The sequence below is a fragment of the Paenibacillus piscarius genome (assembly GCF_022234545.1).
Taxonomy (GTDB): Bacteria; Bacillota; Bacilli; order Paenibacillales; family Paenibacillaceae; genus Paenibacillus_AQ; species Paenibacillus_AQ piscarius.
The window spans coordinates 230,686-288,356 of the sequence record NZ_JAIEUI010000006.1; the positions used below are offsets into that span (position 1 = coordinate 230,686).

Genomic DNA, 57,671 nt, shown 5'->3' on the forward strand with positions numbered 1-57,671 from the left:
CCGATGAATACACCGACCTTCCGCCCGCTGATCTCCGTCTGCGAATAGCCCGCGTCCAGCAAGGTTTCCGCCGTCACCTCCAGACACTGCCGCATGAGCGGACTGATCTGCTCGGTATTCTCCTTCAGTCCGAAATATCCGCCGTCGAAGGACTCAATATCGTCCAGGAACCCGCCCCATTTGCTGATGCTTTTGCCATCGGTATGAACTGGAGCGTAGTACTCATCCTGATCCCAGCGGCTGGCCGGAATCTCTGTAATGCTATCCACGCCCTGCACCAGATTATTCCAAAAGGTATCCTTGTCCCCAGCCCCGGGGAAATGGCAGCCCATGCCGATCACAGCAATCCGGCCGTCGTGATTATTCCGTGAGTTCTGTGCTTCAGCAAATGTGGCATGTGCTGATTGCTCTCCCGCCATGCGGCTGCGGCTGTCAGACCATTCCGGCATCCGGCTGTAAGGCTCGGCGAACTGAAGGATGTTGCTTACCGGTGCCTGAAGCTTCTCTTGTAGCCGGGACTCCGGCTGGACTGCAGATGCACCCCGCTTCAGGCTGAGGTGCGCCGCCAGCGCGCTCACGTCTCTCAGCTCGAAGAACAGTGCCGGATCAACAGAGGCCTGCATTGCGGCTTCCAGCTTCTTGATGACTCCGATCAGCAGAATGGAATCCACCCCCAGCTCTACAAAAGGCATATCCTCCCGCACCCGCTCACGGGGCAGCTTCAGCTCTGTACAGAATATATCTAGAATTAAAGCAGACATTTCTGCTTGTACGCCGGAATTGCTCTTGGGACCAGGAAGCCCAGGGGCTGCCCTAGCCGTCTCCAAGCGGGTCTGAGTCCATAAGTCCGGCCGGTACAGTTCCATGTTTAACATCGCCGGGATTACACTGGGCGGAGTATTGCCGCAGATCAGATCCTCCAGCATGAACAGGCCGTCAGCCAGACTGTGCGCGGTAAGTCCTGCCTGTGTATACAGCGGGCTGAGCTGAAATCCGGAATCCGCAAGCATCCCGGCCTCTGACCAGCTCGGCCACAGGACCGACTGATAATAGGTGTTGCCGAGGGTATGCTGATGCTGCGCATAGAGGTCCATATAATAGTTGGCTGCGCTGTAATCGCTCAGTCCGGCAGACAGCAGCGGCACAAGGGCAGAGACCGAAGAGAACAGAATACAGAAGTCAGGCGTATCTCCGGCGATGATATGCCCGAGCGCTGCGGCTCCATCGACCTTGGGCTCGAACACTTGCCTGATATCGGCAATGGTTTTGTGAATAAAGGCCGGATGCTCATTCCGGTTGGAGCCTGCACAATGAATCACACCGCCGATTTCGCCCCACTGTCCCCTGATCTTCTCCATAAAAGCCTTCAGCCGTGCAGTATCGGCCAACGAACCGGAATACACCTCAACCTGGGCGCCTGAGGCTTCCAGCTCCGCGATCCGCTTAATCCTGGCGAAGCTACCCGGGTCATGGCTTGTGCCGGACAGGAGATCCGGCCATTCTGCTCTTGCCGGCATCGCCTGAACCCCCATCAGCACCAGCTTCCGTGCACCCCGCCGGACCAGCAATCTTGCTGTCTCGGCCCCGATGCCCCGCGTCCCTCCAGTGATCACATAGACCTTGCCGGGGTCCGGCTTCAGCCGGTTCTGCGGTTCACGGTCCTGCCACCTGCTCTGCTGCTTCAACAACCTTACTACCGGCTCAAACCTGAAGCCGTCAGCATAAGCAGCTTCGGCGGTATGGCTATCTAACTGTAATTCATTACGGATCATCTGTAGCAGCTTGTCCATGTCTGTTCCTGCAAGTCCGATATCTATCGTTCGGGCCCTAATCCGGCTGTATTCCGCGCTGAGTGTACGGATGATTCCGGCGATATCCGCACCGGCCAACGTTAACGTGCCGCCCTCCGGACCTTGCAGCCCGCCGGTCAGATGAATAATCCGGAAATCTTCTCCTGCCTGCTTCACCAGCGCCTGCAGAAGCATTATCTTCCCGAAGCTCTGCTTGGAGGTATGCATCGGCAGGGCATGAAGATCCGAGAGATCAATGACCCCCTGAAGCCGAATCTTAACGGCAAGCAGCTCTTCAATGACCTGGGAGCTATTCCCGGTATCGGTGAAATTAACGTTCAGCATAGTGCTGAGTTTATGTTCCTTTCCGTCACATAGGATTAACGGTGAATCGAACCCTGTACGGATTGCCCCAAGTGCGGCTTCATCCATCTCCTGATTCACAATAATTAGATAATGCCCTTCTATCCGCTCCGGTGGAATCGGCTGTGCGGACTGCACCCATTCTTTGGCGAGCAGACCGTATTGTTCTCTGGTAATCAGGCCGCCGGTGCTGACAGGAACCATCTGAATGTCTTTATAGTAGAGGATCTCTTCACCGGACTCATCCAGCACATGTACCTCATAATGAAGTCCACTACTCCCGGAATCCGGCTGTCCCGATTGGAAATACAGGTAGCCCGGGGCTGCTTTAGGCCGGATGAACCGGATTTCGCCGATCTCGTAAGCGGTACCTATTGTACTGCCGATGCCGATAACATCTGCATTGAGACATTGCAGCACGGCTTCCGATAACCGGTAAGACAGAACATCGTCTTCCAGATGGAACAGCTCTGGCGCTAATACTGCCAGATGCCCGGTTAGACTGCTGTACAATTCTGTTATGCCGCGAGCCTGTTCTTCATAAGCCAAGCCCTGGTTCTCCAGTATGCGATAGACCTCCTGCCCGGACCGCACCTGTACGGCTTCCCGCCTAATCCGGCTGATATCCGCTGACAGCGGTGCACCGGATGCATGAACCGGACCCGTTCTGGCTGTACCGGCCGCCAGAATCTCCTGCGGCATCCCGTCGCGCTGCACTGCGAACCGCAGTGTTCCTCCCTCCTCCTGAAGCCGGATGCGCAGCTTCTTGAGCTTCAGAGCCGCAGCAGGATGGTGGAACTGCACCCGCTCCAGGGCGGTGATCCCGGAAAAGCCGCTGCCGAGCAGAGACGCCTGGGCGCCCATGGCCAGCAGGACGGCTTCGCTGTATACGTCAGTTCCGTAAATCCGTTTGCCGGATATCCCTGTTCCGGCTGGCTCTATTACAGTCTCGAAGCAAATCCCCTGTAAGGTAGACACATTGCGGTGAACTAACGGATGGAGCAGTCCTGCTGTTGCGCCGCCGCCGCTGTCTGCTGAACCGGAAGCTGCTGCACTGCCAGCCGCAGGGACATTTCCTTCTCCTCCCTCAATCCAGCAGCGCATATAATCGAAGGGGTAGCCCGGCAAAGGCACTCTGCGGAAGCCCGTACCAGCAGATAGGCTCCTGAAGTCAACGTCATAGCCTCTAATGTAGTAGTTGGCGATCAACCGCGTTGCCTGGTCCCGTTCCTGCGGCGGGAGGCTGTCCTGCTGAAATTGGGTGATCAACAGCTCCATCCTGCCCTTCAGCTCAGGATTGACCCGTTCGCCGCTGCCGGTGCCGCCACCGCTGAACCAGCCTGGGCCGGGGCGGTTATCCATATAAGCCTCAAGCTCCCGGATCAGCTCCTCCCGGCTTGCGGCCGCGAACATGCAGCGGTAAGGATAATGGTCTCTCCCGGCCAGCAGCGTATAGGATACATCGGCCAGTCCGGTTAATCCCGGATGCTTCTGCAGATGCTCCAGCAGGTTCCGGGCTTTGGCGGCAAGTGCCGCAGTGCTTTTGGCAGACAAGGCGAACAGCAGCATTTTCTCTTCATAATTCCCGGCACCAGCGCTTGCAGCAGTCGCTTCCAGATGCTCTGCAACAACCAAGTGGCAATTGGTGCCGCTCATGCCAAAAGAGCTGACCGCCGCCATCCGCGGCCGTCCTCCCTCTCCAGCCCATGTCTCAGTCTGTTTGCCAACATAGAAGGGACTGTCTGCGAATTCAATCAGCGAGTTCTCCCGGCCGGTATGCAGTGTAGCGGGAATCTTGCCATGCTTCATACTAAGCAGAACCTTAATCAGACCCGCAATTCCGGAAGCGGACAACGTGTGGCCGATGTTGCCTTTGACCGAACCAAGATGACAGTATTGCTTCCTTGCCGTGAATGTGCGGAAGGCCTCCGTGAGGGCAGCCACCTCAATGGGATCTCCCAGCCGCGTGCCCGTTCCATGCGCCTCTACATAAGTTATATGCTCAGGGTTAATCCGGCTGCTCTCATAGATCCCGCGTTCCAGCGCCGCCTGCGAGAGGCCGTTCGGAGCGGTGATACCATTGGTCTTGCCGTCCTGGTTGACTCCGATTCCCTTGATGACACCATAGATATGATCCCCGTCGCGTCTGGCGGAAGCAGCCTTCTTCAGCACTACAGCGCCTACCCCTTCACCCAGACCGATGCCGTCCGCCTCGTCCGCGAACGGCTTGCAGCGGCCATCGGTATTCAGCATTCCCAGCTTACCGAGCGACACGTAGATCCAGGGCGTGAGCATGAGCTGGACGCCACCGGCCACCGCCACCTCACTGCTGCCGCTGTGCAGGCTGTCACAAGCAAGCGACACGGCAACCAGAGAAGAGGAACAGGCGGTATCCACGGCAATACTGGGGCCCTTCAGGTTGAGCAGATAAGAGATTCTTGCCGCTATAACCGATAAGCTGTTCCCTGCGGGAACATGCTCGTTCGGCTCCCCTTGGAACCGTTCCAGATATTCCCCTTGCTGCAGCCCCACGAATATGCCGCATCTGCTTCCAGACATCTCTTGCAACGAATAGCCTGCATCCTCAATGGCCTTGCAGGATTCCTCCAGGAACAATCGCTGTCTGGGGTCCGTATATTCTGCTTCCTTAGGCGACATGCGGAAGAACAACGGGTCGAACTGATCCGCACCGGGAAGGAAGCCTGCGTAACGGATATGCTTATTCTGTGCCGGGTCCAGCCGGGTCAGCTCTGTACGCCCGGCAGGCGCTTCCTGGAGACTGCAAGCTTCCCCCACCAGATTACTCCAGTATTCCTCAACGTTCCGGGCACCGGAGAATCTTCCGGAGATGCCGATAATGGCTATGTCCTCCCTAGGGACGTGTCCCGCGCCTGGCGAACGGTCCGGTGCATATGTTCTGCTCTGCATAGGCGTTTATCTTCCCTCCAGTAAGAGTTCAAGTTCGTTCAGATCAATATGGCGGTCGGAGACTTGCACGGGGGTCCCTGGCACTGCCTCAACCTCCCCTGTAGTCTTGCGGATATGGTCAGCCAGCAGGCGAATCGTATTGTAGTTGAACAGATCGTTGGAATGCAGGCTCAGACCGAGCCGTTTATTCAGCTTATCCACCAGCTCCAGCATCAGCACCGAATTCACACCAAGCTCTGAGAATGGCAGATCGGCATGAACCCCGCCGGCCTCCATATAGATCACTTCCTCGAGCGTGCGGTTCAGGCAGTCCTCCAACATGTCTGCGTCGTGCGTATGGGAGGTTGTATCAGGCTGAACATAGACTTGTTCTGGCGCAGACTGGGCATGATTGGCCGCCGCTGCGGCTGAGAAGCTATTGCCGACCCAGTATCGTTTCTTGTCAAAAATATAATGCGGCAGCCGGATCATCCTTACCCCGCTTGCTTCATCATGCAGCTGTCTCCAGTCAATCTTCGCCTTCAGCAGCCAGAGCTGGGCCAATTGCGGGAGCTGGCGGTTATGCAGTGCACTGGAGATGAACTGTTGCCCCGCTCCGTCCTGGAAGAGAATTGAAGCGATATTATGCTGAGGATTCAGGCTGCCGGTATACACATCCGGCAGATTCGTTTCTCCGGCGGCAAAGCGGTTCAATACTAGACTCAGCTCCCGAAGATCCTGGCTTACAATGGCTACCCGTTCATCAAAAGCCTCCCGCCCCGCTTGCAGCGTATAGGCGACATCCTCCAGCCGCAGTGTGTAAGAGTCCGTATCTGCAGCCGTCCCGGGAGTTGAGGTTGTTCCGGCAATATTCCGGCTTCGCTCTAAGGTCTCCGCGCGATTCATCAGCTTCCTTAAGGACCAGCCCGACCATAATGCAGATCCGGCTGCCTCCTCCCCGTACCATTCCCGGATCACACCGGCCAGCCGTATCTGATGCACCGTATCGGTGCACAGCGCTGTCAAATCTTCGTCGGGGCCGATCTGTCCGGGAAGCACGCCAAGCGCTTCAGCAACTGCATTCAGACAGCGGTCCTGTACCGCCTTCAGCCCGGAGGCGGATCTGTGAAGCTCCGAAGGCCGCTCACGGTGCCGTTCAATATAGGTTGCCAGCTGCAGAGCCTGAGCCTGCAGCTTGTCCCGGCTCTTGGCCGACAGCAGGATCAACTGCCTTAGATGTTGTGCCGGCGGAGCAATGCACGGCTCGTACTGCTCAATAATAATGTGTGCATTGGTTCCGCCTGCCCCGAAGGAGCTGATGCCTGCCCGGAGCGGCTGAGCCTTCAGGCCATCCGGTGTCTGCTCCAGGAACGGCTCCCATGACTGAAGCGAACGCTGTACATAGAACGGGGTCCTGGTGAAATCAATGTTCCCGTTAAGCTCCTCTGCGTGAATTGAGGGCACTAGCTGCTTGTGCCTCATTTGCAGCAGTACCTTGGTTAAGGAAGCCATACCGGCAGCAGATTCCAGATGGCCGATATTGCTCTTGACCGAACCCAGAGCACAGAATTGCGTATCCGTGGTGTATGGCCGGAAGGCCTTCGTCAGCCCGGCCACCTCGATCGGGTCTCCCAGAGCCGTCCCGGTGCCATGCGCTTCGATATAGCTGATCTGACGGGGATGAAGGCCCGAGCGCTGCAAGGCCTCCCCGATCAGCTCGGATTGGGCATTTGGATTAGGCACCGTATATGAGCTGACCTTACCGCCGTGGTTGATGGCCGTACCTTTGATCACGCCATATATAGAATCCCCGTCCCGGAGCGCTGCGGTGAGTGGCTTCAGCAAGACAGCCCCAACGCCCTCACCTGGAACATAGCCGTCGCCGCCTTGGCCGAAGGCCCGGCATTTCCCTTCCGTAGAGCCGAACCGCTGATCGGCCAGAAAGATATATTTGGCCGGATGCACAATGGTGTTGACGCTTCCGGCCAGGGCCAGAGCGCTCTCTCCGCGCCGGATGCTCTCGCAGGCCATATGCAGCGCTACCAGTGCCGATGAGCACATTGTGTCAACCGCCAGACTCGGACCCTTGAAATTGAAGTGATAAGAGATCCGGTTGGCAATGGAGGCGAACGAAGACCGTACATCCATCAGGCGGCCGTGCTGAGCCTGTTCGGCACCAAGCAGCTGATAATGGGAATTCATGACCCCGATGAACACGCCCACCTTCCGGCCGGAGAGTGTATCTCCCGCCGCCCCCGCATCTTCCAGGGTGTGATAGGCCGTCTGGAGCATCAGCCGCTCCTGCGGATCCATCAGCTCCGCTTCGCGCGGGGAGACGTGGAAGAATCCCGCATCGAACAGTTCGACATCCTTCATGAATGCGCCCCACTTGGTATAGACCTTGTCCGGCTTCCCCGGCGCGGGATCATAATCCTTGCGGTAATCCCAGCGTTCCGGCGGTATCTCCGTGACACAATCCCGGCCCCGGCAGAGCACCTCCCAGAACTCCTCCAGCGTCTCTGCCATCGGATACTGACCGCTTAACCCGATAATGGCAATATCTGCAGCCATAGTCTCACTAGCCGAAGAGCTTGAGAGAGTCAGTGGCACTTCCTTGTTCACGGCTGGCGCCTGCCCTGTTCTGACCGGCCGTTCCGCTGCTTGCATGTGCTGCACCCCGGCCGATTGAGATTCATCCGCTCCTGCGGACGGGCGGAAGAATTCCGCATGATGATCCAGGAAGAAGCTCGTCAAGCCGGCAATGGAGCTGTACTCAAAGAATAAGGTGCTGGGGATATCGGAGAAGTCCTGTTCCAGAATGGTGTTCAGCTCCATAATCATAATTGAATCGATACCATAGCTGGCGAAATCAGCCGAAGCTTCCACCTGCGCCGCCGGAACCCGGGTTGCCCGGGAGACGACACCCTTCAGATACTGCTGAACGGCCTCTTCCACCTGCTCAGTGGCAATCCGGCCGGCTGGAGGCTGCTGTGCCTTCCTCTCTGTAACTGCCCCAAGGACCCGGAATGTCTGCTGCTCTTCCCCGCAGGCCACGATAATGCGCGGTTCGCCCGAGCGGACCAGCTGCTCCAGCAGCTCAAGACCTGTCTGCGTATCCAGTTGCATGAGCCCCGCATGTTGGCCGTATTGCACTGCTTCCTCTTCTGACAGCTGCATCGCACCGTCAGTCCATACCGGCCAGTTGACGGACAGGGAAGCCCCGGACCGGAGTCCCGCCTTAACCTGCTCTGTACGCTGGACAGCGTAACGGTCCATGAAGCTGTTCGCCGCCGCATAAGTGCCTCTGGCAAAATCTCCAATGACCGCCGACAGGGAGGAGAACAGTACGAAGAAATCCAGTTTCTCCTGCTGTGTAGCTTCATCCAGGTTGAGAGTTCCTTTAATTTTGGGCAGCAGCACTTCGGCTATTTGGTCTGGTTCTGCCTCCATCAGCGGCTGCCTGCCAAGTACCCCGGCACAGTGAATGACACCGTTAATAGACTCAAAAACTTCTTTGGCCCGGGACACAATCCGCTCCGCTGCCTGCTGTTGTGCGATATCCCCGGGTATATATACGACCCGGCCCGGATACCGCTGGAGCCGCTCCAGCTCCAGGCGTCTGACATTATCAAGTGCCGATCTGCCGGTCAGCACTACATTGGCTTCATAGTGCTGCAAGGCAAATTCGGCCACAGCAAGGCCCAGCTTGCCCATACCGCCGGTAATCAGGTAGGTTCCGTGCCTGCGGAAGCCGCTGAATTCTGCTTCCGGCAATGAAGCCAGCGGAACAATGATCCGGCTGCTTCTTGTCCCGTCTGCATAAGAGACTTCAGAGAAGGAGGTTCGTGCAGCGGTTAACAGCTCTTGTGCTGCGCGCAGCGTCATCTCCCCGCGGCGGCAGTATATAACGGATGGAATATAGCTGCGGTTAATCACCTGCATAGCCTTAGCCAGTCCTTGCAGCATACCCGCTCCAGGCTCATTGCCTGCTGACGTGGCTAAGAAGAAGCGGACCGGGTGCTGTGGATAGAGCCGGGTAACCGCCTTGAACAGATACAGAACCGGGTACCAGGCGTTCAGGATATCGGTGTGCTCCCCATCCCATTCATACAGAATGTTGTCTATCTTGATCCCCTTGTCCAGCAGCTCGCTGAGCAGCCTTACATAGTCAGCTTCCCATGCATAGCGGATGCTGAATTCCAGTCTGCCTGCGGCTGCACTGTAAGCTGCTTGGGGCTTGACCATGATGATATGTTCCGGCACCGTATGTTCCCGGGCAAAAGCCTCAGCCAGCCGGTTCACGTTGGTGTGTTCTGTGGTTAGATAGAGAATATTCCGTATTTCCGCCCTGCGCTTCGCTTCTCCTGAGCCGCCGGGGAGGTCCGCCGGCCCCGGAAGCCGAGCTTCCTGCCAGCGCTCGGTATACAAGCGGATGGGGCTTGGCAGAATTCCTGCCTTCAGCCCGCTGGCTTCGTTATACATTACAGACATTACAGGCTTATCCTGAATGGCCCGGATTGTGAAATCTCTGGCTTCCACCAGCACCTCTCCCTGCTCATTCAGCAGATAGACATTGAACCGCTTCATGCCTGCAGCCTTATCTGCTGTCTCCGGCACCAGTTCCGCATAAGAATAACAGCTTGGCGTAAGTCTGCCGAAGATGGCGACCTCACCCAGGGCGAACGGAATATGTAATCTTAGCTGCTTGTATGCTTCCGCTCCGCCAATCCAGGTAACTGCCCGCAGTGCAGCATCCATCAGCGCAGGATGCAGCATGTATTCATTGAAGGAAGGAAGCAGACTCTGCGGCAATTCAAGCTTCTCCAGTGAGTCTATGCTTCCGCATAATGCTTCTGCCGTAGCCTGGAAGCTTGGCCCGTACCGGAAGCCGATCGAACGGTCGAACACTTCGTTATAACAGAATTCCTTGGTGATTCCGGCTCTGTCACCCGACTGTATTTCAGCAAGATTGAATCGCTCTCTCTTCACCCGCTGGCCGCTTCCCGTGTATAGCTTGCCTGTACAATGAATCTTCTGGGCGGCCTTATCCCCGGTATATACCTGAAACCGCATATACCCGTCGTCCTGGCTGAGCTGAATATAAGCATCCTGAGGTTCAGTCACCTCCAGCCGGTTCACCCATAGGACATCCTTAATGGAATGCACCTGCGTCCCGGCTGCGAATTCGCCGGCTGCCCTGACCATCTCCAGATACGCTACACCCGGCAGAATCACCTGTTCATTGACAATATGCTCGCCCACATAGAAATCACTCACCTTCAGCGTCTTCACGAACAGCAGGCGCTCCGGAGCGGACTTCGCGAGATCAAGCATCGGATGGCTTGGAGCAGCAGCCGCTTGAGGAGCCGGCATCCAATGACTGGAACGGTTAAAGGCATACCCAGGCAACGGGCGCTTCCTGAAGCTGCCGCCGGGATACAGCCTGTCCCAGTTCAGATCTGCACCGGCCAGCCACAGCTGAAGCAACAGCTCGCGGAAGCCCTGCATTCCCTCGTTCTGAAGCGATAATGCGGCTACCTCCTGCCCCTCCGCCAATAACCGGACCGCTTGGGACTGCAGAATGCTCTGCCCTGCACATTCCTCCTGAAGCTGGTCTCGCCAGGCGGATTCGTCGCTAATTACAGCCATTGGCTGATTCGCTTCATACAAGCAGGAATAGGGAGCATCAGGACTCAATTGGCCTTGACGTTCATTGAGCTGATCTCTGGCAGCTTCAAGCACCGCTTCCAACTCATTGGCAGAAGATATCAGCAACTGTACTGCCATCTCCTTGGAGATCACTTCATCCAGTACAAGCTGGACCCACTCCCTCAGCCGTTCATCGTTTAGTGTGATCCGTTCGGACAGATCCCATTTCTGATTCAGCTTGAGCAGGGAGCCGTAAGCAATAAGCAGCAGCAATACACGCTCCCGCTGCAATGCTGGGTTGTCTTGACTGCCGGCCAGCAGCTCGTCATGTTGCAGCAGCGAGACCGCGGACAGATCCGGAGCATGCTGAGCCAACGCCTGATCCCAATCCCGTAAATATTTCTTGAACGTGAACTGTGTCCGGCTGAGGATGCGGGCTTTCTCAACATAATGCTTGAACGCCGCTTCGTCAGCCTCGCTAATCCGTAGGTCTCGGAGACCAGCTATATAGGGGATACTGATGTGCACAGGCTTGAGCTTCAGTAGCCGAAACGGCTCAATGAATGTCAGCACAGGCCGCTGCAGCTCTGACTCTGCCCAGGTGGTCCGGCCGGTCAGAAGGTCATACGCCTGGACTGGAGTAACCATACCGCTGACCGCCATTGCTAGAAGTGTGCCTTGCTGCGCACCGCTCACGGAATCCATTTCCACCCCTAGGCGGATCAGAGCCTTGGCCAGGGTATAATTGGCCAGGAAGGAATAGGCGGCCAGCCGCTCTTTATTCCATTTGGCCATTGAAATGCCAGTCTGGACAGAGGGTTCCCCTTCTGCCGGCACAATACCGGCAATTACTTCTTCGAATATCTTCCGGACATACGGTTCATCCATAACGCTCTTGATCTCCGCATACCCCTTATAGATGATGTTAGTGAATTGAACTGTCCATACCTTCCGGCCCGGTTCTAATCTGTCCGCACCAGCTACGGCAGATTCCAGGAAGGAAGCCAGCTCCTGGCTGCTCCGGACGATCGCACCAATTCTGTATTCCCGGCACTGCCGCCTTGCAGTAAGCAGTGTCCGGCTAATCTCCGCTATAGGCGCTTCCGTGATAGCCGGTGAATCAAGCTGCGACTTCCAGGCCGCAATTCCTTCGTGCAGACTCTCTATGCTCTGCGCAGAGAGAGTGATAATCTGCGGCTCCGCAGCCCGCGGTTTAGCAGGCCTAACGGGTACCGGCGGCTCGTAAGACTCAATAATGACATGGGCGTTAACCCCTCCGAAGCCAAAGCCGCTTACTCCGGCACGCAGCGGGGTCTGTCCGTTCACAGCAGCCCAGACGGTATTCTCTGTGACAGCCCTGAACGGAGTATGCTCCCAGTCCAGCAGCGGATTCAGGCTGTCCAGGTTCAGCTGGCCCGGAATCATCTGATGCTTCATCATCAGCAGCACCCGGATGATGCCGGCCATACCGGCGGCGCTTGCCAGATGGCCGATATTCGCCTTCACCGAGCCGATGGTACAGAACTGCTTCTCGCCGGTGTACTGCCGGAACACTCTGGTCAGCGCTTCGACTTCAATCGGGTCACCGAGCGCGGTTCCCGTACCGTGCGCCTCAATATAATTGACTGTTGAAGCGTCTACCCGGGCTTGGCGCAGAGCAGCCTCGACAACCTCCTTCTGCGCGTTCATGCTGGGTGCGGCAATGGTCTGTGAGGCCCCGCAGTGATTCACAGCGCTTCCCCGGATAACGCCATAGATGTGGTTGTTGTCCCGCACGGCATCCTCCAGCTTCTGGAGCAGCAGCACACCAACGCCTTCTCCCTGAACGAATCCGTCAGCACCCGCATCAAATGCCTTGCATTGTCCGTCCGGGCTCATCATATTCGCCTTGGAAAAGGTCACATACCGCCAAGGATGATAGGCAAGGCAGACGCCCGCCGCAATTGAATATTTCGCTTCTCCCGCCTGCAGATTCTGTCTTGCCTTGTGAACAGCAACCAGCGAGGAGGAGCAGGCAGTATCCAGGGACAGGCTCTCGCCGGTCAGACCGAGATAATGAGAGATCCGGTTCGCCGCTATACACTCGAAGTTACCGAGACCGGCGTAGTGATCCACCTTTTTGCCGCCGGTCAGGGCAACCAGAGCGTAATCGTTGCCCGTAACGCCGACATATACAGAGGTTCCGGCCTTCTGCAGCTCCTCCAGCGGAATCCCCGAATCCTCCAGACAGTGCCAGGTCTCTTCCAGCAGAATACGCTGCTGGGGGTCCATGCTTGCGACCTCACGGGGGGACAGATTGAAGAAGGCATGATCGAACTTGTCAATATCAGATAGCGAAGCACAATACTTCACGAATTGCTCCTGGTCCCAGCCGAGATCCGCTTCATTCTTCAATCCGTATCGTCCGTTCTGCCAGCGTTCGTAGCTAATTGGCTTCACGGAGTTCACATGGTTCATCATATTGTCCCAGTAGGCGCTGTAATGCCCGGCTCCCGGAAATCTGCTGCCGATGCCTACAATCGCGATATCTGCTCCCGTTGCAGCCCCGCTGGGCTTATTTCTGCTTGCCGCAGCCTTAGCGCTCATAGACGTTCTCCTTCTCTTCCAACGCCGCCTGCTCACTCATCCCTCTAAGCAACGAGCGGATGCTGTCCTCCTGATACTGCCGCTTGACCACCTTCTCCAGCGTGCTCTGCCAGGCGGCGAATTCAAATCCGAGCGATTGGAGCAAGGCACCCAGCATAACGAAATTCTCATTGCGCACATTGCCTGTTTCCTTCGCGATTGCCTGGGCTTCGACAAAAGTGACGCGCCTGTACCGGCTGAAGCTGTCCTCGTATTTGCCTTTGTATATATCCTCATTCAGCTCTGCAAGATTGACGAGCATCTGCCCGTCCTGCTTCAGGAAAGTCCCCCAGCGCAGGGCTTCAATCTGATCGAATCCGACAATGTAGTCCGCAGTACCCATTTCGATCAGGGGGGAGTAAATTTTGTCACCAAAACGCACCTGGGAGTGTACGCTTCCGCCTCTTTGTGACATTCCGTATACCTCGGAGACCTTCACGTCATACCCGAGGGCCACCAATCCGTGCGACAGAACATTGGTTACAGTAATGACACCTTTTCCGCCCACACCGGCCAAAATAATACTTGTAGCAGCTGTCATAGTCCGCTTAAGCCTCCTTAATGCTGTCATAGGGACAGACCTGCTGGCAGATGCTGCAGCCCTTGCATTCTTCGGGATCAATAATAATGTTCCGCTCCACGATTTTGATGGCTGAGCATCCCAGCATGGTGCATTTCTTGCAATTCACACAGCTGACGCTGTCAATGGTGTATGTAGGTCTCGGTTCCGTTTTATGTTTGAGGAGTTCGCAAGGATGTCTGGAGATAATAACGAATGGTTCAGTGCTGAGCTTGGCTGTCTCCACACACTGCTGCGTTTCTTGGAGGTTAGTGGGGTCTACGATTCTGAGGTTATCCGGTCTGACGCCCAGTGCGAGCACGATGTCTTCAATCCGCACAGGATCTGAAGCGCTGCCCTGCAGGGTGCGTCCGGTGCCGGGGTTCTCCTGATTGCCGGTCATAGAGGTGGAACGGTTGTCCAGGATGCAAATGACAATGGGAGTTTTATTATATACGGCGTTCACCAGACCGGTCATGCCAGAGTGAAAAAAAGTCGAGTCGCCGATGAAAGCAAATACCTTCTTGCCCATCGGCTTGAAATCCTGGGTCCGCTGCATGCCCGTTGCCATTGAGATTGAAGCACCCATACAGAGCACGGTATCGAGTGCCTTGATCGGCTCGGTGCCGCCCAGCGTGTAGCAGCCGATATCTCCTGCTGCAATGATATCCTTATGCTTCCTGACTGCGCTGTACAATCCCAGATATCCGCAGCCTGCGCACAGCCGGGGCGGTCTGGGCGGCACATGGACAGCCTCGTAGCAGCTGAACGCTTCCTGTGTGATGGACTGCCTGACAATCTCCGGGTTCAACTCCCCGCAGACAGGGATAAGCTCCTTGCCGGTACAGGCAATACCGAGTGTCTTGAGCGAGGTTTCGATGAACGGTTCCCCTTCCTCCACCACATAGATTCTGTGAACCTTAGCGGCGAAAGCCCGGGCCTTCTCATCCGGGAATGGATAGCTCATGCCCAGCTTCAGCACGGATACTGAATCTCCGAATACTTCCTTGACATATTGATAGGATACTCCGCTTGTTACAATACCGATCTCCGGGGAGCTGTACTCGATTACATTTAGAGGGGAGGAATTGGAGTAGGCCTGAATACTCAGGAGATTCTCTTCAATCTCAAGATGGCGTCTTCTGGAAATGGCCGGAAGCAGCAGCCGGTCCAGCTTGTTCTTCTTGTAGGGCCTATACCTCTCTTCCACAGAGGGATCTTCCTGAAATTCAACAATTCCCTTGGAGTGGGATACACGGGTGGTTGTCCTGAACAGAACCGGTGTGTTGAAGCGCTCGCTGATCTCATAGGCTTCAAGCATCATGTCTTTGCATTCCTGGGAGCTCGACGGCTCCAGCAGCGGAATCTTGGCATGGCTGGCATAGATACGGTTGTCCTGTTCATTCTGGGAAGAATGGATGCCCGGATCATCAGCTGATACGATAACCAGACCGGCATTTACGCCTTCATAGGTCATATTGAACAGCGGGTCTGCCGCCACGTTCAGTCCTACATGCTTCATAGTGGTCAAGCTGCGGACTCCGGCGATACAGGCACCCGCCGCTACCTCCAGAGCTACCTTTTCGTTAGGGGCCCACTCGGCATATACGCCTTCATAGATGCTGATGCTCTCGACAATCTCAGTGCTCGGTGTCCCGGGGTACGATGAAATGATTTTACAATTTGCTTCATAAGCGCCTCTCGCAATTGCCTCATTACCCATCATTAGAGCTTTCATCGGATCGTCCTCTTTTCCTTTACATTCAACAGCACAAATGAGCCTTCAGACTTACAAAATACTAGTTAATAGAATTAACATTTATAGGACTATATACTTTTTAATAGGATATATCCAATAATATAGCGTTACTATTAATTTTGTTACTTTTTTTTAATAAATTACTGATGTTTTATTCTTTAATCTGCTAATTTTCACAGAATTGAAATATTTAAAAAGCCTGCAACCTTACATCGCAGACTTTTCAAAGCAGAACTTATATTTTTCACGGAACAAAAAAATGTCGAATCTCCACAGGTTATACCACTATATTCAGTAAGGGGATGCTCCTATTCCAAACCATCCCGGACAATGGACCAGTTATGATCGACCTCCGGTGTGATCGTCTGGCGCTCCCGGATGTAACGGACCAGAATATCGCGGACACTGCAATCTGACTCCCAATGCTTGACGGCGCTAACCAGTCCTGAGGCCTTCAGCAGGCTGCTGTAGCGGTAATTGTTGACGGCAAGCTGCAGCTCGTCCGTCTCGGCAAGCGGTCTGCCCCGGTAGGCCAGATGGATGATCCGCCGTCCCACCGGCTGTGAGATGTCGATCTGGTAACTGACCCCGGCGAACATATCGTAGAGGTAGCTCGGCACCTCGGGATCGGCGGCGATCAAGGTGTCTCCCGGCTGCCATTGCCGGAAGTGGGCTGCGGAAGCTTCCATATAAGCCTTGAGCTCCTTGCCGGTGACGGTAACCACATACAGCACATTGTCAAAAGGATAAATGCGGTAGACATCGGCATACGTCAGCGGTCCCTGCTTCAGATCCGCCTTGTCGTTGAACAGGCTTGTGGCGGCAACATCCGCTCCGCTGGCCTCCAGCATGGCCCGCTGGATCAAGGTAATGACCGCCGTATCCTGCACCCTTCCGGCCGGCAGGCCGGCCGTCTCTTCAGGCTGGAAATCAGCGGCCGCAAAGCCCAGAATACCGCTCTCTCCTTCCACCAGAGAGCCTCCACCGCCTTCGGCGATGAACCGGAGGGTCTCTTCATGGGCCCCGGCAACCAGACTGCGGAATTCCGGGTCCGGCTCCCGGCCGCTCATATCGACCACTGTAACCTCGCGGTCCACGACCCTGGTCCGGCTGCCGTCCAGCTCCAGCGTAAGGTCGAAGCGGACCACTTCCCGCCCCCGGTCCCGCGGCCCGCCAATGACAGTATTTCCGATACGCTGATTCACCGTAATATGCATATGGCCGACCAGCAGCACATCGGCTTCAGGAACAAGCTCCGCAATCCGTCCGGCGGCATCTGAGCCGCCCTCTTCATCGAATTCTGCGACCATACCCGCATGGGCGCTGATCACTATCAGGTCCGCCTTCCCTTCCGCACGGAGAGAGGCGGCAATGGCCTGCGCAGTTTCGGCCATATGGCCGAATATTAAGCCCTCAACCTTGCCTCCATCCCAGCGCGGAACGTTGGGATTCGTTAGTCCGATGACGGCAACCCGGACTCCGTGCTGCTCAAGAATTACATACGGCTCAGCAAACGGTCTGCCTTCCGCATCCCAGACATTCGCCGCAAGCACCGGGAAGCTCAGCTCCTGCCGGATTCGCCCAATCAGGCCAAGGCCGAAGTTAAACTCATGGTTGCCCAGCGTCAGTGCCGCATAGCCCATGGCATTAAGCGCTGCCGCGACCGGATGCCTCTCCTCCGGGCGCTTATTGTAGACATCATCAGTCAGCATATTCCCCTGGAAAATATCTCCGTTATCGATCAGCAGGATCTCCGTCCCGCTCTCTCTAAGCTCCCGGACATAAGCGGCTATTCTGGCGAGCCCGTCATTTACGGTATCAAGTCCGTCTTCGTAACGGTAGCCCCACAGATTGCCGTGCACATCCGAGGTAGCGACAATCACGATTTTGCGCAGGTTATGGCTTGCTCCTGATTCCATCATCTCGTTCACCCTTCTTCCCTATCTTCATTTCAGAATTGCGCCTGCAGTGAAGCTCTTCTCCATCTGGTCGCTGAACAGCACATAAGCGAGCAGAATCGGCAGTGTAGAGATCACCATCGCGGCGGCCAGCGGTCCCCAGCTAATGCTGTACTGGCCGCTGAAATTCATCAGCCCGAGCGGCAGCGTCCGCAGCGTCTCCTTCTGGATGAAGGTTGCCGCCATTAGCAGCTCATTCCACACGGCGAGGAACACGAAGATCGCAACCGAGGCAAGCGGCGGCTTCAACAGCGGCAGCACAACCTTGAAGAAGGACTTCACCACCCCGCAGCCGTCGATGAACGCAGCCTCCTCCAGCTCCTTCGGCATACTCCGCAGAAACGCGGACAGCATATAGACACCGATCGGCAGATTCACAGCGATGTACGGCAGAATGATCGACAGACGCGAGCTGAGCAGGCCGAGATTCTTCAGGATCATGAACAGCGGGATCAGCGTAGCGTGAATCGGCACCATGACCCCCATGAGCAGAATGAACAGGATCAATCCGTTATATTTGAATCGCATCCGTGTCAGCGCGTAAGCCATCATTGAAGCGAGCAGCAGCACGCAGAAGAGGGTAATCAGCGTAACGGATACACTGTTGAAAAAGTATTGATTGACCTTGGCGCTTACCCAGGCCTCCGAGAAATTGCTAAACCGCCATTCACTGGGCAGCGCCCAGACCACTCCGCCGATAATCTCCGAATTATCCTTAAATGCACTTACCACAAGCCAGTAGAGCGGGAACAACTGGAGGACGGCAATGAGGCTCATCAGCAGATAGATGCCTGTGTTTTTGGTACTCTTCAGCATGTCCGGTCCTCCTTAATATTCGATTTTTTCACGGGTCAGCACCTTATTCAGCGCCCAGGCGATGACCAGACACTCCAGCACCATGAACACGGCCAGCGCGCTGCCGTAGCCGAAGTTCTGCTTCAGGAACGCTTCCTGGAACATCTTCAGGGCAATCATTGTTGTGGAATGCAGCGGCCCGCCGTTCGTCATCACATACACACTTTCAAAGGTCTTGAGCGCATAAATCACGTTCAGTACGATACAGATCCGCAGCACATCAGACAATAACGGAAGTGTGATATAACGGACAGCCTTCCAGCCGACAGCTCCGTCCAGCTTCGCGGCCTCATAATACTGCTCCGAGATGCCCTGAATACCGGCGAACAGGATCAGCATATTATAGCCCACGTAATGCCAGGTTGTTACGATCAGAACTGACAAGAGTGCCGTCTTCGTATCTCCAAGCCAGGCCTGGGCCCAGCTGCCCAGATGAGCAGCCTCCAGCAGCGTGTTCAGCATCCCGATGTTCGGATCGTAGATTTTGACCCACAGCAGACTGACCATCGTCGTTGACATGACCACCGGAAAAAAGTAAATATTACGGAACCATTTGCGTCCCTTCATCTTACGGGAGACCAGCAGCGCCAGGCCGAACGAGAGCGGAAGCTGGACGAATACGCCTGTCAGCAGGAAGGCTACACTGTTCCATACCGCCTTCCAGAAGCTTTTATCTGCAGTGAACATCTTGGTGTAATTGTCCAGACCCACGAAGGCCATCGGGTTGATTCCGTCCCACTCCTGGAAGCTGTAATACGCCGTCATGAGGATCGGCACGAAATAGAAGACGAGGAAGACAGTTAAGCCGGGTACTAGAAACAAAGCGATTAATTTCTTATCTGAGAGCGCTCTTTCCATCACTAACCACCTATCAGAGTGCAGAAAAGCGATGCGGCCCAAGAGACTGCATCGCCTTTCCCCTATTATATTAGTAAAGCGTGTCTTACTCTGCCGAACGGAGCAAGGATTCAAGCTGGGCCGTATATTCCTCTGGTGTCAGATTGCCGCCATAGAGCTGCTGTGTCACATCGCGGTATTCCTGACCCGTATCTGCCGACAGCAGCCCGAACCACATCGCCTGGGTTTTGGCTGTTTTGCTGATATCGGAAGCATAAGCGGAGAGCTGCTCATTCTGCGACTCCGACTTCACTTCGCTGGCCGCATAGCCCGGCAGACCTTTGCGCACGAATTCATCATTGAGCTTAAGCGACAGCTTAATGGCGAATTCCTTGGCTTTGTCCAGATGCTTAGAGCTGTTGTTCACGAACAAGGAGTAAGGCGCCGCCGAATTCTGGAAGCCGATCGTTGCACTGTAGACATCCTCTGCACCTGTCTTCGGGAAGGCGATATATCCCAGATTGTCACCCATAGCCTTCGACAGCGCGCCGAAGTTGAAGCTGCCGTCAATCCAGATCAGAGCCTTGTCGTTCTTGAACAGCTCCTGGGCATCCAGATACGCTGACCCGAGGAAGCCCTTCTGGAAGGCATTGCTGCTGACCAGGGTGGCTACCTGCTTTGCTGCATCGACAAATGGGGCATCGGTGAACTTGGCATCGCCCTTAAGCGCATTGTCGAAGGCGTTAACGTCCTGACGCGCTACGAGCATGTTGTACAGCAGATCGCCCTGCCATCTTTCCTTACCGCCGAGTGCGATCGGGATGATTCCTTTAGCTTCGGCCTTGGCCACTAGCGCCTGAAGATCGTCCCAGGTGGCCGGAGGCGTAGCGCCGAGATCGCCCATCAGCTTTTTGTTATAGTAGAAGACAAGGGTTGTACTGATATTGGAAGGAACGGAATAGATATTGCCGTCCTCCTCCTTCACCAGCTGGTTGTCCAGAAATTTCGCGCCAAGTCCCGTAGAATCGAGAGTATCATTCAGCGGGGCTACTGTTTTCGATTGCAGTACAGGGGTCCGGTAGGACTTCCCGGCATGCTGCTGGAATACATCCGGAAGCTCGTTGGCAGCCAGCGCAACACTGATTTTGGTCTTGTAGGTCTCGTCCTGTATGTACTCATAATTCAAATCTACGCCGACTTCCGCTGCGGTAGCCTCGGCAGCAGCCTGATACATCGGATCTGCATCGAACATCCATAAGGAGACAGATTCCTTACCTTCCGCCGGTTTCGCATCCTGGTTCTGAGCTGCCTCTTCATTACCGTTGGCTCCTCCGCAAGCACTAAGCACTACACTGCTGAGTGCGATGGATGCTGCAACTGCCCCAAGCTTTTTTCCGAACATTTTTGTTGGACCACCTTTCAATATTTCGGGTTTAGACTTACAGGTATCATCTTAACAAGTGAAACGCCGTGCACGAATGGAGATATATTGGTTCTAACAGTAAAATTTTTAGGTATGTTAGCTTACTTTACACTCAATTTACAAGGTGTTCCTGTGTTTACGGCGGCTTAACATGGGGTTAACTTAATTCAGCGAAAACTGAATCAAACGAAAACGAAAAAGCCCGGCGGCAAAACACCGGACTCTGCTTATCGCTGCTTTATGTATCCGAATAGGAACCGCTGTACACGGTATTCGGGGTCATGCCGTAACGTTTCTTGAAGCATTTGCTGAAATAGAACGGATCTTTATAGCCCACCTGGCGGGCAATCGTCGCAATCTTGGGAGCTGGGGCTTCATCCCCGGAGTTCCCCTGGCTCAGCAGCTTCATGGCCTCGCCAAGACGGACATTCGTCACATATTCCACAAAAGACTCGCCGGTCTCCTTCTTGAACGCATGGCTCAAATAGCTCGGGTTCACGAACAGGGCGCCGGCCGTACTCTGAAGCGACAGCGTATCCTCAGCGTAATGTGCTTTCACATAGGCGATGGTCTTACCGATTAAGGCCGTACTGCTGCTCTGCCGCTTCTGCGCACCAGCCTCACCTGCCTGCGGCTCCTGCACATCTCCGGCTTTGATTCTCAGCTGCTTGATATAGCGCTCTGCCTCCCACTTCTCTGTCAGCTGCGCCCGGATCGTGCGGAGGGCTTGCTCCACCGCATCCTCATCCACGGGCTTCAGAAGATAATGGTCCGCGCCAAGCGATATAGCCTGCTGTGCGTATGAGAAATTATCGTAGCTGGTGATGTAGATCAGCTTGACCGCCGAATTCAGCTTACGGACCTCCTGAATGAACTCAAGCCCGTTCATATTCGGCATCTCAATATCTGTAATAATGAGATCGATCGGCTGCTCCCCGATGATCTGCAATGCAGCCGAGCCGTCATCGGCTTCTGCGGCCACCTCGAACCCGGCGGCTTCCCAGTCCACCAGACGGATCAGGAGCTGCCTGAAATAATATTCGTCATCCACAATCAGGACGCGGGCTGCCGGTGCTGTGTTCATAGTCTGACTGTCCCCTCCTCCTGTTCGTTCGTCTGCTTAAGCAGCGGCAAGCGCAGCTTCACCTTTGTACCCTGTCCAGGCTCAGATGTCAGTAGGATTCCATAGGCCTCCCCAAACCGCAGGCGGATGCGGTCCTGAATATTAAGGAGTCCGAAGCTGTATCTCTCTGCGGTGTCTGGCCCGGACCAGATCAGCCGCTGCTGCTCTTCGCTCATCCCTTTACCGTTGTCGCGGACCGTGAAGAGAAGCAGGTGCTGTCCGTTCATGCTTTCTGCTTCGCAGGTAATCTCACACCAGCCGCCGTCCGCCATCCCTCTAATGCCATGGTGGATCGCATTCTCGACCAGCGGCTGAAGCAGCATGGTCGGCACCAGGCAGGACTCCAGCCCCGGCTCGAACGATATCCGGTAATTCAGCTTAGGGAAGCGGATCTGCTGGATATAGAGGTAGCTCTCCAGATGCTTCTGCTCCCGGGCCACCGTGATCAGCTCCTGGCCGTTGCTAAGCGAGATCCGGTAGAACTCCCCCAGGGCCTTCAGCATCTTGCTGATGTCCTTCGCCCCTGACATCACAGCCATCGACCGGATCGTATCCAGGGTATTGTACAAGAAATGCGGCTTGATCTGCGAGTAGAGCAGCCTCAGCTCCAGCATCCGTTTGGTCTTCTCTTCTGTCTCCACCTGAACCATCAGGCCCTGGATGCGCTCCACCATTTCATTGAAGGTAGCTCCCAGCTTGCCGACCTCATCCTCAGAATCGGCGGCGGCGCGCCGCTCCAGATTCCCGCTGCCCACTTCAACAATCACCTCACTAAGCTGGCTCAGCGGCCGGGTCAGCCGGCGGGCGAACAAAACGGACAGCAGCACGGCCGACACGATGCTGATCAGACCGAACGCGGCCAGCAGCAGTGCGATTTTCCAATAACCGTAGGTTAGCTCTGATATCGGCACCAGCTGGACTACCTTCCAGTCATAGGGCGCGAGACTCTGCATAGATACTAAATAGCGGTCTTCGGCCACCTCCTGAGTCCGGGTCCCTTGTGATAAGGACTTGACCCAGCCCGCGAGGGATGCCTCCGGGACCGGCCGGTTCACCCTTGAAGCTTCGTTCGCCGAGATGATCCTTCCGTCCCGGTTGATGACCAGTGTAGCACTCTCCGGGCTCTGTTCATTATGGTAGAGGCGGGCAAGCGTCCGCTCATCGATGTTGACATAGATATAACCAAGCGGGGTCCCGCTCTCCAGGCTCTTAATGACCCTGCCCACACTGATCATATTCTTATGCTTCATTCCGGACAGAAAGGCAGGCGTAAGCGAATCCGCCCACACCGCCCCGCCTCTGGCTGCATCAATCTCCGCTCTGGGGTAGATGCCAAGACGCTCCCGGGTCACCCCCGTCAGGTTGGAGGTGTAATAGAGGTCGCCGTTCAAGGATTCGATAATTACGGAGTCAATATTCGGCTCGGTGACCAGCATCGCAGCCAGTGTATTGTAGATCGACTTCAGTGCAGCAGCGTCATTGCCGGCACTGGTATCTCTGCTGAGCAGCTTCTGGGTGTCCTGATTAATCAGCACGAACTTGGTGAAATTCTGCACCGACTGGAACACTGTCTCCATGGACTGCTTGACCAGCCGCACCTCCTGCTGTGAGCTTGCTGTGGTCCGTTCCAGGGTCTGATTGAAGACAATCCGCTGAATGCTGGCCATGAAGATCACCAGTGCCAGCAGGACAATCAGAAGATTGCTTAGCAGAATCTTCCGCCGCAGCGGCATACTTCCGCTGAACAGAAAGGGCAGCTGCGCCCGGAGCCTCTTCAAGAGGGATGGATATGGCATGAATAGCTTCATCGTTCCCTCCGTAACATGTATGGTTGTACATGTATTATACACAAATTATAACAACAGCAAAGTGGGGGGGCTCCATAACTTAGAGTAAGCGCGATGATGATTCTGAGGTCTCCTCGTCTGCCGCCTGTATGAAGCAGCATTGTTGCACATTTTGCAGGATTTTTGTGAAAATGCTACTAGCTGCAGTACAATGTTGCATTATTTGCATGAATTCCGGTGTTTAGAGCAAGTTAGCTCTGGCTTTTTTGCATTTCGTGCATGATTTCAGCATCGGCTGCTTCTATTGAGCAACTTTGTTGCACTTCATGCATGATTTTTGTAAAAATATTTTCCTAAACAAAAACAAAGCCTGCAATCTACTTTGCAGACTTGGCCAAGCTGTCAAACTACAAGGTACGAAGGATCCCCAGCAGATCCTCGGACATCCGGCTCACATCTTCAATCGAGGCATTGACCTCTTCGGTCAGGGCGGCTTGCGCTTCGGTAAGGCTGGACATACTGTTAATTCGTGTAATAATGTCGTCAATCTTTTCATTCATCTGCTGTATAGTGGTTTCAATGTTGCCCGATGCCGTCTTGCTGTGCTCCGCGAGCTTCCTCACTTCACCAGCCACAATGGAGAATCCCCGGCCGTATTCGCCCGCATGGGCAGCTTCAATCGCAGCATTCAGTCCAAGCAGGCCTGTCTGGTTCGAGATCTCGCTGATGAATTGGGTAATCTCCTTGGTCTCCCCCGTCTTGACCTTGACCTCCATGGCCGCCTTGTGGGATTGCTCCTGAACCTCAGCCATATCCTGAGCCTGCTCGGTAACCGACACGATGCCGCGGACGATCTCATCAATAGCTGCCAGCAAGCCCTCCATCTGTACATTAACCTGCCGTACAATTTCCTCTTTGGTGACTTCATGAGTCACATCACGGATTGTACCGGCAACTCTCAGAGGGACGCCATGCTCATCGCGAACGGTTTCACCGCCGGCATGATACCAGCGGTATTCACCATTTTTGGAGCGCAGCCGGTAGTTCACCTTATAGTCCGTCTGCCCGGTGTAATCATTCAGATGATTGGCAAAGGCATCGAGCGTGGGCTGAAGATCCTCCGGGTGGAGCTGGTTGCTCCAGCTGCTTAACAGGTTCGGGAAATCATGCTCGCCTTCAAAACCAATCGTTCTGCGGAACTGCTCCGACCACCAGAACTCATTATCCGGGTTGACCGGATCGCCTGCGATGACCACCATATCCCACGGCGCTTCCACCAGGGCGCGGTTCACCAGGTCATAGCGGACCACTAGTGCGCTAAGCTCGTCCTGCTTGATTTTTTGGTCATGAATGTCGAACAAGGCTCCTGCCACCATGATGGGGGACCCGTCCGCAGAACGGGTGGTCGTGCCTGTTGCCTGGAACCATTTGTACTCGCCGGCTTTCGTCTTCAGTCTGTATTCAATGTCATATTTAATCGTGTCCGTCCGGTCCAGCATATGGTCTGCGAACAGCTGCAGCACCCCCTCTTTGTCTTCAGGATGAAGACAATTGGACCAGCTCTCCAGCACATTGGGGAAATCATGCTCATCCGTATACCCGATCATCCGGCGCAGCTCATCGGTCCACCTGAACTCATTGAGCGGATTAACCGGATCTCCCTCATAGACATCCATCTCCCAGAGGCCAATCTCAATCGCTTTGGTGATCATATTCAATCGAACCTTATAATAATCCTCTCGTTTATGTATTACGGATGTCAGACGGTCTAACAGACCGCGCAGTTCATCTTGGTTAGATGATAAATATGAGCCTGCTTGATCCTCCTGTTTACGCTCGGCCAGCTCAACATACTGCTGCAGTGCATTAATCAGCTGACGCTCGGCTTGCGGGACAGCCCCTTGGGATGGTTGGGCGGCGGCGTTTCCTTTGAATCGGTTCAGTAATGGCATGTGGTCTCAGTTCTCCTCATCTCGTGGTGTGCTCTGTTTGGGAAAGCTAGATTGAGTATATAACACGCCTGAACTTTAATATATAAATTTATATTTAAAATTCAACATAAAACAGCGGCAGAATAAGACTTGACAAAAAGTCTCAGACTGCCGCTGTTTTTAGCTGGCTTTTGCCGTTATCTTATAAATTTCCGTAGAAATCTAATCCACTTGGGTTCGTATGCTTGGCTAATTTGCAACCCTTTATAATAACTATTATAAGGGTCCATTGCCCATTGCTTTAAAAGTCCTTCAGGAACTGTATACTTATTTATAGGCGAGCTGGGGTCTGCTCTGTAAAAATACTCATTACATGCAACACAGTACAAAATCAGCGACCCACCAGAGCCATATGAATAAACATTAAGCTCCGTTTTACAGGTTTCACATTTACATATTCGATTGCGGTTTAGCCAATCAATTAGTAATTGCATGTTATCCCTCTTCCCTCATTACAAACAGTATGTTTGAGTAAAGAATTCAAGAACAACACCGCAACATCCTATCCGTTAGATCGATAAATGTAACTTTAGTCTAGACCTATTTTTCATTCTTGAACATTATTTACCTTGGCCAAAAGACAGCAGTTGGATTTACTACACTTGCTGATGGACGATTAGGTCATATTACGATAGGAGTTGGAGAAATGGCACTTAATTTTGCATATTTCCTACTAAGGAGCGAGACTGAAGCAATTTAGTTGTACAATTCCCACTTGCTTCCTCCGTTTTTGCTAAAACCGATAAACCAAGATACGTTTATCCACCTACTTGCTGCCAGGTAACATCGACCACTAGGCAGGTCATATCAAAAAGGCACCCCATTGACGAGGCACCTTATCTTGGTTATAGATTATAGCCAGTTGAGCTAAGGTGGATTGCTGGAGCATGTGCGTTTAAGTCTCTAACTCCTCCTTGGTCCAGTGCAGCTGGACACCAAGCGCAATCAACTGCTGCTGATAGGCCTCAAGATGCTCTGCCGTTTCCCTGACCTCAACCGGCTCTACCTGCTGCCTGATAGCATAGGCTGCGAGCGTTCCCGCTGCTTCGCCGATATTCCATTCGGTCGGGTGCAGACGGTAGCAGCCGTTCGCAATCTGAGTCATGGATATGTTCTTACATGCCGGCAGCAGGTTCTTGACCCGCACGGGAATCAAAGCGCCCAGCGGAATCTCATAAGGATGATTCGGAATGTAGAAGGTCCGCTGGCTTACGGTTGTGGGATGCAGATCGAGGTGATAGCTGCCAACGCCCACACTGTCCTCATAACGCTTCGGTCCCTCCGGCCCGCGCAGCTCCTTGCTCACATCCTGCTCGGCAATCGTGTACAGCCCGCGAATGCGCCTGGATTCCCGGATATAGGGAGCCTTGGCCAATCCATCCTCTGTGCCGAGCACATCCCCGCGCAGACGCACACCCGGATAGCCCTGTCCGCCGTCCAGACGGGGCGCTTCGGTCTGCAGCCAATATACGAGTGATAGGGTGAGCTGCCGTGCTCCCTCCAGGTGCTGTTCCCGTTCCTCCGGTGATACACCGATGATTGGCCCGGCATAATAATCGTTCAAAGCCCAGTTCAGCAATGTGACTTCACCGTCATTCAGCGGCTCCGTCCAGATGGCCGGGTCAACGATCCGCCGGTAATCCCACAGGGAGACAATACCCTGGTCATTCGGGAACATCGTGAACTGCTTCAGCTTGCTTGTATCGTCGGCATCTGAAGCGTACCAGCTTAAGATCGGATACTGTGAGAACGACGGGACATACCCGCGCCAGTAATCATAATCTCTTGGACGCGGAATCGTGTAATCCCCGCCGGGTACATAGTCTACGGCGGCTACATGGGTAATGGACTGCATATCCAGCGGGTCTGCTGTCTCTAGCGCATGGGGCTCCCCTGTCTCGCTGCGGGACTCGGCACCGCTGACATGCTCGACTCCGGCCAGCGGCAGCAGATCGCCGCATTCCGTGGCATCCAGATAATAATCCCCGCGCAGCCGGATCAGGTTACCGTCCGTTCCCTGCCGGACAGTGACTCCAGTGACGTGATCTTCTTCCGTATCCGCAGAGACCGGAACTGTATGATAGAGCACTTCGATCCGTCCGGTGTTCACATACGGGGCCAGCATCTCCTGGAGAACCGCCAGCGCCACCTTCGGCTCATGCGCCAGACGGCTGACCCAGCCGTTGCCGGGATTGAGTATTGGGTCGCTCTTCGCAGCCTCTGAAAGCGGATAATTCCGCCTGTAGTACTCCCTGACCCTGCTGCGGAATTCCCGGTATGAAGCGGTGCTGCCGGATTGCTCGATCCAGCGGTGCTCATCCGGCGGCACGGCCTGCGAGGTCAATTGCCCGCCCAGCCAGTCCGTCTCCTCCGTCACTAGTACCCGCAGTCCTGCCTTGGCGGCAGCCAGTGCCGCCGCCGTTCCGCCGAGACCGCCGCCGATAATTACCACATCCGAACGCTTCTCCTGTCTGTTAGCCATACTCCCTCTCCTCCTTGCCGCAGCAGTTATGGTTCTCCTTGCTGCTGTCTGCATCCCGGATCAGCCGCTCCAGCGCCAGCCGGGCCGCGCCGAAGCAGCCGGCCCGGTTGCCCAGCGCAGCCGGCACGATCCGCCCCGCCAGTTCCGCGCCTGCCTTAGCGGCCAGCAGCGGCCACCAAACGGCGCGGCTCTGGATAACGCCGCCGCCGATAATAATCAGCTCGGGGTCGATCGCCGCCCCGATATTAGCTGTCACCTGCGCCAGGTCTGCGGTGAAGCGCATAAGCACACCCAGCACTGCCGCGTCGCCCCGCTCCGCTGCCTCCATAATCTCCCGCCCGTGCGCATACGCCCGGCCGGTCTCCTCCCTTGCCAGCCGCAGCAGCGCGCGGCCGGACACATATTGCTCCACGCAGCCTCGCTTTCCGCAATTGCAGGGGCGGCCATCCGGCACCAGCACGCTGTGCCCCCAGTCGCCCCCGCTCCAGGCGGCCCCGCGCAGCAGCTGCCCGGCCGCCAGATTGGCTCCGCCGACCCCGGTGCCCAGGGTCAGCATGACCAGGCTCTGCCAGCCGCGTCCCGCGCCCAGCCAGGCCTCGCCTAGCAGTGCGGCGTTGGCATCGTTATCGGCCGCCGCAGGCCGCCCGAAGGCAGCCTCCGCCCACTGCGTCAGCTGCACCCCTTGCCAGCCTGGCAGATTACCGGTGGCGTAGACGACCTCGCCGGAGTTAGCATTAATCCGGCCCGCGGAGGCAATCCCTAGCGCCTCCACAGATGGATGCCCTGCGAGCAGCTCCTCCACGAGGCTGTGGAGCTGGGCTAGAATGGTATCCCGGCCCAGCCGGGCTTCCGTTTCGCGCTCCGCTTCCGCCAGAATCGTTCCCGCTCCATCGGTTACAAGCCCCTTGATGCCTGTCCCCCCAATGTCCACACCTATGACTTGCCGCATTCGCGCCACCTCCACTACTGCGTCTGACTCTTCATTCGATTTGTACTCGGTTTTCCGCATACATTCGCCCACGAACACCCGCGCTCGCCCAATGTATTCGGTTTTCCACTTACATCCGGCTCTCCCGCCGCACTATCACCGTTCCATTCCCCCGACACCCTAATAAATCCGGTCAATGACCGCCCGCGCGGTCAGCTCCTTCATCCGCTTGGTCTCCTCGCCATGCAGGCGCTCCAGTCCCTGGCAGAGCAGGTCAATGATGAACAGCTGCGAGATCTTGGCCCCGACAGACCCGCCCTCCAGCGGCGACTCCTTCCCGGCGGTCAGCAGCACGATGTCGGCTATCGAAGCGATCGGAGACTTTGCATAGTTAGTCATGGCAATGATCTTGGCCCCGTTCTGCTTGGCCTTCATCAGCATGTCGTTCGTATCCAGCGTGCTGCCGGAGACGCTGATGCCCACGGCAACGTCGCCCTCCCCCATCGTGACCGCCATCATCGACTGGATGTGGCTGTCGGAATTGGCCTCCACCCGCCGCCCGATACGCAGCAGACGGTTCTTGGCCTCCAGGGCGCTGATGCCGGAGGAGCCGACACCGAAGAACTGGACATAGCGGGCCTGATCCAGCGCATCTACGGCCTGCTGCAGCTGCTCCCGGTCAAGCATCCCCAGGCTGGATTGCAGCACGCCAACCATAGAAGCATACAGATGGTCGGCAAAATCACCTTCGCCTGCCCCCTGCTCCCCATCCTGCTGGGCTTGGCGCTTCGGCAATCCCTGGGCCAGCATCAGCTTGAAATCCTGATAGCCCTTGAAGCCGATTTTGCGGCAAAAGCGCATCACCGTAGTCTCGCCCGTTCCGGCAAAGTCGGCCAGCTCCGTGACCGACAGATAGATCAGATTGTCCGGGTGCTCCAGCACACAGCGGGCCACCTTTTGTTCTGATTTCGTCATCGAAGGATAATACGTGTTAATCCGGTCATTCATTTCCATTAAGGTTCATCCTCACTTTTCTAGCCGCTGCGGCGAACGGCCGGGTGATCAGCTGCGGCCGGGTGATAGCCGAGCCAACCACCACAGCGTAAGCGCCCAGCGTAAGCGCCGCTTCCACCTGAGCAGGCTGGCTGATCCGGCCTTCGGCAATGACCGGAATCTTCAAGCGCCGGGCGGCCTGCTCCAGCAGCTCCAGATTCGGGCCTTCCTGCTGCCGCGAATAGGGTGTATATCCCGATAAGGTGGTCGAGACACAGCTGACACCCAGCGACTCGACATATAATGCTTCCTCCAGGGTAGAGATATCCGCCATAGAAGCGGCGGGGCTGGTCTTCAGCAGATCTATAATCTGCTCCAGTGTACAGTTCTCCGGCCGGCTCTGCCGGGTCCCGTCAAAAGCGATAATATCCGCACCCGCCTCCAGCAGCTCCTCAATCTCCCGCAGCGTAGGCGTAATGTAGACGTCGGAACCGGGGTAATCACGCTTCACGATGCCAATCACCGGCAGCGGAACCGCCTGCTTGATCGCCCGCACATCCGCCGCCCCGTTCGCCCGGATGGCGATGGCCCCGCCCTCCGCAGCCGCTACGGCCATCCGGGCCATAATCTCCGGCCCGTGCAGCGGCTCATCCGGCAGCGCCTGGCAGGAGACAACTAATCCGAGGTGCAGGCTTTCCAGTATATTGTTGCTCAGGGTCCCCACCCTCTCTCCTTATATTATATATAAATTGAACCCGCTACCGCTCCTACAGCTCCAGCAGCTCCTCAATCCCCTCCGCCACTCTTCCCTGTCTGTATATTCCCAAGTTCAGTTTATATCATCAGCCTGACATCAACCAGGCACATACTCTACAGACAAACCAACCTCAAACATCCGGTTCCACGGCATATAACAGTCGGTAATCTTAACGCTTCCCTCCGGACTGTCAATCCGCACCGTCAGCTCTTCGCTCAGCCGTTCCTGCACACGGGCAGCCACACGGCCGCGCGGTCCGTCCAGCTCATATTTGCCGTAGCCCATCTCCTGCACGGGACCGTCACTAAGCTCACCCCGCACGACCGAGCAATAGCAGACATCCTCCGCATAACGGAGCGCAAGAAAATCCAGATGACCCTGGGTCCGTCCGCAGAGCAGATAGATCATTGCCTGAGAGATCACCGTTCCGAGCGAGTTGGAGCTGGTGTTCCAGCCGGCGTAACCGGCCAGGTCGAACAGCATGTTTTTTTGACGCAGCATTTTGACCAGCTTCTGATCGCCGCCATTGGCATAGCCGACATCGGCTACAGCAACCGGAAGGTTCTTGTGCCGCAGCAAATGCTCCCCATATTCTACCAGCTCCATCAGGTTCCGGTATATATCATAGCTGAAGTAAGCATGATGCTGAGATACCGCCTCTGCCATCGTCTCGCCTGGTGTGCTGACCAGCAGAACCAGATCCGCCTCCGCAGCGCTGGATGCAATCAATCCGCCGGCAGCCAGAATCTGATACTTCAATGTCTCATAGAAAAAGCGGTCCTCGAACAATGGCGTCACGAACGCTCCTTGTACAGCGGACAAACGCGGGTAGATCAGCGGCCTCCGCCCTTCGGCTATGTTCAGCATCCGGGCAAGCAGAGTACAGCCTACCTCATCTGCTCCGGGATACATATAGACCTTAAGCTCCAGATCAAGCGCTGTAATCCGCGCCCGTACCTTCTCCTGATCCTTGGCAGTATGTCCATACGGCGCTGAATCGTCCTGCGGCACAATCATGAAGTCGATCACCCCGTCCTGCACCAGCTCCAGCGCCAGCTTGTTCGCTTCAATATTAACGGCTCTGCGGCCGAGATAATCCTGCAGCACCTCGGCTGGCAGCCGGTGATCAATATCTGCCAGCTCGCGGATCTCCTCATCGGTGGCAATTCCTAGCTCCAGCCGGTGGCCGATGAAGCCCTTGCGGAAAATCTCCCGGCCCCAGTCGGCATAATAATCCGGCTCCTCGTCTGATAGAGAGTACTGCGGACAACGCATAATCAGCTGGAACGCATACAGCTTCAGCTGCGGATAACGCTCCTTGATCTCACGCAGCCGCTCCAGACGGGCGTCCAGCTCATCCGGCTTCAACTGGTGCAGCCGCGAGGGAATGATTCCGCCGTAGAGCAGCGTATCCAGCGCAACCACCGCACCGTCTGCCCCTTCGCAGGCAGCCTCGAACCAGGACCAGAGCTGTTCTACATCACCGGGACGTTTCTTCAGCCCCATGATTTCGGCGGGCGGACGCTCCACCATATAATCTGTCCCCTGAGCCAGCAGGTAAGGGAATTCATAATTGCAGGGCCGCTCATCCAGCGGAACCAGAATCAGCTTATGGTGCTTAGACATGCTGATCTTCCTCCTTTTCTGTCTCCTCCTTCATCTCCTCTTTCATCTCTTTAAGCTCCTCCTTCGTCTCCTCGGGCAGCTCCAGACCAAGCGCTTCAGCCGCACGCACCGCCGGATCACTGCCGAGCCGCACACCATAGCTGCGGCAGGTTTCGAGCCGCTGGAGCACTTCTGCCTGTGCATGCGGATTCAACGGGTCTGTTAGCTGTCTGCGCACCGCCCGCCACAGCGCTGCATCCGCAATCGCCCGGCGCAGCCAAGGTCCAGCTTCTTCGATGAATTTGGCATTATCTAATCCGCCAAGCTTAACGGCTGTCTGCTCCAGCCGGCTGAAATAAGCATCCAGCTGCTCCAGATCACGCTCCGCCAGCGCGTCGTCCAGCTCAGGGTATCCGCCCGAGTACAGGCGGCTGTTCAGATTCTGGCGGCAGAAGAACATCATGTCTTCCGCCAGCTCCCCGGCGAATTCACGAACGGACAGCTCCCAGGACAGCTCCGGCATGTAGCGCTCGCTGTTCCACATGTAGTGTGCCATGGTGGTGAGTGTGATTTTGGAGCATTCCCACTGGTTCATCGGGTTGGCCACGACGGCGGTATGCCCAAGCTGGCCGAGCCGCGAGCTGCGCCCGCGCACCGGATCAAGGAACAGCCGGTCCTTGTCGCAGTCATTCACCGGGATATTGTCCCACAGCCACAGCTCATGCCCGTAATAATTGAAGTTATCCTCCGCATGTCTGCGGCCGATCTCCGGGGCGAAAACGAAGTAGCCGGTCCAGAAGACCTTGACAGCGGGATGAAGCTGCTCGCGGATATCCTGCTTGTACTCCGTATTCCAATACGACCAGTATTCCGAAGGACACATCGCCAGGGTGAAGTACGGCAGAGCACCGGCTAAGTAATCGTAGACCCGGTTCGTCACATAGGCATGGGCGGTCCCGGAGCGCTCGAGGAACTGCTTGTTGTCACCTTTTAACACATAATCTATGTCATCCATCAGCAGCGCGAAATGCCGCACTCCAACCGCGATCATGGCCGCAAGCTTTTCCTCCAGCTTCGCGAAGTCGCCTTGGCTGCGGAATTCCAGATCATTGCCCGGGCTGATACAATAGTAGAAATCCACCAGATGCTTATCGCATTCCTGCTTCAGCTCATGAATCCTGGCGAACACCTCGTCCGGGTACGGCTCACGCCACAGCTTCCGGTGGTAAGGATCATCCTTCGGCGCGTACATGAACGTGTTCATCCGGTGCTCACTCATGTATCTCACCGAATCCATCCGGTCTGCGAAGCTCCAAGGTACACCATAGAACCCTTCAATAATGCCCCGCACCGCAAAAGAAGGCTCATCCTCCACCGTAACCACCGGCAGGCGGCAACGTTCCTTCTCCACCGTAAGCAGCCGTTTCAGCGTATCCAGACCGTATTTTAGCCCCCGCCGGTTAGACGCGGCAATGACCAGCTTCGCAGCCTCTCCAATCACAAGCCGGTAGCCGTCCGCAGCAAGCCCGCCGTCATACTCCAGCATGAGCTGCGCATTCCCCTTGTCGGCGGTGGCTACGCCCGGGCCAGCCGGTTCCAGAATTACGATGTCTCCGCCTGTTTCGATCAGACCGTGAGCATCCTGATTCATGGCATAGCGTGAGGCCAATTCACAGCGCAGCTGCGGGCCCTCTATAATCAGCTCTTTCCCTTGCGTATAATAGTCCTGGAACAGATACTGGCAGTCCCGTAACGAAATTCCCATTGAGTTATGCCTCCTTCGTTAGCCTTTTATCGCGCCGGCAATGCCTTCCATATAATACTTCTGGGTGAACAGGAACACGAGGATGATCGGCAGTACCGAGATCATGGTTCCGGCGGCAATCCAGCCGAAGTTGTAAGAGAATTGCCCGTTCAGATACGTGAGCGCCGCAGCAAGCGGATACTTCTGCGGGTCGTCCAGGACGACAATCGGCCACAGGAAGTTGTTCCAGAACGCCATAACCTCCAGCAGCCCGATGACGGCAATCCCCGGCTTGACGAGCGGCATCACCAGTTGAAGGAAGATCCGCAGCTCGGAGGCCCCGTCCATTTTACCCGAATCCCGGATGTCGGCAGGAATGCCCAGAAATGTCTGGCGCATCAGGAAGATATTGAACACCGACACTGCTGCCGGAAGGACCACACCCAGGAAGGTATTGCCCAGCCCAAAAGCCTGAATCGTCAAATAATGCACAATCATCGCCGTAGCCGACGGAATAATCATGGTCGAGATCAGCAGGGTGAACACCAGATTCCGGCCCTTGAACCGGAAGGCGGCCAGCGGATAGGCAGTCAGACAAGACAGCAGGATATTGAAGACAACCCCAAGCAGCGTAATAACGACCGTATTCAGAATGTAACGCGGGAAATCCATGAAGTTCCACACCTGCACATAGTTCTCGAACGCGATGAAGGTGGGCAGAATGGCCGGCGGATTCGCAAACACATTGCGCCCCGGCATCAGCGATACGCTGAGCAGCCACAGGAACGGCCCCATCATGAACAGGGCGAGCAGGATCAGCAGAATGTAAGTAATCAGATAACGCAAGCTACGCGGCATCAATAGGAATTCACCCCGCCTTTCCGGTTGAGCCGGAATACGAGCACGCTAAGCGCCCCAACCAGCACACTGACAATCAGCCCGAGCGCCGAGGCATAGCCGAAATTGAACTGCTCCAGCCCTTTTTGAAAAATATAGACACTTGAGGTCAGCGTGGACGTCCCCGGCCCGCCCTTGGTCAGAATGTAGACCTCATCGAACACGCGGATTGCGCCCATAACCGAGATCAGCGTACAAAACAGAATATGCGGACGCAACAGCGGCAGCGTTACATGTACAATCAGCCGCAGCGGCCCTGCTCCGTCCACCCTTGCGGCCTCATACAGGTCTGCGGGAATGCCCTGTAGCCCGGCCAGATAGAGCATCATGTAATAGCCGAGGCCCTTCCACATTGTAATGAACATTAGAACATACAGCGCCGTGCTGCTCGCGGAGAGCCAGGACACCTGCTCACTGATCATACCAACCTTCAGCAGCAGATAATTGACTACACCGTTATTGCCAAGCAGCCAGCTCCAGATCAGCGCTACTGCTACCATGGATGTTACGACCGGGATATAGTAGGCGGCCCGGAACATTTTGACCCCTGGAATCTTGCTGTTCACCAGAATCGCCATCAGGATCGACAGGATCTGAATGATCGGCACAATCAACACATACACCAGTGAGTTCCACAGGGAAATCAGGAAATTGTGATCCTGGAAGGCCCGGGTGAAGTTCTCCAGACCCACATATTTCGTCTCGGCAATGACTGAATAATCTGTCAATGAGAGCGGTACTCCATATATAATCGGCCAAAAGGTAAACAACGCCAGAAACAGCAGGCCCGGTGCCATAAAAGCCCATGCAGTAAACGTCTCGGACCGGATCCCCTTATACATCCGCTACACCTCCCTCTCCTTCAAAATAAACCTGCAAGATGGGGGGAATCTCCCCCACCCGCCTATGCTTCAGCAGCTTAGGAGCCCTGACTGATAATGTTGTTAACTTCCTTCTCTACCTTGTTGAGCGTCTCTTTGATATCTGCGCCGTTCATCAGAATCTCCTGCAGTCCCCGTGTCAGCGCAGAGTTGATATCCGCAGCACTTGGCACACCGACCATATAATCGGTAGCCTTATCCAGACTCTGCGAGGAAGCTACCTTCGCTTCGGCTTCCAGGGAACCGTCAGATTCGGTGAAGAACGAGTCCTGGATGGAGGCTTTGCTTGACGGCAGCGTATTAGCGACCTTGGAGAAGGCTGTCTGGTTCTCGGCGTTCGTAATGAAGGCGGCGAACTCCACCGCTTCCTTCGGGTTCTTCGACTTCTGCGGCACCACCAGGTTCATGGAATTGGAGAGGCGCAGATTTGCTTTGCCTGTCGGCAGCGGAACCGCAATCGTGTTCTTGTATACATCCGGTGCCGAGGTCTTGATGAAGTTAATGAAGGTCGGGCCGGATAACTGGAAGGCGACCTGCTCCCCGGAGAAATACTGGATCTGCTTGCTGAAATCCGCGTCCTCCTTCAGTACCACGCCTTCCTTCATCAGGTCGCGCATCTGGGCAATCATCGCTTCGGCTTCCGGCGTATTGAAGGCGGCGGCAGTCTTATCCTCGTTCAGGATCTGGATGCCGTCGATCGGGAACAGCTTGGAGACCAGCTGCTGGGCATACCCGGCGGCTCCGGTCTTCTCATGAACCTGACGCGCCCACTCCACCAGCTCCTCACGGGTCTGCGGCGGGTTCGCCGGGTCGAGGCCGGCTTTTTCCACCAGCTTCTTGTTCATGAACAGCACTTCTGTACCCGTGTACCAAGGAAGCGCGTAAGCCTTACCGCCAAGCACGGTAGAATTATAGATTCCCTCAAAATAACTCTTCGCCTGCTCATCCGTCAGGTATTCGTTCAGATCCAGCAGCGCCCCCTTGCTGCCTAACTGGCTGGCGAACTCAGTGTTCAGATTCACGACATCGGGACTCTTGCCGCTGGCTGTGCTGGTCAACAACCGCTGCGAGATGGCATCATACGGATAATCCTTCCACTCCACCTTCACTCCCGGGTGGCTGCCCTCATACTTGGCGATCAGATCATTGAAGTAATCATTGAATGTAGGCTGAAGTGCAATCGTCCAGAACTCCAGAGTCACGTCCTTCGCAGCAGCTGTTGCCTCGGCACCCGTGCCTGTCTGCCCGGCGTTTCCAGTATCCGTTGTACCCTTGGTGTTGCCATTCCCTCCGCAAGCGGCAAGCAGCATAGACATCGTCAGCAGTACTGATACCGTGAAGCCCTTCCTGTTCGTTCTCACACAACATTCCCCCTCAGTATAAGTGTAAGGTGAGCGCCCTTCCCGCGTCAGCAATCCTGACTTGTTGCTCCCTCTTTGCAATGAGTATAGCAGAATTCACATTTAAATAAAGTATTTTTCCTAAATTAAATTAAAAAAAGAAATAATTTTTCTTTTTAGGCCGAATAAACTGGAGTAAGTTCTTTTGAAAGATGAGAAATGCAGAAAATGATACAGGCATCTTATGCCATTCTTCAGCACTGTCTACCTTTTCCCGGCCGTTTGTTTCTTGGTAGGATATGTTAGGACGGACTAAGTGCACTCTCGCCGACGCAATGTAATCGGATTTTCGCTTACATTTGGCTCGCGTACCCGTGCACTTGTCCGATGTAATCGGTTTTTCCATTACATTGGGACCACATCCCCCTGCCTTGACGTTATGTAATCGGTTTTCCACATATATTGGGTCCTCACGTCTACACCGAGCGCATTGCGATCGGCTTTTCGCATTCAGGCTCTAATCCATGGGTGTACGTTTTTCTCCACAACAAAAAACCTCCGCCTGCACCGGAAGAGAGATCCCGGCAAAGCGGAGGTTGGAGATATGGATCAGAGTTGTGTACTCAGTGCCTATTGAACGGCAGCCTGCTCCGGTGCCTTCTGATTCATGATCGGCAGCATGACCATTGCGCCCAGCAGGAACAGCAAGCCGGCTCCGCCGTAGATCGCGCTTAGTGAGAAGGAGCTCTTCAGCGCGCCGGCGAAGGACATAGACACGACCATCATGCCGACGAACATCGGATTCAGCACGCCGTTGACCCGGCCGACGATGGCGGAATGGGACCATTTTAGAATCATGGTGCTGATTCCGATATGGATGCACGGGAACACCAGCCCGTTCAGGAACTGGATGGTCAATGTGAGCGGAATGCTGGTGGATAACCCGACAATCGTGGTACAGATCGCGCCCGAGACCATCCCGATGGCCAGCAGCAGCTGCGGAGGGACTTTTTTGGCAAAAGCAGCGACAATCCCTCCTCCGATCAGCATCGCGGCCCCATTAACCATCAGCATGTATTGCAGAAACTCCTCATTCTTGCCCAGCCGCTCTGTGACGATGAACAGATTCAGCGCCTGGGATACGCCAACAGCAAGCCCTGCCAGCACAAACGCCAGCCCAAGCATCCGCAGCACCCGGCTCTGCCAGACATAGCGGAAGCCTTCGGTGAAGTCCTTGCGGAATTGCCCTTTCACGGCCACCGTCTGGGTAACGGAATGGTCCTCTGGGAGACGGATAAGAACCAATGCTGAGAGAATAAATACCACGCCCATCACAGCAATGGAAATCTCCAGCCCGAATGTGCTGTACACAAACGTCCCCAGCATCGGCCCGAGCACCATGAAGATCGCCATCAGCGACTGGAAGAGCGCCATACCCTGCTGCAATTGCTCTTCTGGCACATGAACCTTGAACAATCTCATGCTCGACGGCTGGGAGAACTGGGACAGAATGGCCGAGATGAAGGCGACCAGATAGACGGACTCCCAGGACCCGAAATGAATGCTCAGCAGCACGGCGAAGACCGATACGGCGGATAGTGAATCACACCAGATCATCGTCCGCTTCGGCCGCCACCGGTCGGCAAAGGTGCCGCCAATGAACGAGAATACAAAAATCGGTGCAAACTCCGCTACGCTAATCAGGGAGATCGCATAGGGATCGTTGTTGGTCCGTTCCGCAACATACAGGAGAATGGCAAAATTCCGCACCCAGATCCCGATCTGCAGAAGCACACTCGACAAAAGAATCGTCTGCAGAAAGCGGTTACCGAACAAGCTGGGCGGTTTTGCGTTTTGTTCATGCCTAATCAATCTTGTTGACCCCCTAATAAATCCGTAAAATAAATGGTTAAACCTTAGTTCATTCCAGGCATGGTTCTCCTTTCACTCCCTTATTATACGGACCGGACCGTGATCAAGAAAGACCTGCGGACAGAAAAATTTGCAATTAATCTCCCACTGGTTTAGAAGGATGAATCTGATGAAATGTGAGCGTGATGTATGTGGAAAACCGATTACATTCGGCAGGTTCGGGGGTAACGAACCGGATGTGAGCGGGAGTTGTGCTCCTGCTCCCAAAGAAAAAGCTGCCCCAACCAGCCACTTGATGGCATTAGAGACAGCTTTTTGAGAGTGTACAGCCAGTTGGCTATAACGCTCTTACTTATGAATCGCCTTGAACGCCTCGGTCTGCTGGGTAATGCCCTTCTCAGCGGCAAACCGCTCGATGCTCGATGCGCCGAAGAAGCCGTCGATGCCCATCGTCCGCTCAATGACATATGCGGCATCCTCGGGCTCGGCAATCGGACCGCCGTGGCAGATGATCATGATATCAGGGTTCACGGCACGGCCGGCTGCGATAATCGCCTCGATGCGTTCCACGCAGTCATCCAGGGTAAGCGCGGTTACAGCACCGATCGTGCCCTTGGTAGTGAGGCCCATGTGCGCAACCAGAATGTCCGCACCAGCTTCAGCCATCGCTCGCGCCTGTTCCGGGTCGAACACATACGGGGTGGTCAGCAGATCCAGCTCATGGGCGGTTCGTATCATCTCCACTTCCAGGCCGTATCCCATGCCGGTCTCCTCCAGATTCTGCCGGAATACGCCGTCAATCAGTCCCACGGTCGGGAAGTTCTGTACTCCGCTGAAGCCCTGCTCCTTCAATTGCTTCAGATAGACCTCCATCACCCGGAACGGGTCGGTCCCGCATACTCCGGCCAGCACCGGCGTGTCTTTAACGACAGGCAGCACCTCAGATCCCATCTCGACAACAATCTGGTTCGCATCCCCGTAGGACAGCAGGCCGGCCAGTGAACCGCGCCCCGCCATTCTGTATCGTCCTGAATTATAGACAATCAGCATATCGGCTCCGCCGGCTTCACTGCTCTTGGCGGTAATGCCTGTGCCTGCCCCAACACCGAGGAGAATTTTGCCTGCCTTCACTTCTTCCTTGAATTTCGCCATAATCTCTGTTCTGCTCAGCTTATTCATGTATAGTTCCTCCTTGTGGTATGGTTCAGGTATGGGCATCCTGCATCAGATCAATTAGTTTATGAGCCGCCGCCTGGGCAAAAGCCGGATCGTTGATCGCTTGGTTCAGCTCAATGACTTCAACGACGGAGCGGTCCACCTGCCCGCGCAGGGTATCGAACAGCATCCGGTCCTCCTCAGGACCATAGAACGGCTGTCCCTCCACATCAATCGCCGAGATGCCCTGGAGCGGCAGCATCAGGACGGTTTTCTCCTTAGCCAGATTGAGCTTCTCTGCCAGCTTCTTACCGATCTGTTCATTTTCAGCCACGGTAGTTCGCATCAGCGTAACGGTCGGATTGTGATGGTAGAACTTGCGGTCCTTGAACTTCTCCGGCACACTATCCGCCGGGCCGAAGTTACACATATCCAGCGCGCCTACCGACACTACCTGCGGAATGCGCTTACGGCTTGCCGCCTCCAGGCGGTGCGGTCCGGCATTCAGAACGCCGCCGATGAGTTCATCCGCCCACTCGGTGGTCGTCAGGTCGAGCACCCCTTCAATGAACCCGGCCTCGATCAGCGCCTCCATGGATTGTCCGCCGATGCCGGTGGCATGGAACACAAGCACCTCGTAGCCCGCGTCCTCCAGAACTTTGCGCGCTTCGGTTACACATGGCGTGGTTACGCCGAACATGGTCGCGGCTACCAGCGGCTTTTTATCCGGCTGCTGCGCGGTCTCGAACCTTAGCATCCCTGCGATGGCGAATATAGCGTTGCTGAAGATTTTGGTGGAGATAGAATTGAGGCCTGCCACATCCACTACTGATGGAATCATGACAATATCACTTGTGCCCACATATGGAGCGGTGTTGCCGGACGCCACGGTCGATACCAGCACCTTCGGTACGCCGATCGGCAGTGCCCGCATCGCGGGGGCCACCAGTGAAGTTCCGCCGGTACCGCCGAAGGAGATCATGCCATCGAATCTGCCTTCCTTATATAGCTGCGGGACGAGCTGCTCCAGTCCTCTGGACAGCACCTCTGTCGCCAGGGCCCGGTCCTTCTTCGCTGTAAGCTCCTCGATGCTCATGCCTGCGGCACGCGCAACGTCGCTGTTCGGCACCTCCGGGACAAAAGCCGGCTCAAATACACCGGTATGAATCATCAGCGTCTTCAGTCCGAGCTCCTCGGCAAGCTTCTTGATATACAGGTACTCCTCGCCTTTGGTATCAAAGGTTCCGGCGATTGCGAGCGTCTTCGTCTTCATGCTGCGCCCTCCTCTATTCATTATAGATTCATCATACCGGGCTTGTTCATGAATGAAAACGCTTTTATGTTCTATGTTCTTGTGTTTAGGTTAGATCGGTATTGTCTGGGAGAGCAGCCCTTCAGTTTCTTGAACATCCGGCTGAACAGGGCATAGTCAGGATATCCTGCCATGGCAGCCACCTCAGACAGCTGAAGATGCGGCGACTGGAGCAGGGTGGCGGCTTTGTCGATCCGGTAGTTCACCAGGTAGCTCTGGAAGCTGCAGCCTACCTCTTTTTTGAACAAGCTGCTTAAGTAGCTCCGGGAGATATGGGCCACCTGGGCCAGATCCGCGAAAATAATCTCCTCGCTGTAATTCTGCGCCACATACTCCTTCACGAATTCAACGTAATCATAATGCTTGGTGATGCCGCTGAGCATCTGGACCATCAGATCGTCCTCATTCAGCTGGCCCAGGCGCTTGAAGTCGCGGGTGATCGCCGTAATCGACTGCTCGGAGGGAATCCGTTCAAAAGCCGACCCGCCGATGTAGCCCATAATCGCTGTATTGTTGCTGTACATATACTGGACATCGACTGGCGTCTTGACCGGCCCGCCGTAGATCATCTGGATCACCTCCGGCTTCACTTGCCCGCCGGCTGCGAGAATACGCAGCGCCTTCGACTTAGCGGCCTCCAGAGAGACCACCTTCCGCGCCCCCAGTAGCCCGCCAACGGTCAGTCCGAGATGCACACAGATCACATCCGCCCCCGCTTCGGCCATCTGAACCGCCTGCTGCTCATCGAATACGAACGCCACCGTGAACAGCTCCTGCTGATGGGCCACGCGTATCGCCTCTACCTCCTGCTCATAGCAGATGCCGTCTTCCTCCAGCGCCTCTCTGAACCTGCCGTCGATGAGGCCTACGGTCGGATAATTATTGATCCCCGCGAAGCCTCTGGCCTTGATCTCTTCAATATATTCAGCCATATCCCTGGTAGGGTCATTCGCATTCAGCCCGAACAGCACTGGCGTCTGTCTCACCAGCGGAATAATCTCTCTGGAGCCAAAATTCATCACCATTTCATTGCTGTTACAGAACGGCAGGAAGCCCGCCAAAGAGCTTCTTCCCATCTGCCGGAACTTGCCGGAATTCAGCATCAGGATGAAGTCCGCTCCACTCTCTGCGGCCACCTTGGCCGTGATCCCCGTCCCTGTCGAGACGCCGATGATGTGGTTGCCTTCATGAAGCTGTGTCTGCAGCCGTTTCAGAATAGCAGTACGGTTCAAGTCGTATCCCTTCTCTCTATTCGTGTTCTCTTCCCGTCCATCTTACCACGGCCGCCAGCCTGACAGAATCAGCAGCGTATACACAAGCATGATACCCCCGGCCGCAGCATCTATACGTGAAAAGTGCAGCACTCTGAACGAGGTCCGGCCCCGCCCGTTCCCGTAAGCTCTGGCTTCAATAGTCATCGCGAGCTGCTCCGCCCGGCCGATCGTGGTCGCCAGCAGCGGGATGACTAACCGCAGGCAGGCTTGAACCCGCTGGCGGCCTCGGAGAGAGCGGATCTCTAGCCCTCTGGCCTTCTGCGCCATAAGAATGCGGTCCAGCTCCTGGCTGATCGTCGGAATGAAGCGGACCGCCAGCATAACCATCAGGGCGAAGGCTTCCACGGGAATCCCCAGACGGATAAGCGGCTTGCATAGTACTTCCAGGCCTTTGGCCAGATCCAACGGCTTCGTCGTTCGTGTCAGGACCAGGGCAATGGAGACCGGCAGCAGAATCCGCCAGAGGTTGAAGACTTCCGTTAGGATGCCGTCCTGGCTCCGGTTGAACAGAAGATGATAGAGTAACGGCAGCAGCAGGAACAAGAGCACCGGGCGTAAGCCTCTAAGATACAAGCGCAGCGGGAGGCGGGATAACCGCATGGAGCCGGCCGCAAGCACGGTAGCTGCCACATATCCGGCGGGTGCTCTAAGCTGCATACAGCACAGGGTAAATACAACGACGCATAACAGCTTCGTCCGCGGATCAAGCCGGTGAATGACGGAAGCTGAATGGACGTACTGCCCCCAAGTGGCCGCAGTGTTCATGCCAGCTTGCCTTTGCCGTGCCAGACTGCCCTGACCCGTTCCATAATATCAGCTTCCCGGCAGCTTGCCGGCTCCAGACTCTGCCCGGATAACCTCTCGACAAGTCTTAAGAGCTGTACCGGCTCCGGCAGCGGCAGACCTGCCTGCTCCGGATGCTTCAGGAATAACTCGTTAACCTCATAATGGCCCAAGATGTTCCCTTCATTCAATAGAATGACCTCATCCGAATATTCGGCTACGTCCTCCAGCTGATGGGAGATGAACAGCACCGTCCGCCCGTTCTCCTTCTGCCAGCTTCGGAGCCGGGAGAGCAGCTTTCTTCTGCTTGCAGGATCAAGCCCTGCCGCCGGCTCATCCAGAATCAGCAGCTCGGGGTCCGCAATCAGCACCGAAGCAATTGCCACACGCCGCTTCAGTCCCCCGCTGAGCTGGAACGGATTCTGCGGAAGAAGCTCTGCGGGTATCCCCACCTTCTCCATAACCGCCTGAATAGCTTGGTCCACGCTTGTTCTGGATGCCCCCAGCATAGTGAGCGCGAAACCCAGCTCCTGCTCCACCGTCGCCGCAAACAGCTGCTGCTCCGGATACTGAAAAACATAGCCGATCTGCGGAACCGCCTTCAGCCGTCCCTTGCGGTCTCTTGGCATAGGCTGTCCATTCTGCCTGTACTCGCCGCTATAGAACGGAACCAGCCCTTTGACCACCTTGGCCAACGTTGACTTCCCGGCGCCGGTCCGGCCGATCAGCGAGATCCACTTCCCCTCCTGCAGATGGCAGCTAGCGGAATGCAGAATATCCCGGCCGTCCAGCCTTACACTTATATCCGTTAACGCATAGCCCATAGTTGTTCGATCGTCTCCTTCCAGTCCGCGCTTACAGGCACTTCAAGTCCAAGAGCTTGATACAATCTGGCGGCAAAAGGAAGCTCCAGCGGCTGCCCGGCGATAGTGTCACTACTGAATAAGCTCGCAGGCGGCCCGTCGTAGGCCATTTCCCCGCGGCTTAGCAGCAGAACGCGGTCAGCGGCCAGCACTTCATCCATATGATGAGTGATGTGGATGATCGTCAGGCCTTGCCCGTGCAGGCCGTGCAGAAGCTGAAGCAGCTCCTGTCTGCCTTGCGGGTCGAGCATGGAGGTCGCTTCATCCAGGATCAGAAACTCAGGCTGCATAGCGATAACTGCGGCCACAGCGACCCGCTGCTTCTGTCCGCCGGATAGCTGGTGCGGCGCAGAGTCCGCGTAGGACTCCATCAGCACGGACCGCAGCGCAGCGTCTGCACGGCGGCTCATCTCTGCTCTTGGCACCCGCAGATTCTCCAGCCCGAACACCACTTCATCCAGCACCGACGCCGTAATGAACTGATCGTCCGGGTTCTGGAAGACAAGTCCAATACGCTCACGGATCCTCACAAGATCATCACGGTTCAGGGTATTAAGCGACCCTAGTCTTACCTCTCCCGCCCTGGGCTGCAGCAGCCCGTTCATTAGCTTGGCGGCTGTGGATTTACCGCTGCCGTTCGCCCCAATGACGGCAACGAATTCGCCGGGTTGAATCCCGAAGCTAAGCTGACGGAGCACGGGCTCCCCCTGCCGGTAATCATAATCAACCCGGTCAAAAACCAGCATCGGCGTTGCCCCTTCCTGTTCTTTCCTTCATGATCACAATCCAGCTCAATTGCGCTGTATCCCCTCTACAAGTACAGCCAGCCCCATTCCGCCGCCGATGCCAAGGGTGGCCAGCCCTCTGCGGTAAGGGTGGTACAGCATCTCCGCGTATAAACGCGTCATCAGAATAGCGCCGGAGGCTCCATAAGGATGGCCCAGCGCAAGTGTGCCTCCGCCAAGGTTGACCTTATCCGGCGGAAGCTCAAGCTCTTGCAGTGAAGCCAATACCTGTGAGGCAAAGGCTTCATTGAATTCGACAATATCCAACTCACTGACGTGAAGCCGCTGACGCTGCAGCAGCCTCCGAACCGCCGGGACCGGCCCCATGCCCGGATAATGCGGATCAACTCCAGAGGCTTGCGAGTCAATGAAGCGGAGAACCGGGGTCAGGTTCAGCCGGTCGCATATATCACGGGACATCATAAGCACAAGTGCTGCGCCATCGTTAAGGGGACAAGCATTGCCGGCCGTGACCGTTCCCCCTTCCACAAAAGCAGGCTTCAGCCTGCTCAGCTTCAATAGGCTTGTGTCCGTTCTCGGGCATTCATCATCCGTAACAATGAAGCCGTCCACCGCTATGGGCATAAGCTCTGCTGCGAATCGGCCTGTGCGCTGGGCTTCCACGGCCTTCATATGGCTCTTCAGCGCATAGCGGTCCTGCATCTCCCGGGAAATACCGTATTTCTCTGCCGTGTACTCAGCAGCCAGTCCCATATCAGGGTCGCCAAACGCCGCAGGTATGAACGCTGCGCGGGTATACAGCTTAGGCGTACCGCTGGCCGTCTCCGGCCTGAGCATCCGCCAGGGGGCCCGGCTGGTGCTCTCGACCCCGCCTGCGAGGAAGATTTCACCTGCCCCGCTCTGGATCAGGCGCGCAGCCATAATAATGGCTTCAAGCCCTGAGCCGCACTGCCTGTCGACGGTAACGCCGGGAACTGTCTCGGGGAGTCCGGCTTCAAGCACCGACTTGCGGGCAATATTCCCGCCGGGTCCGACTACATTGCCAATGATGACATCGTCAATCCATTCGGGAGGCAGACGGGCCTCATGGACCAGGCTCTGAATCAGCGGAGCCAGCAGCTGCTCCGGTTCCAGCGTACGGAGCTGCCCGCCGATTCTGCCGACCGGTGTCCGCTTGGCCAGGACTACAACTGCCTCCTTCATGTCATCCCCTCCAGCGCCCGGTTCTTCATGAGCTGGCGGGCGATTTTGCCGGAGCCGGTGTAGCTGAATTCCTCCACACTGATCAGCCTCTTCGGCAGCTTATAGCTTGCCAGATAAGGCTGGCAATAGCTGCGGATGTCCTCCAGTGCAAGCCGCTGCGCGCCGCTCCACGCAATGAGCGCTGTGACCTGTTCTCCCCAGCGCTCATCCGGGAGTCCGCAGACCATCACCTCCCCGATCGCCGGGTGGCGGAGCAGCACGGCCTCCACTTCCTCAGGGAACACCTTCAGCCCCCCGCTCTTGATCATGCTGCCTGCGCGTCCGGCCAGACGCAGCTGCCCCTCATGGTCCAGAACGACATAATCTCCTGTCCGCAGCCATCCGTCCCGGAAAACTTGCTCCGTCTCGTCCGGCAGGCCGTAATATCCGGCGAACATCATACCGCTGCGCACATACAGCTCGCCAACGGTTCCCGGCGGCACCTCGCGGAACTGTCCGTCCCGGCTGGACAGCTCTACCCCGCTGAACGGCCGGCCCAGCGAGTCCGGCGGCTCCGCCCCGGTCAGCTCCTGATAACTGATGTAGCTGGCTTCAGATGAGCCGTAATACTCATAGAGCTTCGCTCCCCTGAACCTGTCGCGGCATTCCTGCACAGAAGCCGCAGGCCATTTGCCGCCAGAGCTGATTATGGCCTGCATGGTTGCCGCAGCTGCTGTCCTATCGGCATGATTCAGCAGGGCACCGGCCATGGCAGGCACCACGAACAGAATCATCTCCGGATGGCAGGAGCAGAGCTCAAGTACCCGCGCAGCGTCGAATGCCGCGAGAAGATGGAAGGTGGCCAGACTGTATAGCGATTGCAACAGAGCGAACAGCGACAGGGAGTGGACAAATGGCCCGGGTGCAAGCACATGCTGCATCTGATGCAGGCCGAAGGCCTGCTCCGTTGCGGCGAAGCTTGTTAGCCACGATTGATGGGTACGCATATAGCCCTTGGGTGCCCCGGTCGTTCCTGATGTGTATCCGATGAACAGCAGTTCAGGGTTCTTCTCTGCTTCAGCCTCCGTCCCGAAGCCGGACAACCAATTCCTGTAGCTCCCGGTAGTGTGGCCGTTGTCAAAGACTAACCGGACCAATCCGCAGAAGCTGCTGCCCGTGAGCATCGCAGCATGTTGTTCTTCACTCACGATCAGCCCGGGTTCGCATTGCCGGATCACCTGCTCCAGCACCGTCTGGGGCCAGTTCGGGTCCAGCAGCACGGGTGCACATCCGGCGTAGACAGCGCCAAGCAGAAACTCGGCGAATTCTATCCGGTTGCCGCTTAAAATAGCGATGGGCTGCTTCGTATGCCCGCCATGGCGCAAGCTGCCCGCCACCTGGCGGACACGCTCCGCAAGCTCTGCGTATGTAAGCTCTTCCTGCCCGTCCGATATTGCGATGCGATGTGGAACCTGCTGTGCACGCTCCACAATAAGCTCTGCCAGATTCATCGCTGCTTATCCCCTTCTCTTGTCTTCAAGCGGACTGAGCGGCCTAAGCTGCATCGTGATTACAGCGGCAAGCAGTGCCTTGATGAGATCTCCGGGCAGAAAAGCCGCGGAACCGGCAAGCCCGGTCCAGACCGGAGTATGCATAATCCATGCCATGCTGGTTGCGCCGATCAGATTCACCAGCAGGACGCCGAAGATCAGATTGACGGTGAACAGCTTCCAGGTCCGTACCTTCAGCCAGAGGGCTTCCGCATACCAGCCAATCAATCCGGCTGCGAGCGGCCAGCTTAACAGATAGCCCGCAGTCGGTCCGGCGAGAACCGCCAGCCCTCCGCGTCCGCCGGGCAGTACCGGCAGGCCAATTGCAATCAGGATCAGGAAAATGACCAGACTAAGTGCCCCTATCCGCCAGCCGAGGAAACAGCCGGCAAGCATGACACCTAGCGTCTGTGCGGTGACCGGAACGGGGATAAAGCCGAGGGATACAGGCGGAATCAGGGCAAGCACAGCAATCAGTGCGGCAAAAAGGGCCGCGTAAACTAGCTCTTTGGTTCTCAAGTGAATTAACCTCCATGAAATAAAATATGTGCACGGGCAGCCTTCTGGTGACGGGGGCTGACCGACAAGCTGAATTATAAGCGAGGCCCGGGCTATTGTAAACCTATTATTTATTTTGGTTTACAATTAATCCGGGTGCACAGTTTACACAACCTTGATTTCTCTAATGCCTCCTAAGCATGTTAATATACTTAAGAGAGATAGGATCGGAAAGTGATACTTCTGGAGGGTAACAGGCATGACAGTCAAAGAACATATTCTCGCCCTGCTGGACAGCCGCAAGGGTGAATATCTGTCGGGCGAGGACATCGCCGGACAATTATCCGTAACACGCAGCGCAGTCTGGAAGGCCATCAAATCGCTGCAGACCGAGGGCTACTCCATACAGGCCGTCACTAATAAGGGATATTCGCTGTCTGCTCAGACGGATATTTTGTCCGCCGCAGCGGTGTCCAAATACCTGGATGCCAAGGGGCAGAAGCTGCGCCTTGAAGTGTTCAAGACCGTAGCTTCAACCAATGAGCTGGTGAAGGCGCGGGCCTCCGGCGGCGAAGCGGAAGGCACCGTCATTCTGGCGGAGGAGCAGACGGCCGGGCGGGGCCGGAAAGGCCGGCCCTTCTTTTCCCCTGCGGGAACGGGCATCTATATGAGCATTCTCCTGCGGCCCAAGCTGTCGGCGGCGGATGCTACACTGCTGACCACTTCAGCGGCCGTTGCGGTCGCTCTCGCTATTGAGAGTGTGTCGGGCCTTAGCACACAGATCAAATGGGTCAATGATGTCTTCATGAACGGCAAAAAGGTATGCGGCATTCTCACCGAAGCTTCCCTGTCCCTGGAGAATGAGTGGCTGGATTATGCGGTGCTCGGAATCGGGATCAATGTGGCGCTGCCCTCCGGCGGTTTTCCCGGCGGATTGTCTCAGGTAGCAACTTCTGTGTACGAGGAAGGCAAGCCTCCGGCTGATCTGCGCAACCGGCTGGCTGCCGAGGTGCTGAACCGCTTCTTAGGTTATTATGAGCAGCTCAAGGATCGTCTGTTCCTGCCCGACTACCGGCAGCGGATGATGTCCCTGGGCCAGACGGTTATGGTCATTAAGGAGCACCAGCAGCAGGAAGCCACCGCTGTCGATATCGACAATGACTGCCGTCTGAAGGTCCGCTATCCGAATGGCGGGGAGGAGTATCTCTCCAGCGGCGAAGTCCACATTCTGGTTTAATGTGCCAACACAACACCACCCGCATACAACAGACCGCACCCCGCAAGCAACGCCTGCGGGGTGCGGTTTTTCAATTACGGCTTATTGCTTCGGTACTGAAATCACTTACGCCCCTGCGCTTGCTGGGTGGGTCCGTAATTAGCCGCTCCTGTGAATTGGACATCTTCCGGCGCGGGATACACTTTCGGGATGCGCAAATCCCGCTGATACAGCCGCAAGTGCTCTCCCCGGGGACTGATATCCACGACATCACTGCCTCTCCAGGATACCTGATATTCCCCGCCGCGCACCGTCTCCTTCACCACCACTGTCTCCAGCGGATGTGTAAGCTCAACCGTATCCCCTGCTCCTACACTGCGGATCACCAGCAGATTGCCTTCCCGGGCGGCTGTGCAGGGGGCTCCATTAAGCCTCATACTGATGTGCGCCCCCATCCAGTCATAGACCCGTACCGCAACATCGCACGGCTGTTTGGCTGTAATGGACAGATAGCCCTGATCGGGATAATTCATAGTAACCACAGCCTCGTCCGTCTCCTTATCCACCGGCATATTGACGAATACCGTTCCGTCATCGAACTCCACCGCCCGGTTCCAGACGATCTCCAGCGCTACCGGAGCCATGCCGACGCAGCAGCCCGCAATGGAGCGGAACTTGGACAACGAGATCGAATTGACGAGCGAGCCTCCGGTGAAGCCGCCGATCATCCTGCGGTCAATGTCCCTGTAGGTGATCCCCTCCCCGTCCGGGCGGGTGTTGTCTGTCACAACATAGGAGGCCACCCTGATCTGATTCTCCACCAGCTGGTTCCGCGCGAACCGCGTCAGATCCTCCCAATACTCTTCGTACCCGGCCAGAATCAGCTCATTCGCACATTCGATCATGTCCTTGATACAGCAGGTCTCGCAATGCTCCTCATGCGGCGGATGCCACTGGGCATATTCCGGCACCCAGCCGAAGGAGGAGGACAGGCTGCGGATATAATCATAGATCCCTTTGCCTGCGGTAATATACCGCTCCTTGCCTGTTACCCGGCCCAGCCGCACCAGCCCGGAAGCTACCCAGCCTGCCGAATGGACATGGCCGAAGAATTCCATCCTGTAATTGAAATAACGGGAAGGTCCAAGCAGGTGGTTGGCGATACCCGTTGCCAGATCAAGCGCTGCCTCATCTCCGGCGATTTCATATCTGCGCACCAGGGAATGCAGGACAATCGCATTGCGGATCGCCTGCTCCCCCCGCCCGGTATGCCTCGACAGATCGAAGCCGCCGTCCTTCAGATACACATCATTGGGGAATTCGTACAGCGGCTCCTGCTCCTCATAATCCCCCGACCAGAATGTCCGCACCTTCCGCTCAATCACCAGCGAGCGCATTCCCCTTACCAATCCTGCTGCTCTGCGCTCTGCCTCTTCATCCGCGGGATCATTCTCCAGCATCCGGTTCAGCGCGGGAAGAATATAACCCATCTCGTGAAAAGAGCTATGATTCGTATGCGTCCACGGATACGGCTCATGAAAGCGCAGGCCGTGCTCCCCCCAGGATTTCATCAGATGCCGGTACAAGGATTGCTGCACCGCAGCGCCTTCCTCTGTCTTCAGCATTTTGCGCACTGCGTCTATCGCCTCATACCAGGAGCCGACCAGCTCCGCATCGTCCACCCGGCAGTGAGCCGCCTCGGCAGGCTTCTTATGCGGCAGTACAAGCCAATAGGGCAGATTGTCTTCCTGCTCATCCACCATGGAGGTCAGATACCCCAGAACGAGCTTGGCATTGTGTAGCGGTGTGAACTTTTCGTAAGTTTGACTTGACATGTTGGCTATCCCTCCGCTGCTATTCGGTCACCCTAACCTTGAAATCGTCGAAGTCGATGGACGCATTCGCATAGCCGTCAACACCGAACAGCTGACCGGTCAGGGAGTTACCTCCGGTATGGCGGAAGGCGAAATCTGTAGCAGCCGGAGCAGTTTCATTGTTGATATAGACGCTGTACGTCTTGGCATCCCAGTTGGCGACCATTTTGATGGCATACCAGGTGTTAAGCGAGAAATCTCTCACCTTGACCTTGTTGGAGCCGCCGTTTTGAACCAGAATCTTACCCGAATCAAACGCTGTAACCATCGAATAGTTGCTTGTACCGCTATCATTTCTTACCATGGCACCGTTGGCATACTGGAAGTTACTGTTTAACCGGACACGGTACTCGATGACAATACGCTGATTCCCCGCAGCACTAACCTCCCCAAGATAAGGCAGGAACAGGTTGGCTTTCCCAGATACATTAGTTGTAGTCAGCCGCAGGAATTTGTTGCCGCCTTCCTCACGGACCACAGCCGTAGCGCCATTCGTCAGATCCTGGGTAGTAATGCCATAGGGATATTTGCCTGCTGTATCGCCGGAGAAATCCCGGTAGGCCTTATAGGTTATACCGTTCTGCGTGGTATTCAGTGAATTCAGCAGAGCGGTCTCCGCCTCTTCGAGTGCAGTCAGCGCTGCATTGAATTGCGCCTGCGTCAGCTCCGCATTGCCGGCCAGCACCTCCGCCTGATCCACGGCGGCAACGAAATCAGCATACTTGGCTGCGCTATAATTGCCTGCACCGCTTCCAAGCGGATAGGAGTTATTAGCCAGCTTGCTGCGAAGCTGATTTACGATCTCATCCAGGCCATAACCCGGCACAACCTCAACAGAAATTGTGGAAGCGAACTCCTGGCTGCCTATCTTGAGGATCACAGGAATCTGAACCGTGCCGATAGTGCTGAAGTCCAGTCCATCCCGTTCCCCGCTGACGACCTGGGCCTGCTGCGGCTGGTTCTGATAGACGGCATCCACAACGTCCGGAAGTGCGGGAACTACGCCTGAAGGCGTCTTCAGTGTTGTAGTGACCTGAACGGCATCTGAGGCGGCAATGACCGTTATACTGTAGGTGGCTTGCTTGCCCCCGGACGAAGCCGTAATTAGAGCGGTACCCGGTTGAAGAGCGTTTACCGTATGAGTTGCCGGGTCAATGGCAGCCACTCCTGGATTGCTGCTGGTGTACTGCGCACTCCCGGTTACATCCTGAACCTCATAATTGTTGTAAAGTGCTGTTGCCCGCAGCGGTGAGCTGGTCTGGCCGCTGATCAGCACAGGCTCCGGCCCGGTGAGTGCCAGGGATTGTACCGTTTTAGAGTCAGCCTTGACGTTAACGGCAGCGGTAGCGGTTTTGCCGTTATAGGTGGCGGTAATGGTTGCACTTCCTGCTCCAGTGGCCTTCACCACATTCCCGGATTGAATAACCGCCACATTCGTGTTGGACGAGCTCAGAACGACGCCTGCTGTGACCGCAGAATAGGTTGTCCCTGTTACGCTATAGAGCGGCAGGCTGCGGGCTTCATTCAGCCCGAGCGTATATCCGGGAGCCCCGAACAGCAGCTCAGAGGTATTCAGCCGGGATAGATCCAGGCTGTCGATGTCGGCCAGATTGTTCCCCTTGAAGAAGCGGAGAACGTTGTCTCCCTGCTGAAGATAGATTTTCGACGTGGAGGCTCCCCAGCGGTTCGCGCCGGAATAGACGATATTCATCGATGCTCCGGGACCGCCGTTGACCGATAAGATATGCGTGGCTTCCCCCGCATTCGCTGAGCCGTTGCTGTTGCGCACGGACAGCGTATAGAAGCCCGCCTCCGGTACGTTGACATTGAACTGGGCGTGGTCGTAGGTGTTCGCAAGATTGGTAATCTTCATCCCGCCCGAGGCAGAAGGTTCATGCCGGACCGCCGGAGATGAAGTGCCAGCCGGATCCTGCACGAGCAGAGCTTGTTCGGCTTCATAACGAATCCGGGCCGGCTCGCCTGACGGGATTGTGATCGGACTGTTCGGATTAACGGGCTCTCCCAGATTCGGCGTGTTGTCTGCGTTCCAGGAGAACTTCTGCGCGCGGACATTACGCGTCCAGCCTGAGCCCGGCCAGCGGGCGGAATGGTAGATGATCCAGTCCTCGGTGCCGTCCGGTGAGGTCACGATGCTGTGATGGCCCGGGCCGTAGACGCCATTCGCGCTGGAGAACAGCGGCTGATTACGCTTGGTCCAGGAAGCGGGATTCATCAGATCGGCGCTGGTGCTGGCCGTAATCAAGCCGAGACTATAACTGTCTGTCCAGCTTCCGTTGGCGGAGTAGACCAGATTGATCTTGTTCCCTTTGATCGTAATCTGCGGGCCTTCATTAATCTTGCCGGGGGAAGTCTCCCAGTCATACTCCGGTGTGGACAGGAGCACGCGCTGCGAGCTGATCGTCCACGGATTGCTCATTCTGGCGATGTACAGATTCTGAAAGCTTCCGTCCGTCTCTTCCCAGCCGGACCAGATGAAGTAGTGCTGGTTACCGATCGTCAGCACAGTGCCGTCAATGGCCCAGCGGTCCGTGGCATCGGTAATCTTGCCTTTGAAGGTCCAGCTTCCGCTCATCGGGTCGGCACTGGCATTCTCCAGCACATACATGCGGTGGTTGGCATTGGTTCCGTTATCGGCTGCGAAGTAGATATACCATTTGTACTGGCCATCCGTATCCTTGAGATAATGCATCTCCGGCGCCCATACATTGGAGCTGTACATGGTTCCCGGGACGGGCGACCAGGCCAGACTCCGCTCGCCGGCTTCAATCCCGGTGATCGTCTTCGACCTGCGGACCATCACTCCGCTGGGATTGACAAAGGTATTGTAATAATAACCGTCCGTGTGCTTGTATACCCAGGGATCGGCCCCGGTCTGCATGATGACATTGTAGAAATCCGTCACATTTGTTCCTCCTTGTGCAGCCACTACCGGATCCGTCGTAGCCGGCCCCGATTCCTCTGCCGCAGCGCTCCCTCCCCACTGAGGCAGCATGAGCAGGATCGCGAGGCTTAGCAACAGTGCTTTAACGCTTGTTCTGGACCACTTCTGTTCTTTCCGGGCAAAATTAACCGCTTTCATTTTTTCATCTCCTTCTCGTAGGAATGATGACTCGGTCTAGCGTCCTCATAATACCTTCCGCGCCGGATTAAAAAAATGGACGATCTTAAAATGTTTTTGTAACCGTTTTAGTTGTAAATACTGCCAGTATGATCGCGAGCGCAGGCCCAGGCCCGGAAATAAATAATTGGATACCTGGTAAACAAACAATTGGTTACTTGGAAAACAAATAATTGGATAAACGTAGCTTAATTTCTCGACTTCTGATCATTGCGGGGAAACAAGTGGAAAAAGAGCAACTGTTGCTCAAGGATTCGGGTACTTTAAGTAAATAGCGCTTGAATAAGTGTCGTTTATCCAACTGCTGCGCCCAGGCGGGCCGTATCTCCATCAGCAGGCGGACTAAATCCAACTGCTCCCCCTTCCATCAACTGTTTCCCCATCCGCTTCCCCCTCCCTCCACAGCAAACAAGGCATCTCCCGATAAACGGAGATGCCCCATTCCACACTCACTTGCTATTCCCGTTTCCGCCCCCCGGCAGCTTCGGAATCTTCACATTCACCGTCGTCCCGTAGTCCAAGCGGCTGTCAACGGTGAGGCCGTAGCCTTCTCCGAACAGATGCCGGAGCCGGTTATGAATATTCAGCAGCCCGATGCCCTGCGCTGTCGGATTGGCCGCATCACATCGCTCTGCGTTGTCTGTTCCGAGCTTGGCCTGAAGCGCAGCCAGCTCCTCCGGCTCCATGCCTCTCCCCGTATCTGTAATGCAGAAGCATACATCGCCATGTTCATCCAGGCTTCCGGTCACCAGGAGCCATCCGCCCTGATCCATCCGCTCCAGTCCATGATAGACCGAGTTCTCCACAATCGGCTGGAGGATCATTTTGGGGGTCTCCAAATCTAACAGCTGCTCCTCCACATCCAGCGCCAGGTTAAACTTGTTCTCATAACGGATCTGGATGATCTTCATGTAGGCCTGAATGCAGTCCACTTCCTCGCGGATCTGCACCAGATTATCCTTTTTGATGCTGTAGCGGAAGATCTTTGACATGCAGTACGTAATCTGGGCTATCTCCCGGCTGCCGTACTCCAGTCCGATGCTGCTGATACAATTCAGGGTGTTATAGAGGAAGTGAGGATTGATCTGGCTCTGCAGGGCGGCGAATTCCGCCTGCTTCTGGCCCAGCTCGGATTCATATAACCGGGCCTGGGTATCGATCATCTCTTTGGCCATCTCCTCCATCTCATCCATCATCCGGTTGATGTCGCGTGCCAGCAGGCCTACTTCATTGGTGAACCGTACCTTGATGCGGAAGCCCATGTCCCGCCGCGCCACCCTCTTCATATCCATGACCAGTCCCATCAGCGGACGCGTCAGATTATGCATGAAGAAGCTGCCTGTAATAATCATACTCACAATAATACCAAGGCCCACCATAATGCTGACCTTGCGCATCGGGGTCATGTCAGCCGTCAGCTCCTGCACCGGAATCATGCTGACCACCCGCCAGCCGTCGGCCTGCTCCAGCCCCTTGACCTGGACGAGGATATCCTCTCCGTCAATAGTGGCCTTCACACCCTCAAGCAGATTATCCTTATTCCTGGACAATACATCCTGAAGCAACGTTCCCCGGGCATCGGAGTTGGTGGAGGCAATGACCTCATCCCGGTTATTCACAATGTACAGGGTGGAGTTCCGCGTCAGCTCGGTATTCTCCACCAGCCCCTGCATTTTGTCTATATTGACCATGACCGTACAGTACCCTGTAATTTGCGAGAAATGGACGCCGCCAATATTCTCAATAATCGGTTCTATATAGAAGAACTGTTCCGTTCCCGTTCTCCCGTCTTTCAGAATGGTGGTGAACCGCCCCTTCTCCCGCAGCGAAGGGTCCTGCTTATATTCACGGATAAAGCTCTCATACTGGTTGATGAAAAAAATATCGCCGCTCGACGACTCCAGACTATAAATCCGTCTTCCTGCGATATCATTGATGACAATTCCGCTTACATAGGAATTAAAGGACCTCATGTAATCCATGAGATCCAGGGCATAGGGCCCGCTGTCGAACGCTCTTTTGTAATCATCGCTCACGACAGAGAACTCCTGGATCAGCTTGCTGTTAACCGCAATACTGGTGCTGATCCGGATATCATTGAACACCGAGTCGATCTTGCGGCGGGTCTGCTCAATCATCTGGTTGCTGTAGGTGACCGCCCGCTTCTGCGTCAGATTCGAGAAGCTGTAGAAGAAATAGAATTCCATGACCATGAATATCATGATCGAGCACACGATGAACAGCCATAGCTGATGCTTCAGTTTCACCCTGCTGCTCTTCATGGCCGGGCGCTCCGCTCAGCTTCGCTTTTTCTGAATTTGGCCGGGGTCATCCCTGAGTGCTTCTTGAACACTTTATTGAAATAGTAGTAATCCACGTATCCGGACTTGACGGCAATCTCCTCGATGGACAGATCTGTCCGTGTCAGGAGCTCCCGCGCCTTGCCGATCCTCAGCTCGGCCACATACTCAGAGAAGGTCTTGCCCAGATTCTTCCGGAACAGCTGGCAGCAGTATACCTGATTGATGAAGAATTGGACCGACAGCTCCTTCAGATACAGCTTCTGCTCATAATTCCGGTCGATATAAGCGAGCATCCGGTTGAAGCAGGAGAGAATATCCCCCTCCTGTAAGGCCCGGCTGTTCCCTTCGCGGATGACGCCCAGCACATCATGCAGGTAGCTGCACAGCGACTCCAGGTCCTCGAACCGCTCCTTCAGCTCGGCATAATTCAGGAACTCCAGCTCCATATCCTTCAGTTCTGCAGAATAGGCATTAATCAGAAGGCCGACCGCCTGATTCCATAAGTAGACGACCTCGCTCATCCCCAGCCGGTGAAGCCGGAAATATTCCGGCAGTCCGGCAGTGTAGGCATCAATGCTGTCATATTGATTCTCGTGAACGATGCTGTACAGATCATCGATGCAGGGCTTAACCAGATGGAGTCTGGGTTCA

General features: G+C 55.7%; 35 protein-coding genes (2 of these 35 only partly in view). 1 reads left to right on the plus strand and 34 read right to left on the minus strand.

The window, feature by feature from the left end:
* The 30 genes from K1558_RS12980 to K1558_RS13125 form a co-directional block, all read right to left on the minus strand.
* Positions 1-5,081, minus strand: the 5' portion of a protein-coding gene (locus K1558_RS12980; protein WP_238652002.1) for a beta-ketoacyl synthase N-terminal-like domain-containing protein. It extends 1,066 nt beyond the left edge of the window; 5,081 of the gene's 6,147 nt are visible here — the first part of the coding sequence; the start codon lies at positions 5,079-5,081; its stop codon lies off the left edge, out of view.
* A 6-nt stretch (positions 5,082-5,087) separates the two neighbouring features.
* Positions 5,088-13,295 carry an SDR family NAD(P)-dependent oxidoreductase gene (locus K1558_RS12985; RefSeq protein WP_238652003.1) on the minus strand — a complete coding sequence of 2,736 codons (8,208 nt, stop codon included), beginning with the start codon at positions 13,293-13,295 and terminating at the stop codon, positions 5,088-5,090.
* Entirely contained in the window at positions 13,285-13,875 is a 591-nt protein-coding gene (locus tag K1558_RS12990; protein ID WP_238652004.1) for an indolepyruvate oxidoreductase subunit beta, read from the minus strand. Before K1558_RS12990 ends, K1558_RS12985 begins: the two co-directional genes overlap by 11 nt.
* 7 nt (positions 13,876-13,882) lie before the next feature.
* A complete protein-coding gene (gene iorA / locus K1558_RS12995; RefSeq protein ID WP_238652005.1) occupies positions 13,883-15,631 on the minus strand; it encodes an indolepyruvate ferredoxin oxidoreductase subunit alpha in 1,749 nt (582 codons plus the stop codon).
* A gap of 329 nt (positions 15,632-15,960) precedes the next feature.
* Positions 15,961-17,574, minus strand: a complete 1,614-nt coding sequence (locus K1558_RS13000; protein WP_238652006.1) for a bifunctional metallophosphatase/5'-nucleotidase — start codon at positions 17,572-17,574, stop codon at positions 15,961-15,963.
* A gap of 24 nt (positions 17,575-17,598) precedes the next feature.
* Complete coding sequence (locus K1558_RS13005; protein WP_238652007.1) at positions 17,599-18,426, minus strand: carbohydrate ABC transporter permease; 828 nt, start codon at positions 18,424-18,426, stop codon at positions 17,599-17,601.
* Positions 18,427-18,438: 12 nt separating this feature from the next.
* A complete protein-coding gene (locus K1558_RS13010; protein WP_238652008.1) occupies positions 18,439-19,323 on the minus strand; it encodes a carbohydrate ABC transporter permease in 885 nt (294 codons plus the stop codon).
* A gap of 85 nt (positions 19,324-19,408) precedes the next feature.
* Positions 19,409-20,704: an ABC transporter substrate-binding protein gene (locus K1558_RS13015; RefSeq protein WP_238652009.1), complete on the minus strand. Its 1,296-nt coding sequence runs from the start codon at positions 20,702-20,704 to the stop codon at positions 19,409-19,411.
* A 259-nt stretch (positions 20,705-20,963) separates the two neighbouring features.
* Positions 20,964-21,809: a response regulator transcription factor gene (locus tag K1558_RS13020; protein WP_238652010.1), complete on the minus strand. Its 846-nt coding sequence runs from the start codon at positions 21,807-21,809 to the stop codon at positions 20,964-20,966.
* On the minus strand, positions 21,806-23,656 hold the full coding sequence (locus K1558_RS13025; RefSeq protein ID WP_238652011.1) for a sensor histidine kinase: 1,851 nt from the start codon (positions 23,654-23,656) through the stop codon (positions 21,806-21,808). The genes K1558_RS13020 and K1558_RS13025 overlap by 4 nt, the downstream gene beginning before the upstream one ends.
* Positions 23,657-24,042: 386 nt before the next feature.
* Positions 24,043-25,587: a methyl-accepting chemotaxis protein gene (locus K1558_RS13030; protein WP_274528547.1), complete on the minus strand. Its 1,545-nt coding sequence runs from the start codon at positions 25,585-25,587 to the stop codon at positions 24,043-24,045.
* A gap of 934 nt (positions 25,588-26,521) precedes the next feature.
* On the minus strand, positions 26,522-28,108 hold the full coding sequence (locus K1558_RS13035; RefSeq protein WP_238652012.1) for an FAD-dependent oxidoreductase: 1,587 nt from the start codon (positions 28,106-28,108) through the stop codon (positions 26,522-26,524).
* On the minus strand, positions 28,101-29,057 hold the full coding sequence (locus tag K1558_RS13040) for an ROK family protein (RefSeq protein ID WP_238652013.1): 957 nt from the start codon (positions 29,055-29,057) through the stop codon (positions 28,101-28,103). Before K1558_RS13040 ends, K1558_RS13035 begins: the two co-directional genes overlap by 8 nt.
* Positions 29,058-29,216: 159 nt before the next feature.
* Entirely contained in the window at positions 29,217-30,050 is an 834-nt protein-coding gene (locus tag K1558_RS13045) for a MurR/RpiR family transcriptional regulator (protein ID WP_238652014.1), read from the minus strand.
* Positions 30,037-30,744, minus strand: a complete 708-nt coding sequence (locus K1558_RS13050; protein WP_238652066.1) for an N-acetylmannosamine-6-phosphate 2-epimerase — start codon at positions 30,742-30,744, stop codon at positions 30,037-30,039. The genes K1558_RS13045 and K1558_RS13050 overlap by 14 nt, the downstream gene beginning before the upstream one ends.
* 138 nt (positions 30,745-30,882) lie before the next feature.
* A complete protein-coding gene (locus tag K1558_RS13055; protein WP_238652015.1) occupies positions 30,883-32,412 on the minus strand; it encodes a DUF4127 family protein in 1,530 nt (509 codons plus the stop codon).
* Positions 32,405-34,156: a protein O-GlcNAcase gene (locus K1558_RS13060; RefSeq protein WP_238652016.1), complete on the minus strand. Its 1,752-nt coding sequence runs from the start codon at positions 34,154-34,156 to the stop codon at positions 32,405-32,407. The genes K1558_RS13055 and K1558_RS13060 overlap by 8 nt, the downstream gene beginning before the upstream one ends.
* Before the next feature lie 18 nt (positions 34,157-34,174).
* A complete protein-coding gene (locus K1558_RS13065) occupies positions 34,175-34,993 on the minus strand; it encodes a carbohydrate ABC transporter permease (protein WP_238652017.1) in 819 nt (272 codons plus the stop codon).
* On the minus strand, positions 34,993-35,874 hold the full coding sequence (locus K1558_RS13070; protein WP_238652018.1) for a carbohydrate ABC transporter permease: 882 nt from the start codon (positions 35,872-35,874) through the stop codon (positions 34,993-34,995). Before K1558_RS13070 ends, K1558_RS13065 begins: the two co-directional genes overlap by 1 nt.
* Positions 35,875-35,951: 77 nt before the next feature.
* Positions 35,952-37,274, minus strand: a complete 1,323-nt coding sequence (locus K1558_RS13075; protein WP_238652019.1) for an ABC transporter substrate-binding protein — start codon at positions 37,272-37,274, stop codon at positions 35,952-35,954.
* A 609-nt stretch (positions 37,275-37,883) separates the two neighbouring features.
* Complete coding sequence (locus K1558_RS13080) at positions 37,884-39,125, minus strand: MFS transporter (protein WP_238652020.1); 1,242 nt, start codon at positions 39,123-39,125, stop codon at positions 37,884-37,886.
* 348 nt (positions 39,126-39,473) lie between these two features.
* A complete protein-coding gene (locus K1558_RS13085; RefSeq protein ID WP_238652021.1) occupies positions 39,474-40,304 on the minus strand; it encodes a phosphoenolpyruvate hydrolase family protein in 831 nt (276 codons plus the stop codon).
* 25 nt (positions 40,305-40,329) lie between these two features.
* A complete protein-coding gene (locus K1558_RS13090; protein WP_238652022.1) occupies positions 40,330-41,553 on the minus strand; it encodes a Tm-1-like ATP-binding domain-containing protein in 1,224 nt (407 codons plus the stop codon).
* Positions 41,554-41,624: 71 nt separating this feature from the next.
* A complete protein-coding gene (locus tag K1558_RS13095) occupies positions 41,625-42,824 on the minus strand; it encodes a phosphoenolpyruvate hydrolase family protein (protein ID WP_238652023.1) in 1,200 nt (399 codons plus the stop codon).
* Between the two features lie 42 nt (positions 42,825-42,866).
* Entirely contained in the window at positions 42,867-43,631 is a 765-nt protein-coding gene (locus K1558_RS13100; RefSeq protein WP_238652024.1) for an energy-coupling factor transporter transmembrane component T family protein, read from the minus strand.
* A complete protein-coding gene (locus K1558_RS13105) occupies positions 43,628-44,473 on the minus strand; it encodes an ATP-binding cassette domain-containing protein (protein ID WP_238652025.1) in 846 nt (281 codons plus the stop codon). The genes K1558_RS13100 and K1558_RS13105 overlap by 4 nt, the downstream gene beginning before the upstream one ends.
* Positions 44,458-45,258: an ATP-binding cassette domain-containing protein gene (locus tag K1558_RS13110; RefSeq protein WP_238652026.1), complete on the minus strand. Its 801-nt coding sequence runs from the start codon at positions 45,256-45,258 to the stop codon at positions 44,458-44,460. The genes K1558_RS13105 and K1558_RS13110 overlap by 16 nt, the downstream gene beginning before the upstream one ends.
* Positions 45,259-45,303: 45 nt before the next feature.
* On the minus strand, positions 45,304-46,461 hold the full coding sequence (locus K1558_RS13115) for a thiolase family protein (RefSeq protein WP_238652027.1): 1,158 nt from the start codon (positions 46,459-46,461) through the stop codon (positions 45,304-45,306).
* Positions 46,458-47,951, minus strand: coding sequence for a class I adenylate-forming enzyme family protein (locus K1558_RS13120; protein WP_238652028.1), 1,494 nt, complete (start codon positions 47,949-47,951; stop codon positions 46,458-46,460). Before K1558_RS13120 ends, K1558_RS13115 begins: the two co-directional genes overlap by 4 nt.
* 6 nt (positions 47,952-47,957) lie before the next feature.
* Entirely contained in the window at positions 47,958-48,509 is a 552-nt protein-coding gene (locus K1558_RS13125) for a biotin transporter BioY (RefSeq protein ID WP_238652029.1), read from the minus strand.
* Positions 48,510-48,747: 238 nt separating this feature from the next.
* On the opposite strand from K1558_RS13125, the gene K1558_RS13130 reads away from it, so the two are divergent.
* Complete coding sequence (locus K1558_RS13130; protein WP_238652030.1) at positions 48,748-49,725, plus strand: biotin--[acetyl-CoA-carboxylase] ligase; 978 nt, start codon at positions 48,748-48,750, stop codon at positions 49,723-49,725.
* 101 nt (positions 49,726-49,826) lie between these two features.
* On the opposite strand, the gene K1558_RS13135 is transcribed toward K1558_RS13130, so the two are convergent.
* From K1558_RS13135 to K1558_RS13150, 4 genes are all read right to left on the minus strand, one after another.
* Complete coding sequence (locus tag K1558_RS13135; RefSeq protein WP_238652031.1) at positions 49,827-51,539, minus strand: glycoside hydrolase family protein; 1,713 nt, start codon at positions 51,537-51,539, stop codon at positions 49,827-49,829.
* Positions 51,540-51,558: 19 nt separating this feature from the next.
* Positions 51,559-54,678, minus strand: a complete 3,120-nt coding sequence (locus K1558_RS13140; RefSeq protein WP_238652032.1) for a family 43 glycosylhydrolase — start codon at positions 54,676-54,678, stop codon at positions 51,559-51,561.
* 488 nt (positions 54,679-55,166) lie between these two features.
* Positions 55,167-56,999, minus strand: a complete 1,833-nt coding sequence (locus tag K1558_RS13145) for a sensor histidine kinase (RefSeq protein WP_238652033.1) — start codon at positions 56,997-56,999, stop codon at positions 55,167-55,169.
* A protein-coding gene (locus tag K1558_RS13150) for a response regulator transcription factor (RefSeq protein WP_238652034.1) crosses the window boundary here: on the minus strand, positions 56,996-57,671 show its final stretch. The gene runs 782 nt beyond the window's last position; 676 of the gene's 1,458 nt are visible here — the last part of the coding sequence; its start codon lies beyond the right edge, outside the window — the gene reads right to left on this strand; it ends in the stop codon at positions 56,996-56,998. Before K1558_RS13150 ends, K1558_RS13145 begins: the two co-directional genes overlap by 4 nt.

Coding starts and splice junctions, on each gene's coding strand:
- K1558_RS12985 (WP_238652003.1), bottom strand. CDS start 13,295: ATGAGCGCTAAGGCTGCGGCAAGCAGAAATAAGCCCAGCGGGGCTGCA.
- K1558_RS12990 (WP_238652004.1), bottom strand. CDS start 13,875: ATGACAGCTGCTACAAGTATTATTTTGGCCGGTGTGGGCGGAAAAGGT.
- iorA (WP_238652005.1), bottom strand. CDS start 15,631: ATGAAAGCTCTAATGATGGGTAATGAGGCAATTGCGAGAGGCGCTTAT.
- K1558_RS13000 (WP_238652006.1), bottom strand. CDS start 17,574: ATGATGGAATCAGGAGCAAGCCATAACCTGCGCAAAATCGTGATTGTC.
- K1558_RS13005 (WP_238652007.1), bottom strand. CDS start 18,426: ATGCTGAAGAGTACCAAAAACACAGGCATCTATCTGCTGATGAGCCTC.
- K1558_RS13010 (WP_238652008.1), bottom strand. CDS start 19,323: ATGGAAAGAGCGCTCTCAGATAAGAAATTAATCGCTTTGTTTCTAGTA.
- K1558_RS13015 (WP_238652009.1), bottom strand. CDS start 20,704: ATGTTCGGAAAAAAGCTTGGGGCAGTTGCAGCATCCATCGCACTCAGC.
- K1558_RS13020 (WP_238652010.1), bottom strand. CDS start 21,809: ATGAACACAGCACCGGCAGCCCGCGTCCTGATTGTGGATGACGAATAT.
- K1558_RS13025 (WP_238652011.1), bottom strand. CDS start 23,656: ATGAAGCTATTCATGCCATATCCATCCCTCTTGAAGAGGCTCCGGGCG.
- K1558_RS13030 (WP_274528547.1), bottom strand. CDS start 25,587: ATGCCATTACTGAACCGATTCAAAGGAAACGCCGCCGCCCAACCATCC.
- K1558_RS13035 (WP_238652012.1), bottom strand. CDS start 28,108: ATGGCTAACAGACAGGAGAAGCGTTCGGATGTGGTAATTATCGGCGGC.
- K1558_RS13040 (WP_238652013.1), bottom strand. CDS start 29,057: ATGCGGCAAGTCATAGGTGTGGACATTGGGGGGACAGGCATCAAGGGG.
- K1558_RS13045 (WP_238652014.1), bottom strand. CDS start 30,050: ATGGAAATGAATGACCGGATTAACACGTATTATCCTTCGATGACGAAA.
- K1558_RS13055 (WP_238652015.1), bottom strand. CDS start 32,412: ATGTCTAAGCACCATAAGCTGATTCTGGTTCCGCTGGATGAGCGGCCC.
- K1558_RS13060 (WP_238652016.1), bottom strand. CDS start 34,156: ATGGGAATTTCGTTACGGGACTGCCAGTATCTGTTCCAGGACTATTAT.
- K1558_RS13065 (WP_238652017.1), bottom strand. CDS start 34,993: ATGCCGCGTAGCTTGCGTTATCTGATTACTTACATTCTGCTGATCCTG.
- K1558_RS13070 (WP_238652018.1), bottom strand. CDS start 35,874: ATGTATAAGGGGATCCGGTCCGAGACGTTTACTGCATGGGCTTTTATG.
- K1558_RS13085 (WP_238652021.1), bottom strand. CDS start 40,304: ATGAATAAGCTGAGCAGAACAGAGATTATGGCGAAATTCAAGGAAGAA.
- K1558_RS13090 (WP_238652022.1), bottom strand. CDS start 41,553: ATGAAGACGAAGACGCTCGCAATCGCCGGAACCTTTGATACCAAAGGC.
- K1558_RS13100 (WP_238652024.1), bottom strand. CDS start 43,631: ATGAACACTGCGGCCACTTGGGGGCAGTACGTCCATTCAGCTTCCGTC.
- K1558_RS13105 (WP_238652025.1), bottom strand. CDS start 44,473: ATGGGCTATGCGTTAACGGATATAAGTGTAAGGCTGGACGGCCGGGAT.
- K1558_RS13110 (WP_238652026.1), bottom strand. CDS start 45,258: ATGCTGGTTTTTGACCGGGTTGATTATGATTACCGGCAGGGGGAGCCC.
- K1558_RS13115 (WP_238652027.1), bottom strand. CDS start 46,461: ATGAAGGAGGCAGTTGTAGTCCTGGCCAAGCGGACACCGGTCGGCAGA.
- K1558_RS13120 (WP_238652028.1), bottom strand. CDS start 47,951: ATGAATCTGGCAGAGCTTATTGTGGAGCGTGCACAGCAGGTTCCACAT.
- K1558_RS13130 (WP_238652030.1), top strand. CDS start 48,748: ATGACAGTCAAAGAACATATTCTCGCCCTGCTGGACAGCCGCAAGGGT.
- K1558_RS13135 (WP_238652031.1), bottom strand. CDS start 51,539: ATGTCAAGTCAAACTTACGAAAAGTTCACACCGCTACACAATGCCAAG.
- K1558_RS13140 (WP_238652032.1), bottom strand. CDS start 54,678: ATGAAAGCGGTTAATTTTGCCCGGAAAGAACAGAAGTGGTCCAGAACA.
- K1558_RS13145 (WP_238652033.1), bottom strand. CDS start 56,999: ATGAAGAGCAGCAGGGTGAAACTGAAGCATCAGCTATGGCTGTTCATC.